Below are 53,250 nucleotides of genomic sequence, written 5' to 3'. Positions count from 1 at the left end.
GGGGGCACGCAGAACGACTGGCTCGACGGCGGCAACGGCGCAGACAGCCTGCAGGGGCAGGAAGGCAATGACACGCTATATGGAGACGCATGGGGAGCGCTCGATAGGCAAGCAGTCAGCTCCCTTGTGCTCTACGCCCGTGGCACGCCCGCATTCGGTGTGTATCCGACCATGGAGGTCTGGATAGATGGCGTGAAGATCCAGAGCTTCACGGTCAACTCCACCGATTTCGCTCCGTACTCGGTCACAGCGCCGCTCGGCATGAACGCACGCCAGATCGACGTGGCTTTTGTGAATGATGCGGTGGACGCCGCCACGGCGCAGAACCGCAACCTCTACCTCGAAAAACTGGTGGTTTCCGGTCGTGAGATCAAGGCCAACGCCAACGGCAATATCTGGGATTTCGGCGCTGGCGCTGGTGCGTTCGACAACCTGAACACCTACGCCGCCAACGGATCGATGGGTGACAACGGCGCCATTCACGTGCGCCTGCAAGGGGCTGACTACCTGGACGGTGGCACCGGCACCGATTCAATGGTGGGGGGGATCGGCAACGACATCTACATGGTTGATCAGGCCGCTGATGTGATTGTCGAGTACGCCAGTGAAGGCCATGACGATGTTCGCAGCTCGGTGAGCTACACCCTGTCGGCCAACCTTGAGAACCTCACGCTCACCGGTTCCAACGCGATTGACGGTACCGGCAACGCTGAACGCAACATGGTCGTGGGCAACAATGCCGCCAATCGACTCGACGGTGGAGCCGGCCAGGACACGCTTTCGGGTATGGGCGGCGATGACACCTACCTGGTGGACAACGGCGGTGACTTCGTTTGGGAGAACGCCAACGCGGGGACCGACACGATCCGCTCATCGGTCACCTTCACCATCGCCAACAACGTCGAGCACATGGTGCTGACCGGCAGCGCAGCGATCAATGGCACGGGTAACACCCTCGCCAATCAGATCACCGGGAACGACGCGGTCAACAGCCTGGTCGGCGGCGCAGGCAATGACACGCTCAAGGGCGATAGCTCAGAGAGCTATGCCGGCGCTACGCAGCAACTCAGCGCTCTGGTGATCTATGCGCGCGGCACTGCAGTGGCCAATGTGCTGCCCAGGGTGAGCGTGCGGATCAATGGCGTGGAGGCTTACACCTTCGATATCACCAGCACCACGCTGCAAGCCTATATCGTGCCCGCCGACAAGCTCGGGCAGATCGCCCGTACCGTAGACGTGGTGTTCCTCAACGACGCCGTAAGTGCCGATGGCAAGGAAGACCGCAACCTCTTCCTCGATCGGATCGAACTCAATGGCAGCACCACCTTGCGCGCCAACGCCGAAGGCACGATCTGGGACAACGGCGCGATCGACGGCAAGTTCGCGAAAGTCTCCGATGGCACGCTTTTCTCCAACGGCGCGTTGCGTTTCAACCTTGATGGCAGCGACGTACTCGATGGTGGCATCGGAGCGGACACATTGGTTGGAGGGCTGGGGAACGACACCTACAAGATCGACAATTCGGCCGATTCTGTGACCGAGAAGGCGGGCGCCGGAATTGACGTGGTTCGGTCAACCGTCGATTACACACTGACCGAGAATGTCGAGTTGCTCTACCTTGACGGCACCGCCGCTCAGGGAACCGGCAACAGCTTGGACAACACGCTCATCGGGAATGCGACGGCTAACCTGCTCAAGGGCGAAGGTGGCGACGACCTGTTGCATTCGAGCGGCGGCAATGACACGGCCTACGGCGGACTCGGCAATGACTGGGTCTATGGTCACGACGGCGATGATGTCTTGTACGGCAACGACGGCAATGACTATCTGGAAGGTGGAGCCGGTGCCGACGTGATGGAGGGCGGTGTCGGCAGCGACACATACTCCGGCGGCGCAGGTAACGACACCTACGTCTTTGGTCGCGGCGATCAAGCCGACAGCGTAACCGACTCCGACACCACGGTAGGCAACACCGATACGGTGGCGTTCGGCGCCGGCATCACGGCGGATCAGCTGTGGTTCCGGATGGTCGGAACGGATCTTGAAGTCAGTGTCATTGGTACTGCCGACAAGATCACCGTCAAAGGCTGGTCTGCAAGCGGCGCAGGCACCAAGAACCAGATCGAAGTCTTCAAGACGGCGGACGGCCGCACCTTGAGCAACACCAAGGTCGCGGCTCTGGTGACCGAAATGGCCAAACTCGCCCCGCCGGCGCTGGGGACGACAACGCTTCCGGCGGCCTATCAGACGGCGCTCTTGCCTACCATCAACGCCAACTGGACGTCCAAACCGGCTGCGGCCATCGGCGTGCTGACGCTTGAGCCGATGAACGCTGCAAACCAAGCTTTCGCACCCGATCTGGTAGGTTGCGAGCGGTGGCCCGCGAGCGCGCCGCTGGTTGCGGAATGTGTGCGTGATCAGCGCATCGCGAGCCTCGTAGACGCCATGGCCGCCTTTGGCGCACATGAAAGGGCATTCGACCGGACGGACACTGGGCGCCTCAGTGACTACCGTTACGGCATCGACCGACCGTTCGCGGTCCAGCCGTAACAGACCAAAGGGCCAGGCAACAATCGCCTGGCCCTTTGGCTTTTGACCCGTTGCACGATCAGACGATACGCCCGGACCTCGGCTGAGCGATGGCGCACCGGCATCCCGGGCTTCCGGATTCACTCGCATCGAAGACTTGGATCCCCGCAACGGATCGAGCCGCGAAGGGCTGTTTTCGGACTCACTCCGCACATTCGACATGCGATCGCGAACTACGGCGAATGGGCGAACACCGATGAATGCCTCGATGCTCGTGAGCTGACGTTCATGAACAGTTCCCTTTGGAGCCCAACGACCGATAAGGCCGAGGTCCGGGCGCATGGCATAGGTCGTCAGAGGGGCTCTCAGCCTTCATAGCACTGGCCGGCATCTCGTCGGCCATAGCGGTCCCTGGGCACCAGGGTGATCGGCTCGCGAACGTCAGCCAACGAGCGTTGAGGCGCTCGTTGGCATCCGGCCAACTGCCGACGCTCGGTTTCCCGCTTGAGCAGGCTTCCAGAAGACCGGTCCACCGCGATTCCAGTCGCACAGTACGCGCGATCGCAGCAGCGGCAATGATCTCAGACCTGTCACTCAGCATTTGCACTCGGCCGCTGGGCGAGTGACTGCTCATGCAAGGCAAGCCGACTGCAGCGCAGACTTGCCGTGATTGAGGCCGCGCGGCTAGGTCTCGATGGTCACCTTGAGCGCTCTGGTGTCTGCGGCGCGTCCAAAGGTTTCGTGAGCGTCGAGGATCTGGTCGAACTTGAAGCGATGGGTGATGAGTCGCGCGGGGTTGATCTTGTGCATCCCGACAACGTTAAGCAGCATTGGCGTACTAACGGTATCCACCAAACGAGTCGTGATGGTGATTTTGCGATCCCACAGTTTTTCCAAGTGGAGATCCACCTTCGTACCATGCGCGCCGATGTTGGCGATGGTGCCGCCCGCCCCGATGATCGCCTTGGCACATCTCGAATGTGGCCGGAATACCGACCGCCTCGATGGCCGTGTCGACACCCCGGCCACCCGTAATCTTCATGACCTATTCCAAAGCCTGGCCGTCGCTGCTGTTGACCGCCGCCGTGGCGCCGAAGCGAATCGTCACCTCGAGGCGATTGCCGTCGAGGTCAATGATGATGATGTCGGCCGGTGAGCAGAACTGTGCTGTCAATAGTGCGGCGAGCCCGATCGGCCCGGCGCCGACGATCGCTACCGTGCTGCCTGGCTGCACCTTGCCGTTGAGTACTCTGCACTTGAAGCCGGTCGGCAAGATGTCACTCAGCATGACCAAGGCGTCTTCATCCGCGTCGTCCGGAATGTGATGAAGGCTGGTGTCGGCGTAAGGTATGCGAACGAACTCTGCCTGCGTGCCGTCGATCCTATTACCGAGAATCCAGCCGCCGGAGGTGCAGGGTAAGTTCAAGAGCTTGCGGCAATACGCGCACTTGCCGCAGGCGCTGATGCATGAAATCAACACTCGATCTCCAGCCTTGAATGCCGCCACGGCCGGGCAGACCAGTTCGATCACGCCGACCCCCTCATAGCCAATAACTTGACCGGGCGTGCAGGTCGGATCGTCGCCCTTGAGGATGTGCAATTCGGTGCCGCAAATGGTCGTCCTTGTGATCCTGACGATCGCGTCGGTTGGAGCAGTGATCACCGGTTGCGGACAAACTGCCCTCTAGTTCATACCGGCGGCGTAAGTCGCACGATCGGCTTCATAGCAGGAGCACGCTGCCGCCTCGAGGCCGATTCGGTCGAGGATGGTAATTTCGCCGCGTGCGTAGTGAATCAGCTGGCGCCGCTGCAAGGCGCCGGCGGCTGTGGTCACGCCAACACGGCGCACGCCCAGCATCCAGGCAAGAAATTCCTGCGTGACGTGCAGGCCATCGGCATGCGTGCGGTCGTGCGTCATCAGCAGCCAGCGCGCAAGACGTGCCTCGACCACATGGAATCGCGTACAGGCAGCTGTTTGCGCAAGTTGCTGCATCAAAACGTACAGGTAGCGGGACAGGATGCGGTGCAGCGCGCTGTCGCCGGCCGCAACTGCGAGAAACTGGGCCCGACTCATCGAAAGCGCCGAGCCCTGCCCCTGCACCAGCGCATGCAATGGCGCGAGATCAACGCCCAGCAGCAAGGTGGCCCCCAGCATGCCTTCGTCACCGATCAGGCCAACCTCAAGCCCCTGGTGCGGCCCGATCGAAGCGGTCAGCGAGATGATGCTCTGCAGCGGAAACAGCACCTGGCGGATGGGGGCGCCCGCTTCGGCGAGCACTTCCCGGAACACCAGTTCGACTTCCACGCATGACACCAGCACCTTGGAAAGTGCTCGCCGCGGCAGACGTCCGAGCAGTTGGTTGCTTTCTACAGATACCGCCTTGGTTTGCACGTTAAGCCCCTGACGCAGCGTTGCGATTGGCCGCGGGCGGTTGCACCGCGGCGCATGCAGCTCGCAGCCTGCGTTGAGTCAGTGGTGCTGTCTGGGCGATAGCGCACACAGGCTTGCGTCGGCGAAGCGCTGCGGCACGCGCGGCGTTCAGGTCGGTGCGTCAGGCAGCAGGCGGTCGCACTCCCGTTTCACGACGGCGTAGCACTCGCAGGACCGCGCTTCGAGCCCCGCCCGGTCAATCACCGTGATGTGGCCGCGGTGATACTCGATCAGGCCCGCCTTTTGCAGGTTGCCGGCTGCCTCCGTGACGCCTTCGCGCCGAACGCCGAGCATGTTGGCGATCAACTCCTGCGTCATCACCAGCTTGTTGCTGGGCAAGCGATCCAGGCTCAACAGGAGCCATCGGCATAGCTGCTGATCGAGCGAGTGGTGGCGGTTGCACACGGCGGTCTGCGCCATCTGCGTAAGCAGGGCCTGCGTGTAGCGCAGCAGCAGGCGCTGCAGCATATCGCCCCGTTCGAACTCGTCCTTGAGCACCTGGCCCTTCATCCGGTAGGCGTGGCCCGCGCTCTGCACCACTGCGCGGCTCGGCGTCGTCTCCCCGCCCATGAACAAAGAGACACCGACAATGCCTTCGTTACCGACGACGGCAATTTCGGCCGAGGCGCCATCTTCCATCACATACAGCAGCGAGACGATCGAGGTGGTCGGAAAGAACACGTAACGCATCGGGATGCCGGGTTCGTAGAGCACCTCGCCCAAGGTCATCGTGACGAACTCCAGCGCTGGCACGATGCGCGCCCGCTGGTCCGCCGGCAAGGCGGCAAGAAGATGGTTCTGAAGCGGGGAGTGGCTACTTTCCATACGGGGCCTCCAGCCTTGAACGCCACCGGGCAAAAAGGGGCCTGGTCGGCGAGCAATGCAAGTTGCATGTGCAGTATAGGACGCCAATACCTCTACCTGTGTTCGCTATCGAACATACGCGCGCAGTCACTTACGTTAGCGCGGGGATACGGGGCTTTACCAGCCTTCAGGCAGATCAAAGTATCCGGTGTCGCGCGGTGTTTGTGTTGCGGAGGCCGGCTTGCCCCCTGCCACGGTGCGTCAGCGAACAGACGCCACGCACCAGTGCCCGCTAGGCTCCAGACATCCGAAGCGCGGCCTGCCCAAGAAGTTTGGCGGCGGTCGCCAATCCCCTGCGCATTCGGATCTGCCACACGGCAGCCGCGAACATGGGCCCACAAGGCAGTGTTCGCGGGATCTCAGCACAAACACACCAGAGAGGTCTCACCATGAACCACATCCGCACCGCCATCGCCCTGTCTTTCGTTCTGGCCTTCGCGCCTGTCACGTTTGCACAAGGCATGACCAAGACTGATTACCGCACCCAGCAGGACAAGATCGACGCCGACTACAAACTCGGCAAAGCCGCCTGCGCAAACATGTCCGGGCAGCAGAACAAGCTCTGTGTCACGCAGGCGAAATCCACCCGGAAGATTGCTGAAGCCAATCTGGAGGCGAGCTACACGCCGACCCGCAAGACCCACTACAAGGCGCGCTTCGCCAAGGCCGAGGCCGACTATTCGGTTGCACGCGAACGTTGCAACGACAAGGCCGATAACGCAAAGGATGTCTGCATCAAGGAGGCCAAGGCCGCCGAAACCAGCGCCAAGGCCGACGCAACCGTACAACTGAAAACCGCGGATGCCGCAGCCACCTCAAGCGAGAAGACCGCCGTCGCAAAGAGCGACGCGCAAACGGCATCCACCGACGCCCGCACCGACGCCACGGTCGAGAAACGCGACGCACGCTATGCCGTGGAGAAGGAGAAATGCGATGCCCTTGCAGGGGCCGCCAAGGATCGTTGCCTCGCACAGGCCAAGACGAATTTCGGCATGTAGCCCATGGCACGGCCGTTACGCCGTAGCGGCCCGCAACGCAGGACGAGATGGGAGCTTCAAAATGAAAGCACAAGGAACGACGCACTACGCGCTCGCCACCGCGCTGATCCTCAGCATCAGCGGATGTGCAGGCATGTCGGCTCAGGACAAGGGCACCTTGATCGGCGCGGGCGCCGGCGCGGTGGGCGGCTCGATACTCACTGGCGGTAGCCCGGCCGGCACCGTTGGTGGAGCCGCGGTCGGCGGCATCATCGGCCACGAGATCGAGAAGCCCGACAAGAAATGAGCCCGCACTCCACACCGAACGGGGTGCCAAGCGCTCCTTGGCATCAGCCCTTTACGTGCGGTGACGAACAGACGCTCGACGCCCGCACGCGCAAGCTCACTACAGCAGAACTGGTTCGCTGGCCCACTGCAGCGCAGGCAAACCGACGAACCGCCTGCAGGCACAGCAAGCCGCTTATCCACCCCTGACACAAACGGGCAGATTGCCCACCACGGGAGACCGTCATGTTGAGATGGGCCCTGATCTTCTTTCTCGTTTCAATCGTCGCGGCAGTTTTCGGATTTACCGGTGTCGCCGCCGGCACCGCCGAGATCGCGCGAATCCTCTTCTACGTCTTCATCGTCATCTTTGTCGTCACCCTGCTCTTCGGACTCGGCCGCGGTTGAACACCGACCGCGCGCACCCGGATCAGAACCACCAGCCAAGGAGGCATCATGAACATCGAAATGAACCCGACGCCCAGCGTCGGAAGCAAGGAACGACTGGCCGCCGACCTGAAGCAGGTTGCGACAGACACCAGCGGATTGGTCAAGGAGTTCTCCGCCGCAACGGCAAGCGATATCGCGCAGGTCAAGACGATGGTCGAGCAGTCGTTCTACGACGCAAAGGCCTACGCGATCAGCGGCCGAGTCGCACTCAGCGACAAAGTTCGCGGGGCGGCGATAGCCACCGATGGCTATGTGCGGGAGCACCCGTGGAGAACACTGGGCGGAACCGCCCTTGCCGGCCTGGTGATCGGCTTCCTGTTCAGTCGTCGCTAACGGCTGCCACGATGCACCGCCCTTTCTCCGCGCCCCGCGGCGCGCTTTGCCGCGCTGTAACAAGCCTCGCGATCGGCTCTGCGCCTGACACCCGCAGGCCCGAGGCCTCAACCCGGGTCGCGCCAATGTCCGTAACGAGCAGCGGCCACCCCCGCTGCCCCACCGGGAGGCCAACATGAGTCTCGGAACACTGCTTCTGATCGTGCTGATCGTCCTGCTGATTGGCGCCATACCCACATGGCCGCATAGCCGCAGTTGGGGCTACCTGCCCAGCAGCGGTTTGGGCTTGGTCGTCGCCGTCATCATCGCACTGCTGTTGTTGGGCCGGCTGTAACGCCGTTCTTCGTCAGCCGCTTCCGCACCCACGCGGCGCACGCGCCGCAAGCACGCCATCCCGGGCCCAATGCCCGACTGGCGCTCACATGAAGGAGTACGTCATGAACTGGCAAATCGTTGAAGGCAACTGGAAACAATTCAAAGGCAAGGTCAAAGCCGAATGGGGCAAGCTCACCGATGACCACCTTGAAGTCATCGCAGGCAAGCGTGTTGAACTCGCCGGGAAGCTTCAGGAAAGCTACGGCATTACAAAGGACGAGGCCGAGGCGCAGATCGCCCGATTCGAGAAACGACACGAAGACCCGCAACCAACCCGACTGTCCTGAAGTCCGGCAGTCCATTGCCCCGAGCGGCGATGGCTGCTCCCTCCCCCCCCGAAACGCGCGCCTCACCGGCCCCTCGGCGCATGATGGTTTGTTGTCTCCCTTTCCCTGCACGCGAATGCGTTGAAGGCGATCAACCCCTGAGCGCTGAGCACCAGTGGCAACAGCAAACCGACGAGACCTTCGGACCCCAAGCTTCTCGCTCCCCCGTGGCAACACGCCAGATCGATGGGCGCGCGAGCGCGCCTGTCGCCCCCTTGCGCGCAACACAACAGACCTTGCGGCAGAAGCCAATGAAGCGACCCACAACCAGGATCCTCCTCGTCGAAGCAGACCAGTTCGTCGCCGAACGCGTGATTCATGCGCTCTCGGCGCCGGCCGTCGCCGACTTCCGCGTTCACCGGGTCACACGGCTTGCGGACGCGCTTGACTGGCTCAAGGGCCATCGCGCCTCAATGGTGCTGCTCAACCTGTCGCTCCCCGATCAGCACGGCATTGGCGCTTATCTGCAGGTCAGCGTCGCGGCGCCCGACGCAGCGATGCTTCTGCTCTATTCCGGGCAGGACGAGCCAATCGCACGCGAAGGCGTCTCGCTGGGGGCTCACGGCTACATCGCCACCGCCCCGCTTGATGCCGGCGCCTTGCCACAGTTGTGTCAGCACGTCATCGCGGCCTGCGCCGCGCAGCGTGCGGTGCGCGACAGCGAGGCACGCTTTCGCGCGATCAGCGATGCCTCGCCGCTGGGCATTCTCGTGTCCGACAAGGATGATCACTGCGTGTATGCCAACACCGTCTACCAAACGATCGTTGGCACAGGCCAGGCATCCGCACTCGGCGCATCCTGGTTCAGCACGATCCATCCCGATGATCAGAAACGGGTTCGCGCGGAATGGCGCCATGCGCTGCACACGGACCAGCGCTTCCAGTCCGAACTGCGCCTCTGCCACCCGGATGAACCGGAGCGATGGGTGCGCGTGCACAGCGCAGCCCTACCGCGCCTGCGCGCCCGGCACGGCCATGTACTGACCTTCGAGGACATCACCGGCCGCAAGGCGGACGAAGCCGTGCTTCGCGCAGCGGAAGACGCGCTGTTCGATGAGAGGGAGCGCGCGCAGGTGACGCTGAACTCGATTGGCGACGCCGTACTCGCAACCGATGTCGAGGGCAAGGTCAGCTACTTGAACGTCGTCGCCGAACGGCTCACCGGATGGCCCAGCGCCGAGGCACTCGGCCGCCCGCTGAGCGAAGTATTCCGCACGATTGACGGCGAGGATCGTACCGAAGCGGCCAACCCCGCCCTGCTCGCCATTCGCGAAAACCGCACAGTGGGCCTGGCCGCCGGCAGCATGCTGATCCGGCGCGATGGTTCCGAGGCCGCGATCGAAGACTCGGCGGCTCCGATCCACAACCGCCACGGGGCCGTGGTCGGCGCCGTCATCGTGTTTCACGATGTCAGCGAATCGCGGGCGATGACCGTAAAGATGGCGCACCTCGCCCAGCACGATTTTCTGACCGATCTGCCCAACCGCGTCCTGCTCACCGAGCGGCTGTCGCAAGCGATCCGCTTTGCGGTACGGCATCGCAAGCAGACCGGGTTGCTGTTCCTCGATCTCGACCACTTCAAGCACATCAATGATTCGCTCGGCCACGCAATCGGCGATCAACTGCTCAAATCGGTCGCCAATCGCTTGCGGACCTGTGTCCGCACAACGGACACCGTCTGTCGACAGGGGGGCGACGAATTCGTGATCCTGCTTGCAGAGATCGAGCGGCGAGAAGACGCCGCGCACATCTCCGAAAAGATCCTCGCCGCGTTTGCGCCCCCGCACCCAATCGGCGGCCAGGAACTGCATGTCAGCTTGAGCATCGGCATCAGCATCTATCCGGACGACGCACAGAGCCTCGATTCGATGATGCAGAACGCGGATACCGCGATGTACTACGCCAAGGCGGCAGGCCGGAACAACTACCAGTTCTTCCAGGCCGAGATGAACGCTCAGGCGGTGCAACGGCTGTTCCTTGAAAACGGTCTGCGCCGCGCGCTCAAACGCAAGGAGTTCGTTCTGCACTACCAGCCCAAGGTCAACATCGCGTCCGGCGCAATCACCGGCGTCGAAGCCCTGCTCCGCTGGCAAGAGCCGACGTTCGGCCTGATTGGGCCGGGGCAATTCGTGCCGATTGCCGAAACCTGCGGGTTGATCGTGCCGATTGGCCGTTGGGTGTTGCGACAGGCCTGCGAGCAATTGATCGCCTGGCAGCGCGCCGGACTTGAAGTGGTGCCGGTGTCGGTGAATATTTCGGCGCTGGAGTTCCGCCACCCGCTGTTCATCCATGAACTTGCGAATGTACTGGCGCAAACGGCGATCGAGCCATCTCTGCTTGAGCTTGAGCTGACCGAAAGCGTGCTGATGCACGACGCTGAAATCTCGGCCACGGCACTCGAAGCCCTCAAACACATGGGCATCCAGCTCGCGATCGACGACTTTGGCACCGGCTATTCCAGCCTCAGCTACCTGAGGCGCTTCCCGATCAGCACGCTCAAGATCGATCAGTCTTTCGTGCGCGACATCGAAACGGACGCGGATAACGCAACCATTGTTGGCGCCGTCATCGGCATGGGGCGAAACCTCAAGCAACGCGTCATCGCCGAAGGCGTGGAAACGGCAGAGCAGCTTGCCTTCTTGCGCCGCGAGCGCTGCGACGAAGGCCAGGGTTTTCTGTTCAGCTATCCGCTGCTACCCGACGCACTCGGGCGCCTGCTGGCGCCCCGGCCTGAACCGGTGCTTGCCTGAGTCGCGCGCAAGAGCATCACCGCCGCAGCACCTCGCCGCAATGTGCGGCAGCGTACCGACGGCCGGGCGACAACCGGCTACGCTGCACCTGTGGTTTCCGCCAGGTGATCGGGCAGCGTTGAGCAGCAACTCTTCGTGCCGGGAGCACTCCGGGCAACCCGCCTCATCGGAGGCATCAATGTCACTTATTGGATGGATCGTCATCGGCCTGCTCATTGGCTTCTTCGCCAGCATGCGCATGCGCCGTTCCGAGCGCAGCACCCTGATCGACATCGGCGTCGGCACCGTTGGCGCCGTCACGGGCGGCAGCGTCATCACCAGTTTCGGGCACAGCGACATCGCGGGGATCAACCTGCCAAGCCAGCTGCTCGCCATCGTTGGCGCCACTGCCCTGCTCCTGGCCTACCACGCAGTCTTTCGTGTCGCTCGCTGACCCCGGCGCAGCCGACCCTTCAATGCGCAACAGGCTCGCATCGGCAAGCAGCAAGTGCCCCGCGAAGCTCAACGCAAAAACGTAACGCGGAGCGTGTAACGGCTCAACGCCGCCAACGCCCCAGCGCTGCGCCTTCCCTCAACATGAATCGCAGGAGTCCCACCATGGGCAATACACGCAAGTACCTATCCAGCATCCTCATCGCCGCTTCGTTGTTCTCAATTGTCGGCTGTGCCTCGACACCACGCTCTGAAGGCACCGGCGAATATGTCGACGACACCGTCATCACAAGCAAGGTCAAGGGCGCAATCTTCAATGAGCCGAGTCTCAAGTCGGCCGAAATCAATGTCGAGACCTTCAAGGGTGTCGTTCAGCTCAGCGGCTTCGTAGCGTCGCAGAGCGCCATCAACAAGGCGATCGAAGTCACACGCGGTGTCGGTGGCGTGAAGTCGGTCAAGGACGACATGCGTATCAAGTGAGCAAGGGCTTGCCCATGACCGTCACCGGCGCACTGCGGCGGTGGCCACAGACCGTCTGCACACCGCAAACGGGCAGCCCAGCGCGATTCGTGGCACGGACAGCATCCGCCCGCGTGCGCGGCCCCAAAGGCGTCTGACATGTCAAATGATCACCGCCCCATGGCCGAACTGTTCTGGACGCCGCTGCGCGCATCACTGCGCGGCCTGACGCGGCAACGCGGCGAGCGGGCCGACGAGCCGCCCCTGCGCGCTGAACTGTTCAGCGCCAGGCAGATGGCTCAACACGGCAAGCGGCTCGCCGCCACGCATGTGCTCATCCATGCCCGTGATGCAGAACACCTCTTGCTGCGCTTGGCCGACAACGAGAGCGTGCTCGAAGAGGTCTGTCGTACCCTCAACGACAGCCCGGCCGGAAGCCGCCGCTTCACCCCCGCAGGCGAATGGCTGCTCGACAATTTTTACCTGATCGAGGAGCAGATCCGGAACGCACGGCGACATCTGCCCAAGGGCTACAGCCGCGGCCTGCCACGCCTGAAATCGGCCTACGGGCCGCCCTTGCCCCGCGTGTACGACATCGCGCTGGAGATCGTCTCCCATGGCGACGGCCGCATCGACCCCGACGGCTTGAGCCAGTTCGTGTCCGCCTATCAGACGGTGACGCCGTTGCGGCTGGGCGAGCTGTGGGCAACACCAATCATGCTGCGCCTTGCCGTGATCGAAAACCTGCGGCGCGTGGCGATCCGCATCGAGCGCAGTTGGGCCGACCGGAAGCTGGCAGGCGCCTGGGCCGACCAGATGACCGCAGCGCTTGAAACCGACCCGAAGAGCCTGATCCTCGTCATTGCCGACATGGCGCGATCCAGCCCGCCGATGAGCAGTGCCTTCGTCGCCGAGCTCGCGCGCCGCCTCCAGGGCCGTGGGCCCTCGCTCGCGCTGCCCCTGACCTGGATCGAGCAGCATCTTGCCGATGCCGCCCTGACGATCGAACAACAGGTGCAGGCAGAAAACCAGCAACAGGCAGCGGATCAGGTGTCGATCAGTAACAGTATCGGCAGCCTGCGTGTGATCGGCGCAATCGAGTGGCGCGAATTCGTCGAGGCCCACAGCATCGTTGAAAAGACCTTGCGCGAAGACCCCGACGGCGACTACGCCCGCATGGACTTCGCCACCCGAGATCGTTACCGCCACGCCACCGAGGATCTGGCCAAACACGGGCCTCTGAGCGAAGGCGAGGTGGCGCGCGCGGCGATCACGCTGGCCCAGTCGCGCGCTAATGCTTGCACTCCCACCACCGCCGCCGATGCGCCCGCGAGACACGTCGGGTACTACCTGATCGGCGACGGACTGATCGAACTCGAACGCCTGGTGCAGGTGAGCCCACCGGTCTTGACACGCATTGCACGTGCCGCGGCGCGCTCGCCCTTGCTGATCTACCTCGGCGCGATTGTCGCCCTGACCCTTGCCCTCAACACGGCCCTGCTCGCACTGGCTGGCTCGACCTCGCTGCCGCCGTGGGCGCTACTGCTGATCGGCATCGCTTCGCTGCTCAGCGCAAGCCGCTTCGGCGTCGCCGCAGTCAATTGGTTGGCCAGCCTCGTCGTCAAACCGCAGCTGCTGCCGAAGATGGACTATTCGGCTGGTCTGCCGGCGCAGATGCGCACCCTCGTCGTCGTGCCGACGATGCTTACCTCCCATGCAGGACTGCAGGCCCTGATCGAGGCGCTGGAGATCCGCTTCCTCGCGAATCAGGATCCGCATCTTCACTTCGCGCTGCTCACTGATTTCTGCGATGCGCCGACCGAAACACTGCCGGGCGATACCGCCCTGCTTCGGGCTGCCGAAAGCCGGATCGACGCGCTCAATCACAAGTACCCCGGCGGCACTGCGGGTGAGGATCGTTTCTGCCTTCTCCATCGCCCGCGCCTGTGGAACACGCACGACGGCATCTGGATGGGCTTTGAACGCAAACGCGGCAAGCTCGCCGACCTGAACCGGCTGCTGCGCGGCGCCACGCCAGACGCCTTCTCGCTGGTCGTGGGCAAGTTTGGGCCGCCAGCCGGCGTGAAGTACGTGATCACGCTGGACACCGACACCCTGTTGCCACGGGATACCGCCCGGCAGCTGATTGGCACGATGGCGCATCCGCTCAACCGGCCGCATTTCGACGGCGCGCTAGGCCGCGTGGTGTCGGGCTACGGCATCCTGCAGCCGCGGGTCGCCAGTACGCTGCCCGGCAATAATCGCTCCCGCTATGCCCACATGGCGGGTGGCGTGCCGGGGATCGACCCCTACACCTGCGCGGTGTCAGACGTTTACCAGGATGTCTTCGGTGAGGGCTCATTCACCGGCAAGGGCATCTACGACGTGGATGCCTTCGAACAGGCGCTCGGCGGCTGCATGCCCGACAATCGCATCCTCAGCCACGATCTGCTTGAAGGCTGCTACGCGCGAGCCGGGCTGCTGAGCGATGTGCTGCTCTACGAAGATTACCCGTCGAGTTACCGCGCCGACGTACGGCGCCGCCATCGTTGGGTACGCGGCGACTGGCAATTGTTCGGTTGGCTGCTGCGCCGCGCGCCGGGTGCGTTACCCACTGCGGCGCCACCGCGCAACCCGCTCTCGCCGCTGTCGCAGTGGAAGTTGCTCGACAACCTGCGGCGCAGCCTCGTGCCCAGCGCGCTGTTGGCGATGCTGCTGATCGGCTGGCTGATGCTGGACTCGCCCGGAACGTGGACGCTCGCGGTCCTCGCCATCCTGAGTTTGCCCACCCTGTGCGCCGCCATCGTCGCTTCATTGAAAAAACCGGCCGAAGTGCGGCCCCTCCAGCATATCGCGGGCGCGGCGCGAGCACTGGTCACCCGGTTTGGGCAGCAGGCCTTTGAACTGGCCTGCCTGCCGCACGAGGCGCTCTACACGCAGGGCGCGATCTTGCGCACCGTGTGGCGCCTGATGCGCCGACGCGGCCACATGCTGGAATGGAACACCACGAGCGAGGTCGAACTCCGGGCGGCGGCGCAGAATCAAGACGGCCTGTTCGCCACGCTTCGGCTGATGTGGTGTGCGCCGGTAATCGCAGGCCTCGTTGCTGCGGTACTCGTCGTCACCGCGCCGACTACGCTGATGCTCGCCGCCCCGATTCTTGCCATGTGGCTGTGTGCGCCCTGGCTCGTGTGGTGGGTCAGCCAGCCACGGCCCGAACACGCAAAGCCGCTATCGGCCGAGCAAACCCGCTTCCTGCGCACCATCGCCCGCAGAACCTGGGCTTTCTTCGAACGCTTCGTCGGGCCCGAAGACCACTGGCTGCCGCCCGACAACTGCCAGCACTATCGCGCTGCAGCCGTTGCGCACCGCACCTCGCCAACCAACATCGGCCTCGCGTTGCTGGCGAATCTGAGTGCCTTTGATTTCGGCTACATCCAGGGCGGACGCCTGCTCGAACGTTGCGCTGCCACGCTGGCGACCATGGCGCAACTGGAGCGCTACCGGGGCCACCTCTACAACTGGTACGACACGCAGACGCTGGCGCCACTCAATCCACGCTACGTTTCAACCGTCGACAGCGGCAACCTGGCCGGCCACTTGATGGTGCTGCGCGCGGGCATGCTGGCGCTGGAAAATGAGCCGATTTCGGGGCCGCTACGGCTGGAAGGCTTGCGCGATACGCTGGCGGTCGCCACCGCGGCCGCCGAGGCCGCGAGTGGCGACGTGATGGCGCAACTTGCGGCGATCGACCAAGGCATCGCCGCGGCGATCGCCGCCCGGACGGATGCGCTCGATCCGTTTCATTGCGTACTTGGCGCGATCGTTGCGGACGCCGAACGGCTTGTCGCCAGCGCCGCGATCGCACACCCGCCCGAAAACACCAGCGTGCGAACGGAAACCCCGCTCGGCACCCCAAGCCGCGACGCCTTGCACAGCCTGCTCAACGCGTGTCGCGAACTCACCGACGAACTGACCGAACTCGCGCCATGGCTGTTGTTGCCGCCAGCGCCTGCGGGGCTGCAGGCACCGCTACGCAGCATCAAGGGCATCGCAGAGGTACGGACGGTCAAGGACATCGCAGGGCTTGAGGCATTGGTCGGGCCATCAGTATCCGCGTGGGGCGCGCGTGTCAGCGCGGCCGATGAGCGCGTGTGGCTGGAGCAACTTGCCGCGGCCGTTGCGCTGGGCAGCCAGCGGGCACAGGCGCGGCAAGCCCTCGCGAGGGCGCTCGCGAGCGAAGCCGGAACGTTGGCGCAAATGGATTACGACTTCCTCTACGACGCCAGCCGGCACCTGCTGAGCATCGGCTACAACATCGCCGACCGCCGCCCGGATGCCAGCTACTACGACTTGCTCGCCTCCGAAGCGCGTCTGGGCTGTTTCGTTGCCATCGCGCAAGGCCAGATCCCCCAGAAAAGCTGGTTTGCACTGGGCCGGCTGCTGACCGGCATCGGCGCGTCGCCCGTCTTGCTGTCGTGGAGCGGGTCGATGTTCGAGTACCTGATGCCCTTGCTGGTGATGCCGAACTACGAGCACAGCCTGCTCGATGAAACCTGCAAGGCCGCAGTGACCCGCCAGATTGAATACGGCAAACAACGCGGCGTGCCTTGGGGCATCTCGGAATCCGGCTACAACACCGTCGACGTGCAGCTCAATTATCAGTATCGCGCGTTCGGCGTGCCGGGGCTGGGACTCAAGCGTGGGCTCGCCGATGATCTGGTGATTGCCCCCTACGCGTCGGTGATGGCACTGATGGTGGCCCCCGAGGCCGCCTGTCGCAACCTGCAGCGCCTGGCCGCCGAGGGTTTCGTTGGCGAATACGGGCTGTTCGAGGCGATCGACTACACGCCGGTGCGGCAACGCCGTGGCCAGACCAGGGTGGCAATCAAGGCCTTCATGGCGCACCACCAGGGCATGAGCCTGCTCTCGCTGGCCTACCTGCTGCTGGGCCGTCCGATGCAGCGCCGCTTCGAGGCGGAGCCGCTGTTCCAGGCGGTGCTGCTACTGCTGCAGGAGCGGATCCCGACCCCGACGGAGCGCTTCGTCATGCGAACGCTGCCCTTCGATACCGGTGGATCGGACCCCACCACCGAGCTGCCGCTTCGCAGCTACACCGGGGTGAGCACCGCCGCACCGGAAGTGCAGTTGCTCTCCAACGGCCGCTATCACGTGATGGTGACCAACGCCGGTGGGGGCTACAGCCTTTGGCGCGACCTCGCCGTGACACGCTGGCGCGAAGACGGTACGCGCGACAACTGGGGCAGCTACTGCTACCTGCGCGACGTCGCCAGCGGCGATTTCTGGTCGAACACCTACCAACCCACGCTCGCAATGCCGACGGATTACGAGGCCAGTTTTTCGGAAGGCCGCGCGGAGTACCGCCGGCACGACGAAGTGGATGGCGGGCGCACGGCCTACGATACGCAGACCGAAATTGTCGTCTCGCCCGAGGACGACATTGAACTGCGGCGGATCCGCATCACCAATCGCAGCCGGCGCGCCCGCGAACTTGAGATCACCAGCTACGCCGAAGTAGTGATCGCGTCGCCCGCCTCAGATACCCTGCACCCCGCCTTCAGCAATCTGTTCGTGCAAACCGAGATCCTGCCCGGACGCAGCGCGATTCTCTGCTCGCGCAGACCGCGCGCGGCCGACGAAGCTACGCCGTGGATGCTGCATGCAGTCACTGTGCACGGCGCCAGGACCAGTGAGGTGTCGAGCGAGACCGATCGGGCACGCTTCATCGGCCGCTGCCGCAGCACCGCCTCGCCCATCGCGATGAGCGATGCGCGAGAACTGTCGGGCACCGATGGATCCGTGCTCGACCCGATCGTCGCCGTGCGCTACCGGATCGTGCTGGAGCCCGAGCAATCCGCGCTTGTCGACATCGTGACCGGCATGGCCGAAACGCGCGTTGCGGCGCTGACCCTGGTCGAAAAGTACCGAGACCGTCACTTGGCCGATCGCGTCTTCGAGCTCGCCTGGACCCACAGCCAGGTGGTGCTCCGGCAACTCAACGCCAACGAGCGCGAAGCGCAGTGGTATGCCCGGCTCGCGGGCGCCGTGATTCACGCCGACGCGCGGCTGCGCGCAGACCCTTCGGTCATGCTGCGCAACCGGCGCGGGCAGCCTGGCCTGTGGGGCTATGCGGTATCGGGCGATCTGCCGATCGTGCTGCTGCAGATTGGCGACGCGGCCAACATCGGCCTGGTGCAGCAACTGATCCAGGCGCACGCGTACTGGCGACTCAAGGGTTTGCAGGTCGATCTGGTGATCTGGAACGAAGACCACGCCGGCTACCGCCAGCGCCTGCAGGAACAGATCATCGGCCTGATCGCCTCGGGCATCGGCGCCAGCTTGCTCGATCGCCCCGGCGGCATCTTCGTGCGGCCTGCAGAGCAGATATCGAACGAAGACCGCACGCTGTTCCAGTCGGTCGCCCGGGTGATCCTCAGCGACAGCTGTGGCACGCTGGAAGAACAACTCGACCAGCGCCCGACACGCGACCCACGCCCGCCGCGCCTGGTGGCCACGCGCCAGGATCGCCCGGAGCCCCCTGCGCGTGCGACACCGGCAGACCGCAACCTGCTGCTATTCAACGGCCGCGGCGGCTACACCCAGGACGGCCGCGAGTACATGATCCTGCTCGCACCCGGAGAGACGACGCCGGCGCCCTGGGTCAACGTGCTGGCCAATCCGGACTTCGGTACGGTGGTGTCGGAAACCGGCGGCGCCTACACCTGGGTGGAGAACGCGCATGAGATGCGCCTCACGCCCTGGCATAACGACCCGGTGTGCGACCCCAGCGGCGAGGCCATCTATCTGCGCGACGAAGAGAGCGGCCACGTCTGGTCGCCGACACCGCAACCCACGCCTGCCGCCATGCCCTGTGTGGTGCGCCACGGATTCGGCTACAGCGTGTTCGAGACCCACGCCGGCGGCATCGAATCCGAGCTGTGCGTGTTCGTCGCGACCGATGCACCGGTGAAGTTCTCGGTGCTTCGTGTGCGCAACAGATCCGGGCGGGCCTGCCGGCTCTCTGCCACCGGCTACGTCGAGTGGGTGCTGGGTGACGTGCGGGGCAAGTCGGCCATGCACGTCAGCACCGAAGTGGCCGCGCAAAGCGGCGCGGTCTACGCCCGCAACCCATACAGCGCCGAGTTCGGCGCACGGGTCGCGTTCTTCGATGTGGACGACCCGACACGCAACCTTACCGGCGATCGCAACGAGTTCATCGGGCGCAACCGCGCGCTTGAAAGCCCCGCGGCAATGGAGCGCACACGCCTTTCCGGCAAGGTGGGCGCGGCGCTCGACCCGTGCGCGGCCATCCAGGTGAGCTTTGAGCTCGCCGACGATGAGGAGCGCGTCATCGTGTTCCGCCTCGGCGTCGGCCGCGATGCAGACGATGCCGCAGCGTTGGTCAGGCGCTTCCGCGGCCTCGGCGCCGCTGAGGAAGCGCTCGACGCGGTGCACCGGCAGTGGCACCGCAGCCTGGGGGCCGTTCAGGTCGACACCCCCGACGCAGCGATCAACGTGCTCGCCAACGGCTGGCTGCTTTACCAGACGCTCGCCTGCCGGCTTTGGGCGCGAAGCGGGTACTACCAGTCCGGCGGCGCATTCGGATTCCGCGACCAGCTTCAGGACGTGATGGCACTGGTGCACGCCGAGCCCCAACTGGTGCGAGCGCACCTGCTGCTGTGCGCGAGCCGGCAATTCGACGAAGGTGACGTCCAGCACTGGTGGCATCCCCCCTCAGGGCGCGGGGTACGCACCCATTGCTCGGACGACTACCTCTGGCTGCCGCTGGCAGTGAGCCGTTACGTTGAATGCACCGGCGACGCAGCGGTCCTGAATGTCGAGGTCACAGGGCTTGAGGGCCGGCCGGTAAGCCCCACCGATGAGGCCTACTTTGATCTGCCCGGCCGAGCCGCTTCGCCAGCCTCGTTGTATCAGCATTGCGTTCGCGCAATCGAGCATGGCCTGCGTTTCGGGCGCCACGGCCTGCCACTGATCGGATCCGGCGACTGGAACGACGGCATGAACCTGGTCGGCGCCCGTGGCGAGGGCGAGAGCATCTGGCTCGGCTTCTTCCTGTGCGAGGTCCTGCAGCGGTTTGCCCGGATCGCAAGCGATCACGGCGACACCGATCATGCCGCGCGCTTCGCGACGCAACGCACACAGTTGCAAGCGCAGATCGAACAGCACGGATGGGACGGCCACTGGTATCGGCGCGCCTACTTCGACGATGGCACGCCGCTTGGCTCGGCGAGCAACGAAGAATGCCAGATCGATTCGATCGCGCAGAGCTGGTCGGTGCTCTCGCACACGGCAAGCACTGAGCGCGCCGCAGGCGCCATGGACGCGCTGTATCGCCGCCTGGTTCGCACCGGCGACGGCCTCGTACAACTGCTCGACCCGCCCTTCAACCACTCGCCGATGAATCCCGGCTACATCCGCGGCTACGCGCCGGGCGTGCGAGAGAACGGCGGCCAGTACACTCACGGCGCCATCTGGGCCGCAATGGCCTTTGCAGAGATGGGCGACCACGAGCGCGCCTGGGCACTCACGACGCTGATCAACCCCGCCCACCACAGCGGCAGCCCAGCCGAGGTCATGCGCTACCGCGTGGAACCCTACGTCATGGCCGCCGACGTCTACGGCTGCGCCCCGCACATCGGCCGCGGCGGCTGGACGTGGTACACCGGCTCGGCCGGATGGATGTACCGGCTGATCACCGAATCCCTGCTCGGCCTGCACCGCCAGGGCAACACCCTGTCCTTCGCGCCATGCATCCCGAAGTCGTGGCCAGGCTTCAGCCTGACATACCGCTATGGTGAAACGCAGTATTCGATAACGCTGATCAATCCAATCGCCGCCACTAAAGAGACCGCGACCGATCGCCCCCCTGCCACCGCCAACCCGCCCTGCACCGCCATCACACTCACTGACGACGAAGGCCCCCACCACATTGAACTGGCCCTCACCGCCAAGGCATGAACTCGCATCGCGAGCCGACCACGTCGTTGGACGTTTCGACAAGATCCCCCTTCGAATGGCGGAGTCCAAGCGCCGTGGATTCGGTCCAGAAGCTCCCGCGACCGTCGGCGGGGACAGCTGCATTTCCAGACGCAACCGCGTTTGAACATCGAACCGCACGAGGGGGTGCTTAGGGTTGGCGCCGCCGCGTCACCAGACATCAGCGCAATCATTCGGAGCCTTCATTCAAACAAGCCGGAACCGAAGGTCCGGTTTGAGGTGGCCAGCAGTCGTACGGAGCACCGATCATCGAATGACCGGATTTTGCGAGGGCCTCCGTTCGCGTTTTCCCAGTGAACGTCCGCAACCAGCCTGAACTGACTGCTTGTCGCTTCGTGGCGAGCGGCTGCTTCTGGCCGGACGCCGATGAGTGCCTCGACCCTCGTTAGCTGACGTTCGCGAGCCGACTACTGCGGTGCCCACCGACCGCTTTGGCCGACAACCTGCCCGTGAGCTTTAGCCCGCTCTGTTCGCTTCCAGGCTGAAACGATCTTCGGCCGCGGCCGGCAGTTTGGTGGTGGGGTGACAGCCTTCATGCCGCGATGGGTTTGCCAGAGGTTTTCGACGTCTGGGCATAGCGGGCTTTGGTGTTTGGCACGCTTCGCGTCGTTGCGAAGAGATTCAACGCGTTGCGTGCGTGACTCCGAAAGACTTTGTTGTCCGGATTCACCGGCGTATTTGGGCACCGCGAGTTCGTCGCGGACGCTGCCGTCGCGAGCGAGCCAACTGCGGCATGCGACACTCTGCTGAGGCGACAAGCTGGTTACCACTCGCTTACTTTTGCGCGGTCACCTTGCGCGCCGCGGCAGGCGGAAGCAGCCAGCGCTTCTGGTCGTCCGGGTTGGGAATCTGGTCAAGATCGGGGTTTTCAAGCCGGATGATCGTGCGCTGGGCCAGCTTTGCGCGCCGCAGTGATTCGGAAAATTCTTTCTGGAACAAGGCATCGTAAGAGCCGTCGGCAATCGCGCGCTCCAGCCCGCGCTGGATGCGATGGGCGAGTGCAGTGTTGCCCTTGCTCACGACAAAGTAGTCCGGCATCGGGTAGTAGAGCGCCAGGCTTTCTTCCACCATCAGGTCGGGAAAACGCAGTGCGCGCGGCTCGACTTCGCGGTAGGGCTCATGCACGCCGCGCGGAAAGTAGTCGAAACGGCCCGCGGCAAGCAGTTCGAAGATTTCCTCGTAACTCGGCGGGGTCACCACTGGAATGCCGTTGCTCAACAAGATCTTGGTGTCCAGCCAGTCTTTCTGTTGGCCGGCCGAAAGGTGCTTCAGATCGTCGAGTGACCGCACCGCGGCAAAGCGCGGCGCCAGTTTGCGGTCGATGATGAAGATGCGGATGCCGAGGATGCCCTTGCGGATGCAGATCGGAATGAATTGAAGCCGGTTTGCCAGCTCCCGTTTGGGCGGGTAGTTCGCCACATCGATGAGGCCGCCGCGTTCGATTTCAGCTTGCACGCGCGCGTTGCTCATCGGCTCGGTGGCTTGCACAGCGCGTGCCGGGCCGTCTTCAGCCGACGTTTTGTCGAGCGCCAGTTGCAACATGCGAACCGGGTAGTCGTAGCGGAAATCGGTGGGATTATCGCCGCGCGGATATCTAACCAGGGTTTCCTTGCCGGAGGCGCTTGCGGCGCAAGCGAACGCGACGGCGATCAGCGCAATGCGGGCAATCTGCAGCACGGCAACTCCTGTGGTCGAGTCATCGGGGCTCTGGCTTTCACCATAGCACCGCAGGGCTGATCGAGTCTTCCGCAACAAATCGGGTAGGCTTGGCAACCATGGTGCAAGTGTTGCGTTCATCGAAATTCGGCTTCGGACTGCTGGCGCTGTGCGTGGCGAGCGCCGCGCAGGGCGTGACGATTGCGCAGGTCCAGGGCAGTGGCCACCTCTCGCCACTGGCCGGGCAGTCGGTGGATGCGCTTGGCGGCGTGGTCACCGCCGTCACCCGCAACGGCTTCTGGTTGCAGGACGAAACGCCCGACGACGACCGCCGCACCGCCGATGCGCTGTACGTCTTTCTTGGCAAGGAAAAGCCGCCGGCGGTGGGCGACCGCATCGCGGTCAGTGGCCGCGTTGGCGAATACCGCCCTGGCCGCAACCCCGACAACCTCACCATCACCCAGCTGAGCGATGCCCGCTGGCAGCGCCTTGCAAGCGGTATCCCCCTGCCCGCCCCCGTCGTGCTGGGTCGCGGCGGGCGCTTGCCGCCGAGCGCCGCGATCGCGCCGACGCTGGGCAACGTGGAAGCCGCGCGCCGCCCGCTCGACCCCGAACGCTTCGCGATGGATTTCTTCGAGAGCCTCGAAGGCATGCAGGTCGAGATCGACGAAGCCATCGCGGTGGGGCCGCGCGGCGAACGGGGCGAGGTGGCGGTGATCCTGGCGGCGCAGGCCGATGCCGGCTTGCGCACGGCGCGCGGCGGGGTCGCGATTGCGCCCGGCCAGTTCAACCCCCATCGCATCCTGCTCGACGCATCGCTGACGCCCACGCCGCCGGGCATCAAGACGGGTGATCGCCTGCTGAAGCTGCGCGGCATCGTCGACTACAGCTTCGGCAACTACCGCCTGCGCCTGACCGAATCCCCGCAACTGCAGGCACGCGCCCTGCCGGCGCAGCTTGCCGCGCCGCTGGGCCGCGGGCAGTTGGGCGTGGCGGCCTACAACCTTGAAAACCTCGGCGGCAACGCGCCGCAAGCGCGCTTTGACGCCATCGCGCGGCAGATCGTCACCCAGCTCGCCTCGCCGCACCTGATCGCGCTGCAGGAAGTTCAAGACGACGACGGCCCGCGCGACAAGGGCGTCACCGATGCCAGCCAGACCCTCACCCGCCTGAGCAACGCGATCCGCGCGGCCGGCGGCCCCGCCTACCGCTGGGTGGGCGTTGATCCGGTCAACAACGCCGATGGCGGCGCGCCCGGCGCGAACATCCGGCCGGTGATCCTGTACGACCCGGTCCGGGTGCAGCTCGATGGAAGCGTCGGCGGCCCGCGCGACGCCGTCAGCATTGCCGCCGGCGGCAAGCTGCAACCGGCGGCGGGCCGCATCGCGCCAGACGATCCGGCCTTCGAATCGAGCCGCAAGCCGCTCGCCGCGCAGTTCACCGTGGCCGGCAAGCGGCTCGTTCTGGTGGCGGTGCACTTCGCATCCAAACGCATCGACCAGCCCCTGTTCGGCCCCCAGCAGCCACCGTTCGCCGCCTCGGAGATCCAGCGCACCGCCCAGGCCGGCGTGGTGGCGGACTTCGTCCGCAGCCTGCTCGCCCGCCGCGCCGACAGCGCCGTGCTGGTGCTCGGCGACTTCAACGACTTCGACTTCGGCCCCGCATCGCAGTCCATCGAAGCAGCCGGCCTGAGCAACCTCACGCTCAGCCTGCCGGCGGCCGAACGCTACACCTACATCCACGACGGCAATTCGCAGGCGCTTGACCATGTCTTCGCCTCACCCGCGCTGATGCAGGGCGCCCTGCGCAGTTACCAGGTGCTGCACATCAACGCCGAGTACCCGGACGGCGCGTCTGACCACGACCCGGTGCGGGCGGTGTTCGACATCGATGCCATCCCGCGCTGAACGACGGCAAGCTTTCGCCCCGATCGCGCGCGCCGACGCACGGCTGCTGATCCTCGGGTCGATGCCCGGCGCAGCCTCGCTCGACGCGCAGCAGTACTACGCCCATCCGCGCAACGCGTTCTGGCCGATCATGGGGGCGCTGTTCGGCTTTGACGCGGCACGCCCCTACGCCGAGCGCCTGGGCGCGCTGCAAGCGGCCGGGGTTGCCTTGTGGGATGTGCTGGCCGCCTGCCGCCGCAGTGGCAGCCTTGACTCGGCCATCGTGGCGGAGAGCATTGAGCCGAACGACTTTGGCGCCTTCCTCGCGCAGCACCCGGCGATTGTCCGCATCGCCTTCAACGGCAGCGCCGCCGAGGCCCTGTTCCGCCGCCACGCGCTACCGCAACTGAGCGCATCCGCGCGGCAGATCGAGCGGATGCGACTCCCCTCCACCAGCCCGGCAAACGCCGGCCAGCGCTTCGAAGACAAACTGGCCGCGTGGCGCCCGGCCGCTGCGGGCATCGCGCCCCGCCCAAAACCGGAAGACTGAATGCGCGACCCGCACGGCAATGCCCGCGGAACGATCCGCTCGCCGTACCCCGACCAAGGCAACGAAGCCACGCCAGGCCGATGCGCGAGTGGCCCACGGGCACCCGGGGCCTCTGCATCGCAGACACGGATGCAGCGTTAAGGAAGGTCTGAGTAAGTGAGCGAGAGGGATGCAGCGCAAGGCGCGGCGCGCGCAGCGACCAAGACATATCAAAGGGATAGGCGCGGGAGCGAGCACGCCGCAACGCAGCGATGCGCCGTCGCAGCCACTTATTCAGGCCTTCCCTAAGATGGCGATCCGGGCGCGCCCCTTGCGCCGATTTCTGCATTGAGAGCCACCCATGAGAAACGTGCGACTGCTCTGCCTGCTGGTCGGCCTTTCCGCCTGTGCGACACAGCCGCCGATGCCACGCCCTGGATCGGACCAGGACGCGCATGGATGCCGCGGCTCGGCCGGCTATGCCTGGTGCGCACGAGAAGCGGCGTGTGTGCGCCCTTGGGAGCTTGCCAAGGAAAAGACGCTGGAACCCGGCGCACCGGCATTCGAAGACTATTGCCGGGCGCCGTAGCGCGACCGCAGACGGCCTTCACAGGCCGCGCTTCGCTCGAAGGCCAAAGCGAAGAAAGCGATTGAAGGATTCCGGCCTCCAAACCAGAATGGCCGCCGAACCCTTGCCTCTTCTTGTTCAATCCAGCCCCGAACCGGAGATCACCATGATGAACAACCGTCGCTCCATTCTTGCTGGCGTCTCCGTGAGCGTGCTGGCGCTCGCCCTGTCGCCGGCAGGCCAGGCCGCGCAAGCCGTGGCCGATGCCATCTACGCCGGTGGCAAGATCGTCACCGTCAACGATCTTCAGCCTGAAGCCGAAGCAGTGGCGATCAAGGGCGGCAAGATTCTTGCCGTGGGTTATCGCAACGATGTCATGAAGTTCAAAGGGGCAAAGACAAAGCTGATCGACCTGCAGGGCAAGGCGATGCTGCCGGGCTTCATCGACCCGCACGGCCATGTGTTCAACACCGGCATCCAGGCGATTTCGGCCAATCTTCTGCCTGCGCCGGACGGCAGCGTGAACGACATCGCGGCGCTGCAGGCCACGCTGAAGGCCTGGGCGGCACAGAACGAGACGATCACCGGAAAGTACGGCTGGATCGTGGGCTTCGGCTACGACGATGCGCAGCTCAAGGAGCAACGTCACCCCACGCGGGATGACCTCGACCAGGTCTCCACGCGCTTGCCGGTCGTGATCGTTCACCAATCGGGCCACCTGGGGGTGATGAACAGCAAGGCGCTGCAGATGCTGGGGCTGACCGCGGCGAGCAAGAACCCGCCCGGTGGCAACATCCGGCGCAAGGAAGGCGGGCAGGAACCGAACGGCGTGCTTGAAGAGAACGCCTTCTTCGGCCCCTTATTCGGTTTGATGAGCAAGCTCGGGCCGGATGCCAACAAGGCGCTGTTTGCCGCGGGCGTGAATCTCTACAAACGTTTCGGCTACACCACCGCGCAGGAAGGCAAGGCCTCGCTCGGGTCGGCCGCCACCATGGAAGCGGTGGCCAGGAGCGGCAAGCTGGATATCGACGTGGTCGCCTACCCGGACATTACGGTGGGCGCCGAGGCGATGAAAGCGCCGTGGTTGTCACGCAGCTACACGCAGCACTTCCGCATTGGTGGCATCAAGCTCACGCTCGATGGCTCACCGCAGGGCAAGACGGCATGGCTGAGCAAACCCTACTACAAGGCTCCGGATGGCCAGAAGCCGGACTACCACGGCTACCCAGCCTTCACCGACGAACAGGTGCATGGCTTTGTCGATCAGGCCTTCCAGAAGGGCTGGCAGGTGCTGGCGCATGTGAATGGCGATGCAGCAATCGACCAGTTCATCGCCGCGGTGCGTGCGGCGGAAGCCAAGCACGGCAAGTCCGATCGCCGGCCGGTGGCGATCCACGCACAGACCGCGCGGGAAGACCAGGTTCAGGCCTTCCGTGACCTGGGCATCTTCCCTTCATTCTTCCCGATGCACACCTACTACTGGGGCGACTGGCACCGCGACTCGGTGCTGGGCGCCGAGCGCGCGGTCAATATTTCGCCCTTGGGCTGGGCGATGCAGCGCAACATGATCTTCACCTCGCACCACGACGCGCCGGTGGCCATGCCCGACCCGATGCGCGTCATGCATGCCACGGTCAATCGCGTCACCCGCAGTGGTCAGGTGCTCGGGCCGGAGCACCGTGTCTCGCCCTGGGTGGCGCTCAAGACCCATACGCTCTGGTCGGCCTGGCAGCATTTTGAAGAGCAGCGCAAAGGCTCGATCGAGGTCGGCAAACTGGCCGACTTCGTGGTGCTCGACCGCAGCCCGCTTGATGGCGACCCGATGACGATCGACACGATCAAGGTCATCGAAACCATCAAGGAAGGCAAGACCGTGTTCCGCCGTGCCGCCGGCGAGAAAGCGGCAATCGGCCTGCCCAGCTGCGCCGAATCCGAACCCTGCATCAAGGCGGCAACCTTCGCTCTGAACAATGCCGGCGTGATTGACATCCACCGCCACGACCACTGAGCCACGTACCGGGATCGGGGCGCTGCCCCGGTGCCGGTAACGACCCGGCGCACGCATGGACTGGCGGCCCGCATCGCCAGCGCAAAGCGCCGGCCACGGCAGACCCTGACCGCCTTGGCGCTCAGCTCGGCGCGGGCGGCGTAGCAGGCCTGCACGGCCGCCCCTCACCGACCGCGCTCGACCACCCTTCTGCCTGCCACCCCCGGACAGGGCTTTTCAGGATTCCGCTGAAGCGGCGCCCGCCACAGCCGGGCAGCGGCGCAGGAAACGCTGCATGCCGATTGCCGAGCAAGGCGCAAAAGGCCGCCGCTACGTCCGGCAGGCAATGTTTGCGTCGTATCAAGCAGAGGCGAGATCACCACCAAGGGTGTCGCAAAATGTAGAAGGGGGCATTCTCGCCAGTGCCATGATGGGTTGGCTATTTCCAGCACTTCGCCGTGGTGGTCGGGCCACGCTGTCGAGCCTCCCTTTTGCCACAGCTCATTGGGCGCGCATGCATGCGACGCCATGATGCCTGTCGGCGCCGGACGCTTCCTTGATGCCCGCCACACTTGACTGACGGGAGATCAATCAGCATGAGCACATTCTCTGCCTTGCATCGCGGGGCAACACTCCGGGCCTGGCTTGCGGCACCGCTGCTGGCCGTGGCGATCCACAGCCCGCTGGCGCAAGCCGATGGCGTCAGCCCCGACGCAGCGAAGCTGCTGCGCGCGGCAACCGACTTCCTCGCCAAGCAGCAAGCCTTCTCGATCGAAACCCGCAACTCGCTCGAAGTAGTGCTGCGCTCGGGTCAGAAGATCCAGTTCGATCACACCGGCAAGCAACTCATCCAGCGCCCGAACAAGCTGCGGGTCGAACGCGGCGGCGATCTGGTGCATCAGGTGTTCTACTACGACGGCAAGACGCTGACGCTGGAGAACCCCGCCGACAAGGTCTACGCCACCGTGGCGGTGCCGCCCACACTCGATGGCATGCTCGACTACGCGCGCAGCCAGCTCGACGTGATCGCCCCGGCCGGCGATCTGCTCTACACCAACGCCTACGACATCCTGCTCAGCGAGGTCACCACCGGCTTCGTGGTTGGCAAGGGCTATGTCGAGGGCGTGCGCTGTGACCACCTGGCCTTCAGCGCGCCGCATGTCGATACCCAGATCTGGATCCAGGAAGGCAAGGAACCGCTGGTTCGCAAGCTGGTGCTGACGACCAAGGATGTGGTCAACGCCCCGCAGTTCTCGGTGGTGGCGACCAAGTGGAACCTCAAGCCGACGGTCAGCGACAAGGCCTTCACCTACAAACCTTCTGCCCAGGCCAGGAAGGTCGAGTTCCTGCCGCCTGGCGCGGCGCAGTGACCGACGTTGAGGAGCCCTTCATGATCCATCGAATCGCTTCGCTTCGCCCGCTCGCACTGGTGCTGGCGGGCACTGCACTCTGGCTCGCCGGCGGCGAAGGGGGCGGGCTTCTGTCTGCCGTACAGCCCCGCTCGGCCTCCGCCGTGGTGGGTGCGCCGGCGACCCCCTGGTCGGTCGCCGGGGTGGCCCGGCGCACGGCAGTGCGCACAACGGCGGCCGCCTCGACGGCGGCCAGCGCCAACGCACAGCAACAGCAAACCGCAGAACAACAGAAGGCGGTGGCCGAACAGCAAGCTGCGACGGCCAAGCAGCAGGCGGCAACTGCCGAGCAACAGGCGGCCGTCGCGAAACAACAAGCGGCTGCAAGCACGCCGCCCGCCAAGGGCGCGGTGGTGCCGGCGCTGCCCAGCGGCTGTGTCTCGGCACCGAAGGACGGTATCGAGTACTACAAGTGCGGCAACGTCTATTACCGAGCCGCCTTTCAGGGCAACAACCTGGTGTACGTCGTCCAGTAGCCCGGTTTGTGCAGCACAGCCGCGTCATCGTAAGGAGGTCGGATATGCGCGTAAATGTCTTGTTTTGCAGATACCTGGCAGGCAGCGTTCTGGCGCTGCTGGCGGGCGTCTCGGCCGCAGTTGACCCCGGTGTCGGTGTCGGCGCACCAGGGCCCGGCGTGAGGCGCGGCGTGGGTGTTGGCGCACCGGGGGTGGGAGTCACACCCGGCGTTGGTGTGGGCGCGCCCGGTGTGGGGGTAAGCCCCGGCGCCGGTGTCGGCGCACCCGGGGTCGGTGTCGTCGACCCAGGCATCAATCAGCCCGGCGCGGCTGGCAACGTGGGTGTCGGTGCGCCCGGCGTCGGAGTCGGCGCGCCCGGTATCGGCGTGGTCGACCCCGGCATCAATCAGCCCGGCGTAGCCGGCAACGTGGGTGGCGTGGCGCGCCGCTCGGTTCGGTAGTGCGTCGGTCGGCGGCTCGGGCGTTGCTGATTAATGAATCGCAAACGGGGAAGACAAGGATGAAACTCAGCTCTGGACGGATGTTTCTACTGTTGGCCAGCGCCTCGGCACTGGCTCAGCCCGCGTGGGCGCAGGAGGACGAGGCCGCTGAACTGGCCAAGAAACTGTCGAACCCGGTTGCATCGCTGATCAGCGTGCCGCTGCAGTACAACCATGACGAGTACGGCGGGGCGAACGATGGCGCCACGGCCAGCAAACTCATCGCCCAGCCCGTCGTGCCGTTCGCCTTGAACGAAGACTGGAACCTGATCACGCGGACCCTCATCACGTTTGTGGATCAGAAAGACTTTCCGGTGGCGGCAGCGAATGAGTCCGGGATTTCGGACATCACAACGAGCCTCTTCTTCTCGCCGAAATCTCCGAGCGCAAACGGCCTGATCTGGGGTGTGGGGCCGGTTCTCTTGTTGCCCACGGCCAGCCAGGAAGTGCTCGGCACAGAAAAATGGGGCGTCGGGCCAACCGGCGTGGCCCTGAAGCAAACCGGCCCATGGACAGTCGGCATGCTGGTGGGCCACATCTGGTCAGTCGCGGGCAACGACGAGCGCCACGACGTCAACACCTCCACGCTGCAACCATTCTTCAGCTACACCACCGCGTCGCACACAACCATCGGCGCATACACGGAATCGGCCTACGATTGGAAGGGGAAGCAGTGGCAGGTTCCCTTGATCGTTCAGGCAGGTCAAATGTTGAAGATCGGGCCGCAGATTCTCCAGCTTGCCGTCGCAGCCAAGTACTGGGCCGACGCACCGGATAACGGCCCGACTGGATGGGGGCTCAGAGCCCAGCTGACCTTCCTGTTTCCCAAGTAGCGCCAAGCAGGAGATCCAACGATGTCCAAGCGCGCAACGAACAAGATCACAGGCGGCGCAGCAGGACGAGAGTCTTCCTACCTCTCGCCCGACGAGCGTCGAGCCAAGGGCAAGGCGCTGCGCGAAGCCGTGCCGCGCGAATCACAAGCAGGGTGGAAGCGGCCGAAAGCCCGTCAAGACCCGGTTGCCATCGTGAGCGCAGCGAATGTGGGGCGCCTGACCGAACTCGTGCCGATCCGGTTCGGCCGCATGGCGGCGTCAGCATTTGCCTTTTATCGCGGCTCCGCCGCGCTGATGGCGGCTGACCTGGCAACGACACCGAGCAGCGGAATCCGGGTCCAGGCATGCGGTGATGCGCACCTGATGAATTTCGGCGGCTTCGCCACGCCCGAGCGCAACATCATCTTCGACATCAACGACCTCGACGAGACGCTCCCGGCGCCGTTCGAGTGGGACCTGAAACGCCTTGCGGCAAGCGTTGTGATCGCCGCCCAGCATCTTCGCCTGCCCGACAGCGAAGCGGCCCGCGCCGCGACCGACGTGGCGCGCGAGTACCGCGAACGCATTGCCAACTATGCGTCGATGCGCGCGCTGGAAGTCTGGTACGACCGGATCGACCTGGCCGGATACGAAGACCGCGCCGCAGACCCTGCGCTGCAGAAGGAAATCCGCAAGCGGACTGCCGAGCGGATCGCCGAGGCACAGCGCAAGGCCGCCCCCGAGTTCCTGTATCCGAAGCTGGTCTCGGAACATGGGCTAAGGCCCACGATCAAGGACGAGCCGCCACTGATCTTCCATCCGACCGCGGAGCAGGCGCCCGGACTCGTCACCGGCGCCAAAGCGGTGATCGCAGCCTATCGCGAGAGCTTGCCCGAGCATATTCGGACCCTCTTCGATCGGTATCACTTCTTCGACTACGCGGTGAAAGTCGTGGGCGTCGGCAGCGTCGGTACCGTGTGCGGCGTGTGCCTGTTCATGGCGGCAGACCACGACCCCTTGTTCCTGCAGGTCAAGGAGGCCCGCGCGTCGGTGCTCGAACCGTATGCGGGCAAGAGCCTGCATGCCAACCACGGGCAGCGTGTCGTGGCCGGTCAGCGCCTTATGCAGACGGCAAGCGACATCTTCCTCGGCTGGACGCGAACTCAAGACGGACGCGACGTCTACGTTCGCCAGTTGCGCGACGTGAAGGTCACTGCCGTCATCGAAGACTGCGATGCAGGGCTGCTGCGGCACTACGGCCGTCTGTGCGCGCATGCATTGGCCCGAGCGCACGCGCGCTCAGGCGACGCCGCGATGATGGCTGGCTACATGGGCTCCGGGCGCAGCTTCGACGACGCCATCGGTGAATTTGCAGTCGAGTACGCCGATCAGAACGCGAGCGACTTCAGGGCTTTCACCCGAGCCATCCGCGAAGGCCGCATCGAAGCGCAAAGCGAGATCTGAATGCCTGGCCACACCACTGCACTGCCAGCGAAAGCGCCCCGCACAGCTTGGTCCGCGGGGGGCTTTGAACGCCCGCGCATCGGCCAGCCAAGGATGCAGCGCCGATCGCTGCCGCCGCCAGGCAGACCTGTGATGACCGAGCGCGTAACTGGCCGCAGCGAGGTTACGTGCATGCGCTCCGCGCCATCACAACCGCCGGCCGGCCCTCATCAATGTAGCCGCCACCTCAGCGGGTGCTGCGCAAGCACTGTTTCAGCGCGTTTTGCAGACTGGATTGGTTGCGTGAAGACGCCAGAAAGCAACGCCCAACTCGATCGCGCGCGCTGTCCGAAACTCACCGGGCAGCCAGGCCGAAGCCGGATCGTTGAAGCCGCCCTCCAGGGAGCAAGTCACCCATGACGCAAAGGCAGACTCAAGCGATTGTGATGATGAAGGCCCGCCCCGAGCAGGCCCCGCGGCCAGCCGGCGCGGGGTATCGCTTTCATGCGATGGTCAAGCCGATCGGTTCGCTGTGCAATCTCGACTGCCCTTACTGCTACTACCTGCACAAGGAGACCTTGCTCGGCCAGCCAAAGCAGCCGCGCATGGTGGACCAACTGCTCGAAGAACACATTCGTCAGTACATCGAGGCACAGACGGGCGAAGAAGTCGTCTTCAGCTGGCAGGGGGGCGAGCCAACGATTCTCGGGCTCGAATTCTTCCGCAAGGTGGTGGCCCTGCAGGCACGCTACAAGAAGCCGGGCCAGCGCATCGAAAACGATCTGCAGACCAACGGCACCCTGCTCGACGCCGATTGGGCGGCCTTCCTGCGGCAGCACGGATTTCTCGTCGGCCTGAGCTGCGACGGCCCCAAGGCCCTGCACGACCGCTATCGCTTCACGAAAGGCGGCGCATCGACGCACGACAAGGTGGTCGCTGCCGCGAAGTTGTTGCAGCAACACGGCGTGCCGTTTGTCGCGATGTGCGTGGTCAATCGCGAGAATGCAAAGCAGCCACTGGAGGTCTACCGCTTCCTGACCCGCGAGCTCGGCGCGAAACGTGTGCAGTTCATGTCATGCGTCGAACCGCAAGGCTTCGACAGCGTGGCGCCACAGCACTGGGACCGGGACCGCTTGCCGGTGGTCGGCACCCCACGCGCCAGCCCCGGCGCCGAAGATTCGATCGTCACCGACTGGTCGGTCGCGGCGGAAGACTGGGGCAGCTTCCTGAGCGCAGTCTGGGACGACTGGTACGCACACGATTACGGCAAGGTGCATATCGACCTTTTCGAGAACGTGGTGGCGCAGTCGCTCGGCATGCCTGCACAGCGCTGCGTCACCGCCGAGTTCTGCGGCAAGGCGCTGGCGGTCGAACACAACGGCGACGTCTTCTCGTGTGACCACTATGTCTATCCCGAGTACCGGCTGGGCAACATCGCCGACACCCATTGGGGTGACATGGCCTACTCGGCACCGCAGCAGAAGTTTGGCTTCGCCAAGCGCGACACCCTGCCGGAGTACTGCCGGCAGTGCAGCTACCTCAAGCTGTGCTGGGGCGAATGCCCCAAGAACCGGCTGGTGCGAACGCCCTCAGGCGAGCCGGGCTTGAACTACCTCTGCCCGGGCTTGAAGCACTTCTATGCGCATATCCAGCGCGATATGCCGAAGATCCTTCAACAAGTCTCGGCGAGCCTGCGCCGATCACGAGGAGGTTGAAAGAAGAAGCTCGTACTGGCGCCCCTCGACTGGCCTCTTCCCCGCATCGCTTGGGCGAGCGGAAAGAAGCGGCTGACACAAGGTCGATTGCTGGCGTGTTTTCTTGATCTTGCCCAAGCACTTGAATGCCCGCCAGCGCTGAAATGGTTTCGCGCGGGAAGTTGCCGCAGCTCCCAAGCGGCGGGCTGTATAACTTGATTGGAGAGCATATGAAAAGAGCATCCATGACCGTGATCGCCGCAACCATTGCGGCGTTGTTTGCTGCCCCGGCGCCCGCCCAGGCGCAGGCCCAGGCGCAAACCAAGCGGCCCAACATTGTGATTATTCTCGGTGACGACCTGGGCTATGCCGACATGGGGTCGTTCGGCAGCGAGATCAAAACCCCTAACCTCGACGCCCTCGCCAACGATGGCGTGCGCTTCACCAACTTCTACACGCATGCGACCAGCTCGCCCACGCGCTCCATGCTGCTCACCGGCGTTGATACGCACCGGAACGGCATGGGCAACATGGATGAGTTTACGGCGCCGAATCAGCGCGGCGTGCCCGGCTACGAGGGCTACCTGAACGATCAGGTCGTCACGCTGCCGCAACTGCTCAAAGCCGCCGGCTATCACACCTACATGGCCGGCAAGTGGCATCTGGGCAAGGCGCCCAACCTGATCCCCGCGGCGCGGGGCTTCGAGCGCGACTTCACGCTGCTTGACGGTGCCGGCAGCTACTGGGACATGACCAACTTCACGGCCGCCTCACCCAAGTCGGTCTTCACCGAAGATGGCCGCTACCTCAAAGAGCTGCCGAAAGACTACTACGCAACGAAGACCTACACGGACAAGCTCATCAGCTTCATCGATGCGAACCACGGTGATGGCAAACCCTTCTTTGCGTATGTGTCTCACCAGGCCCCGCATGACCCCTTGCACCTGCCGCCGGAGTGGCGCAACCGCCATGTGGGCGAGTACGACAAGGGTTGGGATGCGGTACGGCAGGAGCGCCTGAAGCGTCAGATCGAGCTGGGCATCATGCCGGCGGGAACGAAGCTTGCCGAACGCATGTGGTTCTTGCCGGACCCGATCGTGCTCGCGCCGGCAGCCCGAGCGATCATGGGCAAGAAGATGGAGCTCTACGCCGGCATGGTCGAGAACCTCGACCACCATGTTGGCCGCTTGATCAACCACCTCAAGGAAATCGGCGAATACGAGAACACGATCTTCCTGGTCTTCGGTGACAACGGCGCCGAGGGGACCGATCTGCTCAAGATGATTGCGGGCTCACCCGGATCACGCGACTTCCTTTTCGCGGCCATCAACTGGTCGCAGACCGACCCGAACGCATGGGGCGAGCCCGGCTCCTATCCCTCCTACGGCCCCATGTGGGCGCAGGTATCGATGACCCCGTTCAGCCAGTACAAGGGCTGGATGGCCGAAGGTGGCGTGCGCAATGGCCTGATCGTCAGCGGCCCGCTGGTCAAACGCCAGAAGGGCAGCATCAACCATGGCGTGATGCATGTGGCGGACATCGTGCCGACCATGCTGGAGGTTGCTGGCACCACCTATCCGGAGAGCAAGGACGGGAAGAAGCTGCCGCCGCTGATCGGCAAGTCCTGGGGGCCGGTACTGGCCGGCAAGGCGGATTCGCCGCGCACCGACACCGACTACCTGGCCTGGGAAGTCTTCGGCAACCATGCGGTGCGACAAGGCGAATGGAAGATCCGCTGGCAATACAAACCCTTCGGCACCGAGAGCTGGGAGCTGTTCAACCTGGCGAACGACCCGTCCGAGCGCAAGAACCTGGCGGCCGAACGCCCCGACAAGGTGAAGGCGATGGTGGCGCTATGGGATCAGTATGCGCGGGACAATAACGTGATCCTGCCCAGCCGCTCGATGTTTGAAACGATGGAAGACACGATGCCGCCGCGTGTGCCCGATGACGAGGGCTACCCGCCACTGATCTACAAGAAGCAGTTTGTCCCGCCTGCGGATATGACCGCGGACCCGAAGCCCTAAGCGCTATGGCCACGAACAACCCATCATTCAGGAAAGACGGACTGTCATGAAAAACGATGCAATGCAGAAATGGCGCTCTGCCGGGCTGCGGTTAGCCGCCGCAGCGATTCTTGCCGTCGGTGTATTCGGCGCGCAGCAGGCTTCTGCTCAAGTGCCCGGTCGGTTCTATTGGAAAACACTGTCGGACGCCAGCGCGGTGCCCTTGATCGTTGAATCGATCAGCGGCAATACCAATCCGTTCGACCCTTCCCATCTGGTCACCCCCGGCGGCAGCTTCGACGCCACCATGGCGCTGGGCGGCTACGCCCAGACCTTCACGCTGATGGATCGGTCAGCGATGGCTGCGGTGATCCTGCCAATGGGGCGCCTCAAGGGCGAAGCCCGGACAATCAGCGGCACGAGCATTCAACAATCGTCCGCCGGGTTCGGCGATCCGATGCTGGAGTTCAACATCAACCTCATCGGGCCGCAGGCGCAGAAGAACATTCCGGACGTGATTCGCTACCAGCCGGGCTTTTCGCTGGATTTGCTGGCCGACCTCGCAATCCCGATCGGCAAGTACAACAGCGAGCAGGCCTTGAACCTTGGCCAGAATCGTTGGTACGGCCGGATCGGTGCGCCGATGATCGTGCAGATTGGCCCATGGGTGCCGGGGCGGCGTACGACGCTGGAGTTCCTGCCTGCCGTGTGGCTATTTGGCGAGAACAGCGATTTCGTCGGGCAAACACTCAAGACCGACCCGCTGTTCCAGATCGACGCCCACCTGACGCGTGACTTCACCGAGCATCTGTGGGGCGCGATCGACAGCTCGTGGTACTCGGGCGGTGCGGCCACCATTGACGGTAACTCGGGGAGCAGCCGCAACGACCTCGCGTTCGGCCTGACCCTCGGCTACACGATCAACGAAAACCTGAATCTGACCGTCGGCTACAAGTCGACCGTCAACGACAGCGCACCGGGCGACATGCACATGGACAACTTCATGATCACGCTGGTCTCCGGCTGGCACCCGCTGATCGAGGGGTCGCGCAGGCTGCGGTCAGAGTAGCAAGCGCCCCAGCGCACCGCTTTTGATCACAACCGCCCCGGCGTCAATCCGCGCCGGGGCGGTTGCATCAGGCAAGCGTGTTGTCGCCGGCAGCCAGGCCAAGTCAGCGCGCTGCGCTGGTGACACGCGTGCCCGTGAAGCCCGCCTTCGGGGGCCGAAAAGTCGCCGGGCACAATGTGACACGCCAATGCGCGCCCCGCCCCGTCTGGCTGCTTGTGGCTTGAGGCGGGCGCGCCGATGCCGTTGCATTGCTCATCGACGCGCGCCAGCCGAGTGCCGTGCGTTCGGTGATCGTTTTCACGGTCGTGCCAGCGCTCCGGTTCACCGTCGATCACTGACGCGGACAAGGGCAGCCCACGCTTGACCGTAAGCCCGTTGGCGGGTGGCCTCACGGTGCGCGGCGCGATGCCCCGCCAGTTCGAAGGCGGCATCGCCGGCAGCCGATACGACGCCCGGTTCGCGCTCACCGACGGCTCCGGCGCGCGCGGCTCAAGGCCCGCGTCGGCGTTTGCGCCATGGATATCTCCGTGCCCCGCACTGAATCGCGCCACTCAGGGCCTGGCGCGGCCCCTGAAACTGGCACTGCATTTTTGAACCGCTTACCCAGAATGGAACATCGTGTGACCCGGATTTCAGAGCAATTCATCTTCTGCGCAGCCGTTGCGTTTGTCTGCGTGGGCAGCCCGGTCCGCGCCGAGGCGCCAGCGCCCTCGGAAGCTGCTGTGCCGCCACTTGCGATGACACCGGCCTCCCCCGCCGCGAAGGAAGACGCCTCGCCCTTCATCGACCCGGCAGATGGGCAACTCGACGTCAGCCGTTTTCTCGCAACACCTCGGCGTTTTCTCCCCGTTCCTATGGTGGTGACCGAGCCCGCGGTCGGCTACGGCGGCGGCATGATCGCCGCGTTTTTCCGGCCCCGTGCGGACGCTGGCGAAGAAGGCTGGGCACGCCCCGACATCTCCGCGATCGGCGCAATCGCAACACAAAACGGCACCCGCGCGGCGTTCGCGGGCGATGTCAGCCGCTGGCTCGATGGTCGCGTGAAAACGCTGGTCGGCGCCGGCGCCGGACAGGTCAATCTCGACTTCTACGGCCTTGATCCGCGTTCAGCCGACAACGCAGTGCGTTACACGTTGAAGTTCGCCGGCGGCGTGGCGCAGGCGAACTGGCAGGTCGCCCCCAAGTCGCCTTGGGCGATCGGGCTGCGCTATGTGTATGCCGACGTCGAGCCGCAGCTTCGCGATGCCCCCGTGGCGCCGGGGCTCGCCGACCGCATCCAGGTCAAAGTCTCGGGGCCCACCGCGATCCTCGAATTCGATACCCGCGACAACATCTTCACGCCAACGCGCGGGGCCTATTCGGAATCCTCGTGGTTCGCATCGCGCAAGGGACTGGGGGCAAGCGAAGACTTCGATCAATTCCAGCAGGTCCTGATGGGCTGGCTGCCGGCCGACGACAAGGTCACGCTCGGGGCGCGCTTTAACTATGCATGGACCTCCTCCGACACCCCGTTCTTCTTGCGGCCCTTCGTCATGCTGCGCGGCGTACCGGCGATGAGCGTACAGGGCGATCAGATGGCATCGCTGGAAGCCGAAGCACGCTGGCAGTTCTACGGGCGCTGGAGCCTGATCGGATTCGGCGGCGCGGGCGCAACGCGAACAAGCCTTGCCGCCACCAGCACGGCGAAGAACGTCACGAGCGGCGGCGTCGGCTTTCGCTACGAACTTGCGCGGAAGTTCGGCCTGCACGTCGGCGCCGATCTGGCGTACAGCGGTGACGACCCGGCGATCTACCTGCAAGTGGGTAGCGCCTGGCTGCGGCCCTAAACTGGCAAACGGCTGCGGCGCCGCAGAAGAACTGTCATTGACGGTGCGCAGCGGGCTCGCGGGGCAGATCAACCGGCGCTTGGGTTTGATTCGACGATATCATTAGCGCCCCGCGAAAGCCGCGCCGTGCAGGCACGACCTGCCCGCCTGCACCCCGCAACCGCGCGCGGCCCCACAAGAACAGTGGCATAGATCGGCCGTCGTCCAGCCGCCAATTCAACACGAGCAATCGCGATGACACCCGCTCCACGACTCCCCGCCCTTGTGCCGACGGGCTTCGCACGCGTCGGCATCCTGAGCCGAGCCCCGGAACTACTCATCGAACTCGGCTGCTCGCCGCAGCCCATTCTGGATGCCGTCGGCGTCAGCGAAGCGTTTCTCGCCTGCCCGGATAACCTCATCAACTTCCAGACCGCCGGGTCGCTGCTCGCGCGCTGTGCGCTGGCCACCGGCGACGACTTTGGCGTGCGGCTTGGCGCAAGAGCCAACACCACCACCCTGGGCCTGCTCGGTTCGCTGCTGCTCACCGCACCCAATGTGGGCGAAGCGCTGCGTCTGCTGATTCAGCATCTGCACATGCACAGCCAGACGGCGGTTGCAGCGCTTGACGAGATGTCGGACACCGTTTCCTTGAGCTACGGCATCCACCATCTGCCCGAGACGGGTTCAGAGCAGGTGTATGGCGGGGGCATGGGGATTGCGCTGGGCATCATGCGATCGCTCTGCGGCGCGCAGTGGCGGCCTGCGGCGGTGCATTTTCCCTTCCGCGCCCCTGCCAGCCTCGGCACCTTTCGGCAGATCTTCGGCTGTTCGCTCCTCTTCGATGCGGATCTTTGCGCAATGAGTTTTCCGGTCGCCTTGCTCGCGCAGCCGATCCAGAAGAGCGCCTTCAATGTTGCCAAGCACTTTCACCTGCTGCGCACGATCGCGGAGTTCCAGCGCCATCACCCGGAAGCCGTCACGCCGCGCGTGCAACGCACGGTGCACCAGTTGTTGCTCGAAAGCCGGCTCTCGGAAGAAAGCCTCGCCGAGAAGCTGCATCTTCACAGGCGAACCTTGAACCGCATGCTGGCGCGCGAAGGCACCAGCTTCCGCGAGCTGGCGCGCGAGGCACGTTTCAATGTCGCCAAGCAACGCCTGAAAGACAGCAGCGCAACGATCGAGCAGATCGCCCTGACCCTCGGCTTCACCTCATCCAGCAGCTTCGGCCGCGCTTTTCAGCAATGGGCCGGCACCAGCCCGACGGTATTCCGCCAGCAACACGGCACCTGAGCGGCGCACGAGCGCCTGTCGCCCATGAAGCGCTGCGCGCGGATTCAGACCGGTGCTGACTGCGGGGCCTGATGCGGGACGCCCAGGCTGGTCGCGATTTCGTGCTTGGCGTGTGCAGCAAGGTGCTGGCGTTCTGCCTGCGAGTCGATCGCGGCAAGCGCGGTGACTTCGGCGACCAGGCCCTCTGCCAGGGCGACAGCGCGAATGCACTGCCACAGTGAAACATCACCGTCGTAGGCAGGGGCGGGGCTGATGGCGTGCAGTGGGTCGCGATAGCGCAGCGCCACCGGCAGCACCGGCACGCCCGCATCCACCGCCGACTGCAACAAGGCGGGGCGGAACGGCAGCATGTGGGTGCCGTTGGTGGTGGTGCCTTCAGGGAATACGACGATCGCATCACCCGCCTGCAGGTGCGCCACCATGGATTCAGCCGTGCGACGCGCGGCGGCGCGATTGCCGCGCTGGATGAAGATTGTGTCAACGTTGCTCACCAGTCCGCCGATCAGGGGCCAGTCCTTGACGTCGTCCTTGCAGACAAAGGTGCAGGGCCGGATGGCGTTGATCACGAAGATGTCCAGCACCGAAATGTGATTGGCCACCACCAGCGCGCCACCGTCGAAGACCGTGCCGCGTGCATCCAGCGCAACGCCAAGTTTTCCAAGCAACTGCCGCGACCAGCGTTTCTTCACTTCAAGCCGCTTCTGCACGCTCCAGCGACGGAAGAAGAAAGCCCCCAAGGCACAGCCGTAGAGCAGGTGGATCAGGGTCAGCAATAGGCGCCATGCGGCGCGGATCTGTTTGAACAAGGCGGTATCGGATCGGCGAGGCTGAGAGTTGGCCGGGGCTGTGCACCGCCGGCCAGGCGCGCCGCCCAAGCAGACAGTGTCGGACAGCAAGGGCCGATTGTAACGCGCGAGCCCGGCCGCCTTGCCAGTGCCAAGTGTGCCAATCGCTTGGCGCTGGCGCGCCCGGCACGGGCAAGGCGGCCCGTGCATCAGCGCCCCGGCGCCGGGGCGTGATTACTCGCCGCGCCCGCCGATGAAGTGCCGTGCGTAGCGGGCGTCGGTTTGCCCCATTGGCAGCAGGATCAGCAAATCGGCGGTGTTGAAATCCGGATCCCATGCGGGCTCGCCACACACCATGGCGCCGGCGCGTATGTAGCCCTTGATCAGCGGTGGCATCTCGGCCTTCTGGCCATTGCGCAGCGCTTCGAGCGGCAGGCGCACCCGCGGAAACCCGCGCCATTCGGCCGGCGCCTGGTGGGCCTCGAGCTGATCGTAGATCGCCGCCGCGGCATGGCCGCCGTCGGCCATGCTGATGCTCGCGCAGCCCATCAGATACTCGTAGCCGTTTTCCTGCATGAAGCGTGCGAGGCCCGACCACAGCAGTGCGATCACCGCGCCGCTGCGGTAGTCCGGGTCGATGCAGGAGCGGCCGATCTCGACCAGGCGATCGCGGATCAGGTGAAAGCGGGTCAGGTCGAATTCGGTTTCGGAGTAGTAGCTGCCAACCCGGCGCGCCGCCGTTGGCGTGAGAATCCGGTAGGTGCCGACGATGCGCCCGGCGGCCTCATCGCGCACGATCAGGTGATGGCAGAAGGGATCGAAATGGTCGCGATCCACGCCGTGCTCACGGCTGTTGAGGCGGGCGCCCATCTCGTCGGCAAACACGCGCCAGCGCAGCTTCTGCGCCTCGCGGATTTCGGTTTCGCAGCTCGCCAGCCGCACTTGCAGATCACGCGCACGGGCCCGCTCGGGCCTCGATTCGATTTGCAGCATTCTTCTCACCTTGTCTTCTCTGTTTTGTCGGCGAGACTCTAGAATCCGGGCGTGACCCAAACATGACAGCCGGGTTACCTCCGTGTGACAGCGTATTTCTGGAAAGCCCGTGAGCCCGAAGATCCCCTCTACCCCCGCCAACCGCTTGCTCAAGAGCCGCGGCATCGCCTTCACCGAACACTGTTACAGCTACGTCGATCATGGCGGCACGCGCGTGTCGTCGGCTGCGCTCGGCGTGCCCGAACACAGCGTGGTGAAAACGTTGGTGCTGCAGGACGAGCGCGCGCAACCACTGATCATGCTGATGCATGGTGACCGCGAGGTTTCGACGAAGAACCTCGCGCGCGCGATCGGCGTGAAAAGTGTTGAGCCCTGCAAGCCCGAAGTCGCCGAGCGCCATTCGGGCTACCGCGTCGGCGGCACCTCGCCCTTCGGCACGCGCAAGGCGATGCCGGTGTATGTGGAGCGCACGGTGCTCGATCTGGAAAAGCTCTACATCAACGGCGGCAGCCGCGGGTATCTGGTCGGCATTACGCCGGCAGACCTGGTGGCACTGGTGGCACCCACCGCGGTCGACGCAGCCACCGGCTAAGGAAGGTCTGAATAGGTGAGCGAGAGGGATGCAGCGCAAGGCGCGGCGCGCGCAGCGACCAAGACGTATCAAAGGGATAGGCGCGGGAGCGAGCACGCCGCAACGCAGCGATGCGCCGTCGCAGCCACCTATTCAGGCCTTCCCTAATTGGCGCCGGGCTCAGACCCCGGGCGGGGCCGATGCCGCACGGGCGGCAGGCAGGCGATCGCGTCGCCAAGCCCCGCGCGCCCAATCGAGCAGCTCAGGCACCGGAGCGCCGCGCAGCGCGGCAGGCGGCGCATGCCCGAGAAACTCAAGCGCCAGGCCCAGCGCATCAGACGGCGCCAAGGCCGCCACCGCCCGCGCCAGCGTCTGCTTCGATAGTTTCTCACCCGCCGCATTGCAGGCCACCGGCAAGTGCAGATAGCGCGGTTCGGGGTAGCCCAGCAAGCGCTGCAGAAAGATCTGGCGCGGCGTCGAATCAAGCAGGTCGGCCCCGCGCACGATGTCGGTCACCCCTTGTTCGGCATCGTCAACAACCACGGCCAGTTGGTAAGCCCAGACGCCGTCGGCCCGCAGCAGCACGAAGTCACCCACCTCGCGCTCGATGTCCTCGCACTGGCGCCCCTGCAGCGCGTCGTCGAAGCAGATCAATCCGGCGTGCGTGCGCACCCGCTGCGCGCAGCCCCCTTCAGCCACGTAGGGCGCATTGCGGCAGGTGCCGGCGTAGCGCAAGCCGCCATCGCGGGCGCGGCGCTGACTGGCCGCCGTAATCTGCTTGCGCGAGCAATGGCAGGGGTAGATCAGCCCTTCGGCCCGCAGGGCTTCGAGCGCAGCACGGTAGCGCCCGGTACGCTGGCTTTGCCAGAGCACCTCGCCATCCCAGTGCAGTCCGAAGGATTCAAGGTCTGACAGGATCGCCTGGTCGGCGCCGGGCACGATGCGCGGCGTATCCACATCCTCGATCCTCACCAGCCACCGCCCGCCGGCGGCGCGCGCATCCAGCCAGCTGCCCAGTGCGGCAACCAGCGATCCGAAGTGAAGCAAACCAGTGGGCGATGGTGCAAATCGGCCCACGGGTGTGAATGCCGACGCAGTCGGGTACGAAGCAGTCATTTTCGCTAAGGGCAGCAAACGGCATACTTTGGCGTCCGACTGTACCACCGCCACGAATGCCTACCGCCCCCACCCCTGTCGATATGCCACTGGATCAGCGGCTGCTGGTCGAGCAGGTTGCGCTGCTCGGCGAAAGCTCACGCGTGACCAGCGTGGCAGGCGGCGTAGCGGTGGTGGTGATGGCTGCCACCCTGTGGAGCTTTACCGCCAGCCCACTGGTTGGCGTGTGGGCAGGGCTGATGATGCTGCTGGTGCTCTCGCACGTTGCCTTCCATCGCACGATGTGCGCGCCGGATCTCACCGTTGCCCGCGCCGAATGGCTGGAACAGCTTTACCACGTGCGCAACGTGCTGACAGGGCTCGGCTGGGGAATCACGGTGTTCTTCGTGCTGCGCCCCGGCGGGCTCGTCCAGATCGGCACCGTGGTGCTGATCGTGATGACGGTCGCACTGGCCAGCACCGGCACCCAGGCCGCCAACCGGATGAGCTTCTTCACCATCGTGCTGCCCAGCCTGGGGCCGCCGATTGCGCTGCTGCTGATCCAGCCGCCGGAAACCGTGCCGCTTGCCGGTGGCGGCGTACTCGGCTATTTGCTGCTGCTGTTCGGCCTGCATCGGGCCTTTAACCGAACCCTGTTGCGCACACTGCAACGCCGGCTCGAAAGCGAAGCGCTCGCGCGCGAGCAGCAGGTGATCTTCGATACCGCGGCAGAGGCGATCGTGCTGGTGAAGGGGCCGCACATCCTCAAGTGCAACCGGCGCTTTCTGCAGTTGATGGGCTGCAGCGAGGCCGACGTGGTCGGCAGCCCGATGTGGGTCTGGCACCAGAATGCCGACGACTGGCAGCGCCACAGCGAAGCCGCCCTCACCGCGATGCACGACGGGCGCGCCTACACGTACGTAGCGCCCCTGCGCCGGCGCGACGGCAGCACCTTCCAAGCCGAGATGATCGGAATGCCGGTCTCGCCCGAGCGGCCCGAGGCGGGCATGGTCTGGATGGGCTCTGACATCACCGTTCGCCTGGAAACCGAACGTGCGCTGCGCACCAGCGAAGAGCGCTTCCGGCGCTTGGTCTCGATGTCGTCGGATCTCTACTGGGAGCAGGATGCCGAGTTACGCTTCACGCATCTCTCCGGTGCCGGCATGGATCGCATTGGCAACGCTTTGCACGACTGCATGGGCAAACGGCGCTGGGAGGTGGCGAAGATCGAGGGCGTGCTGCCAGAACAATGGCAACAGCACAAGTCGCAACTTGCCGCGCATGAAGCCTTCCGCGACTTCGTCTTTTACGTCTCGCGCGCCGATGGCACCCGGATCTGGTTTTCCACCAGTGGCAACCCGATTTTCAATGAGAACGGCGAGTTCGCCGGATACCACGGCATCGCCAGCGACATCAGCGAGCGCATGCGCAATGCCGAGCGTTACCGACACCTCGCCTACCACGACCCACTGACCGGCCTGCCCAACCGGCGGCTGCTGTCAGACCGGCTCGAACAAGCCATTGCTCAAGCCAAACGACGCGAGACCCAGGTCGGGCTCATGCTGCTCGATCTGGACGACTTCAAGATCATCAACGACTCCGATGGCCATGCCGTCGGTGACGCAGTGCTTGCAACCATCGCGCACCGACTGCGTCTGGCCGTGCGCGACGCCGATACCGTCGCCCGCGTCGGCGGCGATGAATTCGTCGTGCTGCTGCCCGAGGTAGAGGGCCCGCAAGCGGCCGAAGCCGTGGCCACGAAAGTGCTCGAGGCGGTGCGGGAGCCGGTGACCTCTGATCAGCGCGACTACCTGCTGGGAGTCTCGATCGGGATCGCCCTCTATCCGAATCACGCCGCCACCGGCGAGCAACTCATGCAGCGCGCGGATGCCGCAATGTATCGCGCCAAAACCCTTGGCGGCCGCAGCGCGGTATTCGCAAGCATTACGAACAAGGGCTGACCAGGCCCGCGCAAGCCGCTCGGCACGTCTACGGCGCACGCCCCCAGCGATCCGCCGGCGCAGCAGGGCCGAAACCGGCTACCCTCACGATTTCGCTTCCAGGAACTGCCATGCCCCAACTGCCCAGCGGCCGCCGGATCGGCCTGTCTGCCGATCGCGTTTTCGAGCGCGTACTCGCCTCTGACCCCGACACCATCGCGCAGATCCAGGCCGATGTGCAGGATCCCAACGACCTGCTCCCCTGGGTCGATCTGGTCGAATTCATCCCACAAGTGGGCGCCAAGGAGCCGGGCGTGGAGACCGCAACCGGGCTCGTCGCCGCCGACGTCGGCACCGAACGCTGTGACTGGCCGCAAGCGGACCAGGACGCGCTCAACAAATGGCTGGGCGCCTCGCAAGCACAGGAGTGGCTGGAAGATCGCTTCGACGAACTCGAGGCCGCTCTCGAAGAGCAGGACGACCCGGCCTGAGCGCCAATGCAGCGGCGCCCCAGCAGCAACGCGGAAGCCAACGCACCGGGGCGATCCGGCCCGACCGGGTGACCCATCCAATGAAAAAGCCCCGCCGGCAACGCGCCGCGCGGGGCTCTTGGCTGAAAGCGCCGAAACGATCAGACGTTGAACAAGAAGTTGAGCACGTCACCATCCTTGACGATGTACTCCTTGCCTTCCGAACGCATCTTGCCTGCCTCCTTCGCGCCCGCCTCGCCCTTGTAGGCGATGAAATCTTCAAAGGCTATCGTCTGGGCGCGAATGAAGCCGCGCTCGAAGTCGGTATGGATCACACCGGCAGCCTGCGGTGCGGTGTCGCCCTTGTGGATCGTCCAGGCGCGCACTTCCTTCACACCTGCTGTGAAGTAGGTCTGCAGACCCAGCAGATCGTAGCCGGCACGGATCAGGCGGTTGAGGCCCGGCTCGTCGTAGCCGAGGTCAGCGAGGAATGCCATCTTGTCCTCGTCTTCCAGCTCAGCCAGTTCCTGCTCGATCTTCGCGCACAGTGCGACGACGGGCGCGCCTTCCTTTGCCGCATGCTCGCGCAGGCGGTCGAGGTAGGGGTTATTCTCGGCGCCGTCTTCGAGCACGTTGCCGACGTACATCGCCGGCTTGATCGTCATCAGGCAGAGCGGCTTGAGCAAGAACTTGTCGTCGTCAGACAAATCGAGCGTGCGCACCGGCTTGCCTTCGTTCAGATGTGGCAACACCTGCTCAAGCACCGCAACCAGCTTGCGGGCATCCTTGTCGCCAGCCTTGGCCTTGTTGGTATCGCGCTTGAGCGTGCGTTCGACCACAGCCAGATCGGCCAGCGCCAGTTCGGTAACGATGGTCTCGATATCGGCGATCGGGTCGACGCGGCCGTTCACGTGCACCACGTTCTCGTCGTCAAAGCAGCGCACGACGTTCACGATCGCGTCGGTTTCGCGGATGTTTGCGAGGAACTGGTTGCCCAGGCCCTCGCCCTTCGATGCACCAGCAACCAGACCCGCGATGTCGACGAACTCGACGATCGCCGGCTGGATCTTCTGCGGCTTGACGATTTCGGAAAGCTGCGCGAGGCGCGGGTCAGGCACTTCGACGATGCCGACGTTCGGCTCGATCGTGCAGAACGGGTAGTTTTCGGCCGCGATGCCCGCCTTGGTCAGCGCATTGAACAGCGTGGACTTACCGACGTTGGGCAAACCAACAATGCCGCATTTCAGACTCATGGTGATGGCTCTTTCAAAAAGCTAACCGCGGATCACGCGGATGAAGGCGCAGATTTCGCCGATGCATTCGCTTTGAACACATCCGCGAAATCCGCGGCTAAACAGGTTTGGGTTTCGGCTTTGAATTGATCGCCTGCGTCGCGCGTTCCCACTCGCCGGCCAGCATCTTCGGCCACGCATCCAGCGCACGACCAATCGACTCATCGATCAGCGTCTGTTCGTCGCGCGAAGGGCGATGCAGCACGAAGTTGGCCACCTGGTTACGGTCGCCCGGATGGCCGATGCCGATCCGCAGACGCCAGAAATCGGGTGTTCCCAGATGGGCCTGGATGTCCTTGAGGCCGTTGTGGCCGCCATTGCCGCCACCGCACTTGAGCTTGAGCTGACCAGGCAGGATGTCGAGCTCATCATGGGCAACGAGGATCTCGTTCGGCTGGATTCGGTAGAAACGCGCCAGGGCACCCACCGATTGGCCGGAGCGATTCATGTAGGTCTGCGGCAGCAAGATCCACACGCCCGCGGCACGGGCATTACCCGCGACACCGTGGAAGCGCGACTCGTGCGAGAGCGAAACACCCAGCTCGCGCGCGAGCTGCTCACAAAACCAAAACCCGGCGTTGTGCCGGGTTTCGACGTACTCGGGCCCCGGATTCCCAAGGCCAACGATCAGCTTTGGCGCGACTTGCGTCATGCGTGTCCGATCTGTGGCCTCGGTGTTCCGGTGCGGGCTCAGGCTCAGGCCTGGGCTTCGCCTTCGGCAGCAGCTTCGCCGCCCTTGGTCTTCATGATGGTTGCAACGACCGGGTCACCGTGCGTCACAGCCTTCACGCCTTGCGGCAGCTTGAGCGCCGAAACGTGGATCGAGGCGCCCGAAGCCAGATCCTTGAGGTCGACTTCGATGAAGGTCGGCAGATCGCCCGGCAGGCACTCGACATCCACTTCGTTCATCACGTGCGACACGATGCCGCCTTCGAGCTTGACGCCCGGCGCGATGTCGGCATTAACGAAGTGCAGCGGCACCTTGGTGTGCATCTTGTGGGTGGCGTCCACACGCTGGAAGTCAACGTGCAGGATCTGCTGGCGGTAAGCGTGCCACTGGGTGTCACGCAGCACGGCCGTTTCCTTGGTGCCATCGACGTCGATGGTCAGCACGGATGCGTGGAAGGCTTCTTTGCGCATGGCGTGGAACAGATCGTTGTGATCCATCGTGACCTGAACCGGGGCCTTGTCGCCACCGTAGATGATGCCCACTGCTTTGCCAGCACGACGCAGGCGGCGGCTCGCACCCGTACCTTGTTCGACGCGCTTTTCAGCTTTGATGATGAATTGCATGGTGTTGCTCCAATTGACCCGCCCGCGACCAGGCGGGGTTCTGATGAAAACAGGGGCGCGGTCACCGCACCCCTGTCTGAAAACCGATTACTCGTCGGTGAAGAGAGAGCTCACCGACTGCTGGTTGTTGATACGCATGATCGTGTCGGCAAGCAGGGAGCCGATCGAGATCTGGCGGATCCGGCTGCAGCCACGCGCATCTTCACGCAGCGGGATGGTGTCGGTCACGACCAGCTCGTCAAGATCCGACTCCGAGATCCGGCTCACCGCAGCGCCCGACAGAACCGGGTGCGTGATGTAGGCGAGAACCTTTTTCGCACCGTTCTCCTTGAGCGCCTGGGCCGCCTTGCACAGCGTGCCGGCGGTATCGACGATGTCATCGACGATCACACAGGTGCGGCCCTTCACGTCACCGATGATGTTCATCACTTCGGAAACGTTGGCCTTCGGGCGCCGCTTGTCGATGATCGCCAGATCGCACTCAAGCTTTTTGGCGTAGGCGCGTGCCCGCACCACACCACCCACGTCCGGCGACACCACCATCAGATCGTCGCCGCGGTGGCGTGCGAGGTCATCCAGCAGCACCGGCGTCGAGTAGATGTTGTCGACCGGGATATCGAAGAAACCCTGGATCTGGTCGGCATGCAGATCGACCGTCAGCACGCGCTGAACGCCCGAGGCCTGCAGCATGTTGGCGATGACCTTCGCGGTGATCGGCACGCGCGCACTGCGCGGGCGGCGATCCTGGCGGGCATAGCCGAAGTACGGAATGGCGGCGGTGATGCGACCGGCCGATGCGCGCTTGAGCGCGTCGGTCATCACCAGCAGTTCCATCAGGTTGTCGTTGGTCGGGTAGCAAGTCGATTGCAGCATGAAGACGTCTTTGCCTCGGACGTTTTCGAGCAGTTCGACATTCACTTCGCCATCGGAAAAACGCCCGACGGTTGCCGCACCGATCGACATACCCAGACGCTTGACCACATCAGACGCCAATTTAGGATTGGCGTTACCCGTAAAGACCATCAGGCTGCCGAAAGCCATGATCGACCCCTATTTGTTGGAGAAATCAGTATCCGCTGCGCCCCGCGCGCAACGGATCAACCGCTCTCCGCCGATTCAGAAAATCGACGAAAAAACAGCGGGCAGGCCTAAGCCTGCCCGCTGTGTCTGGCTGGGGAAGAAGGATTCGAACCTTCGAATGCCGGAATCAAAATCCGGTGCCTTGACCAACTTGGCGACTCCCCAAGAAACCTTTTACTGCTGCGCTTACCGTCCTGACCCCGCCCAATCGTGCAACGGGTGCCAATCCATCCCTTGCGCCACCCAAGCCACTGTACCGCCCGGGAGCTTCGCAAGAACTGCCTGCGCTTCGGCCTCGCTACCGCAAGCCAGAAAAACACAGGCACCAGAACCGCTCATCCGGGCATCGCCAAACACGCCGAGCATTTCAACCGCACGAGCCACCGCCGGGTAGCGGCGACAAACAACTGGCTGAAGATCGTTCCGTGTAGATGATTCCGGAAAGCTCGCAATTATGGTGGGTTCGGTATTTCTTGTCAAATCGTCTGCCGAAAAAATCTCTCCGGTCGGCACCTCAACGCCTGGCTCGACGACGACATACCAAGCCGGCACAAGATCAAGAGGCTGCATCCGCTCACCAACGCCCTCGACAAAGGCACTGCGTCCAAAGATGAAAAATGGCACATCCGCACCCAGTTCGAGCCCCCACGCTTCGAGGGTCTCGCGTTCGGCATTGATGCCCCACAACACGTTGAGCGCCAACATGACTGAAGCGGCATCAGAGCTGCCGCCGCCAAGGCCGCCGCCCATCGGCAGAGTTTTCTCCAGTTCGATCTCGACACCCAGCCGCACACCGGTCTTCTGCTGCATCAGGCGGGCCGCCCGCACGACTAGGTCCTGCTCTGCCGGCACGCCCGGCAGCTCGGAGGTCCGCAGGATCGCGCCGTCATCGCGCACGCTCAGGGTAAGCCAGTCGCTCCGATCGATCAGGCGGAAGGCGCTTTGCAGCAGGTGATAGCCGTCGGCGCGTCGCCCGACGACATGCAGGAACAAATTTACCTTGGCCGGCGCAGGCACACGTGCCACGCGCCGGCGCGCATCGACGCTCTTCACTCGACGCCTCCGCGCACCCAGGTTTCTATCTTGATTCGCACAAGTACATCCTCTCGCTTTGCTTCGATCAACGATGGTCCGTCGAGAGATACCACATCTCCGTGACCGGCGTAGCTGAGCCGCCAGCCGGCGTCGGACATCGTCAGCACGCGCCCTGCCGCATCGCGCTCAATCTGGCTCGCCGCGCCGCCCGGCTCGGCCTGAAGCCAGCCGGCGAACCGGCGCAGCGGCAAAGCGGTGCCGATCACCTGGCTGGCAAGCGCGCTATCGTCGGCGGCCTCGAACTCGCGCCCGTCACCGAGCCGCGCGCGGGCGAACCCCTGCCCCATGCTCAGCTCTGCCAGGGTTTGGCCCAGCGGCGTCTCAAGCCGGACATCGTCGGATTCACCGCGGTGCGACCAATACAGGCGCAGCACGTCCGCGCGCTCGGCCTGCCGCACGAGCACGCGCCCGCTCATGCTGAAATCGCTTTGCGCAAGCGGCGCCGGCAGCGGCGGCACACTGGTGCATGCGACAAGGCCTGCGGCGGCCAGGACTGCCGCGCTTTGACGCCACATCTTCACTGCCCGAATCGCTTGAGCACCTTGCCCAGCTCTTCGTTCTTGGGATGCGCTTGCAGTGCGTCCTGCCAGGTTTTGCGCGCCTCGTCCTGACGGCCCATCATCCAGAGCACTTCGCCGATATGCGCCGCGATTTCCGGATCCGGGCGTTCCGCGAAGGCACGCGCCAAGTGTTCGTGGGCCGCAGGCAAATCGCCTTTGCGGTAGAGCACCCAGCCCATGGAATCGAGAATGAAGGCATCGCCCGGCGCCAGTTCAAGCGCCTTGCGGATCAGTTCATAAGCTTCGGCGAGACGAATATTGCGATCGGCCAGCGAATAGCCAAGCGCGTTGTAGGCCTGTGCTTCGTCGGGCTTGAGCTTGATCAGGCGGCGCAGATCACGCTCCATCACATCCATTTTGCCCAGTCTTTCGGCAAGCAGTGCCCGGTCGTACATCAGCTCGGGGTCGTCAGGCTGTGTACGCAGCGCGGCATCGAGCAAGCCGTATGCCTCGGCCACCTGGTTCATTTCACGCAGGATCTGCGCCTCGGCCAGAAGGAAGGCATTCGCATCCTTCGGGTACGCACTGCGCAAGCGCGCCAGCTCGGCACGGGCGCCGGGCAGATCACCACTGCGCGCCTGCAGCAGCGCCGCGCGAATCCAGGCATTGTTGCGCTGCGCGCCGGCGCCGATCGAGCGGTACGAAACAATCGCTTCAGCCGTGCGCTTCTGGTCTTCCTGCAGGCTCGCGATCTGCATCTTTACCGTATCGGGGTCCGGCTTGCCCAAAGCCAGGAGCCGCTGAAACTCGGCCTCGGCCGCAGCCGGCTTGCCGGTCTGCACCAGCAGCAGAGCATAGGTGTAACCCACCTCGCCGTTATCCGGCGCTTTCTTGACCAAGGCCTCGAACTCGCTTGTCGCCAGCTCGTACTGCCGGTCGGCGGCCAGCAGCCGCGCACGCGCGAGCCGGGCGTCGAGCGCATCGGGCCGCCCCTTGATGAAGCCATCCAGAAAGGCAATCGCCTCCTTGTTGCGCCCTGCCTGCTGCATCAGCTGGGCCTTGAGCAGGGCAGCGGGCTCCCAGTCGGGCTTGATTCCGAGCGCAAGCTCAAGCTCCACCTGTGCGCCGGGCGCATCGCCGGCATTGAAGGCCGCGTGGGCGCGGGCAAAGTGCGCCTCGGGCAGCTTGAGGTAAGGCTCGGTCAGGCGATCAACGCTGCGGCGCACCTCCGCCTTGTCCGGGTAGCGCTGCAGGGTGGAATTGAGCGCCATCAACAGCGCCGCCGGCCCCTCTGCGTTGCGGGCGAGAATGCGCGCCAATTGCGGCTCCAGCTCGTCAAGCCGCCCCATGCCGCCGGCAAGCAGGCCGGCGAGCATCTGCACCGCCTGCGGGTTATCCGGCTCCAGCTCGTTCCAGAGCCGCGCCGCCTCAAGCGCTTCGGGCACCCGGCGCGCATAGAGGGAGACCTCCGCCGCCCGGCGGGCGATGCGCGGATCCCGCGTTTCGCGCGCCAGCTCAAGATAGCCCTGCGAAGCCAGCGGCAAATTACCGCGTGCGCCGGCGATCTCGGAAAGCAGGAATTGGTAAAGGATCTTCGGCGTCAGTGCGCTGGGGATTTCCGCCGGCTTGCTGGCGGCAAGCGGCTCCGAAGCGCTGGCCGCAGGCTCTTGTGCCGCGACGACCAGCGCGCCAGCAGCAAGGCCGAGTCCGAGCGCCCAACGCATGAGGGATGAGCGCCGCGCACGCGAGGACATGGGGGAAACTCCGTTCAGGT

General features: G+C 64.6%; 43 protein-coding genes and 1 tRNA gene. 28 read left to right on the top strand and 16 right to left on the bottom strand.

The genetic code is table 11. The annotated features are described in order from the left end of the window. A partial coding sequence (locus OPU71_RS05650; protein ID WP_324256035.1) for a carbohydrate-binding domain-containing protein occupies positions 1–2,550 on the top strand: 2,550 nt, incomplete at its 5' end. Between the two features lie 663 nt (positions 2,551–3,213). On the opposite strand, the gene OPU71_RS05645 is transcribed toward OPU71_RS05650, so the two are convergent. From OPU71_RS05645 to OPU71_RS05630, 4 genes are all read right to left on the bottom strand, one after another. Then, the gene (locus OPU71_RS05645) at positions 3,214–3,426 is read right to left on the bottom strand and encodes a hypothetical protein (protein WP_267726002.1); all 213 of its coding nucleotides are present in this window, start codon (positions 3,424–3,426) and stop codon (positions 3,214–3,216) included. Positions 3,427–3,574: 148 nt separating this feature from the next. Continuing rightward, the gene (locus OPU71_RS05640; RefSeq protein WP_267726000.1) at positions 3,575–4,192 is read right to left on the bottom strand and encodes an alcohol dehydrogenase catalytic domain-containing protein; all 618 of its coding nucleotides are present in this window, start codon (positions 4,190–4,192) and stop codon (positions 3,575–3,577) included. A 21-nt stretch (positions 4,193–4,213) separates the two neighbouring features. Further along, complete coding sequence (locus OPU71_RS05635) at positions 4,214–4,921, bottom strand: Crp/Fnr family transcriptional regulator (RefSeq protein ID WP_267725998.1); 708 nt, start codon at positions 4,919–4,921, stop codon at positions 4,214–4,216. Between the two features lie 147 nt (positions 4,922–5,068). Beyond that, positions 5,069–5,785 (bottom strand): Crp/Fnr family transcriptional regulator, encoded by a 717-nt coding sequence (locus OPU71_RS05630; protein ID WP_267725997.1) that lies wholly within the window; start codon positions 5,783–5,785, stop codon positions 5,069–5,071. A gap of 428 nt (positions 5,786–6,213) precedes the next feature. Here OPU71_RS05630 and OPU71_RS05625 point away from each other — a divergent pair, with 428 nt between their 5' ends. From OPU71_RS05625 to OPU71_RS05580, 10 genes are all read left to right on the top strand, one after another. Further along, the gene (locus OPU71_RS05625; protein WP_267725996.1) at positions 6,214–6,822 is read left to right on the top strand and encodes a hypothetical protein; all 609 of its coding nucleotides are present in this window, start codon (positions 6,214–6,216) and stop codon (positions 6,820–6,822) included. A gap of 61 nt (positions 6,823–6,883) precedes the next feature. Continuing rightward, positions 6,884–7,108 (top strand): glycine zipper 2TM domain-containing protein, encoded by a 225-nt coding sequence (locus OPU71_RS05620; protein WP_267725995.1) that lies wholly within the window; start codon positions 6,884–6,886, stop codon positions 7,106–7,108. 224 nt (positions 7,109–7,332) lie between these two features. Beyond that, complete coding sequence (locus OPU71_RS05615) at positions 7,333–7,494, top strand: DUF1328 domain-containing protein (RefSeq protein WP_267725994.1); 162 nt, start codon at positions 7,333–7,335, stop codon at positions 7,492–7,494. 48 nt (positions 7,495–7,542) lie between these two features. Further along, positions 7,543–7,869: a DUF883 family protein gene (locus OPU71_RS05610; protein ID WP_267725993.1), complete on the top strand. Its 327-nt coding sequence runs from the start codon at positions 7,543–7,545 to the stop codon at positions 7,867–7,869. Positions 7,870–8,044: 175 nt separating this feature from the next. Then, positions 8,045–8,203, top strand: coding sequence for a DUF3309 domain-containing protein (locus OPU71_RS05605; RefSeq protein WP_267725992.1), 159 nt, complete (start codon positions 8,045–8,047; stop codon positions 8,201–8,203). 103 nt (positions 8,204–8,306) lie between these two features. Continuing rightward, a complete protein-coding gene (locus OPU71_RS05600; RefSeq protein ID WP_267725991.1) occupies positions 8,307–8,531 on the top strand; it encodes a CsbD family protein in 225 nt (74 codons plus the stop codon). Between the two features lie 290 nt (positions 8,532–8,821). Continuing rightward, the gene (locus tag OPU71_RS05595) at positions 8,822–11,320 is read left to right on the top strand and encodes an EAL domain-containing protein (protein WP_267725990.1); all 2,499 of its coding nucleotides are present in this window, start codon (positions 8,822–8,824) and stop codon (positions 11,318–11,320) included. Positions 11,321–11,498: 178 nt separating this feature from the next. Continuing rightward, on the top strand, positions 11,499–11,753 hold the full coding sequence (locus OPU71_RS05590) for a GlsB/YeaQ/YmgE family stress response membrane protein (protein WP_267725989.1): 255 nt from the start codon (positions 11,499–11,501) through the stop codon (positions 11,751–11,753). 164 nt (positions 11,754–11,917) lie between these two features. After that, the gene (locus OPU71_RS05585; RefSeq protein ID WP_267725988.1) at positions 11,918–12,232 is read left to right on the top strand and encodes a BON domain-containing protein; all 315 of its coding nucleotides are present in this window, start codon (positions 11,918–11,920) and stop codon (positions 12,230–12,232) included. 138 nt (positions 12,233–12,370) lie between these two features. Next, positions 12,371–21,211: a glycoside hydrolase family 94 protein gene (locus OPU71_RS05580; protein WP_267725986.1), complete on the top strand. Its 8,841-nt coding sequence runs from the start codon at positions 12,371–12,373 to the stop codon at positions 21,209–21,211. Between the two features lie 813 nt (positions 21,212–22,024). Here the strand turns inward: OPU71_RS05580 and OPU71_RS05575 are convergent. Next, positions 22,025–22,927: a substrate-binding periplasmic protein gene (locus OPU71_RS05575; protein ID WP_267725984.1), complete on the bottom strand. Its 903-nt coding sequence runs from the start codon at positions 22,925–22,927 to the stop codon at positions 22,025–22,027. A gap of 98 nt (positions 22,928–23,025) precedes the next feature. Between OPU71_RS05575 and OPU71_RS05570 the strand changes: the two genes are divergently transcribed. The 14 genes from OPU71_RS05570 (at position 23,026) to OPU71_RS05505 (ending at position 40,362) form a co-directional block, all read left to right on the top strand. After that, positions 23,026–24,813 carry an endonuclease/exonuclease/phosphatase family protein gene (locus tag OPU71_RS05570; protein WP_267725982.1) on the top strand — a complete coding sequence of 596 codons (1,788 nt, stop codon included), beginning with the start codon at positions 23,026–23,028 and terminating at the stop codon, positions 24,811–24,813. Next, the gene (locus tag OPU71_RS05565) at positions 24,797–25,342 is read left to right on the top strand and encodes a DNA-deoxyinosine glycosylase (protein ID WP_267725980.1); all 546 of its coding nucleotides are present in this window, start codon (positions 24,797–24,799) and stop codon (positions 25,340–25,342) included. Before OPU71_RS05570 ends, OPU71_RS05565 begins: the two co-directional genes overlap by 17 nt. Positions 25,343–25,682: 340 nt before the next feature. Further along, a complete protein-coding gene (locus tag OPU71_RS05560; RefSeq protein WP_267725978.1) occupies positions 25,683–25,910 on the top strand; it encodes a hypothetical protein in 228 nt (75 codons plus the stop codon). Between the two features lie 145 nt (positions 25,911–26,055). Continuing rightward, complete coding sequence (locus OPU71_RS05555; RefSeq protein WP_267725976.1) at positions 26,056–27,897, top strand: amidohydrolase; 1,842 nt, start codon at positions 26,056–26,058, stop codon at positions 27,895–27,897. 575 nt (positions 27,898–28,472) lie between these two features. Next, positions 28,473–29,246, top strand: coding sequence for a DUF2092 domain-containing protein (locus OPU71_RS05550; protein ID WP_267725973.1), 774 nt, complete (start codon positions 28,473–28,475; stop codon positions 29,244–29,246). Positions 29,247–29,266: 20 nt separating this feature from the next. Then, complete coding sequence (locus OPU71_RS05545; RefSeq protein ID WP_267725970.1) at positions 29,267–29,761, top strand: hypothetical protein; 495 nt, start codon at positions 29,267–29,269, stop codon at positions 29,759–29,761. A 44-nt stretch (positions 29,762–29,805) separates the two neighbouring features. Then, positions 29,806–30,201: a hypothetical protein gene (locus tag OPU71_RS05540; protein ID WP_267725967.1), complete on the top strand. Its 396-nt coding sequence runs from the start codon at positions 29,806–29,808 to the stop codon at positions 30,199–30,201. Positions 30,202–30,224: 23 nt separating this feature from the next. Beyond that, positions 30,225–31,073: a transporter gene (locus tag OPU71_RS05535; RefSeq protein ID WP_267725965.1), complete on the top strand. Its 849-nt coding sequence runs from the start codon at positions 30,225–30,227 to the stop codon at positions 31,071–31,073. 21 nt (positions 31,074–31,094) lie between these two features. Then, the gene (locus tag OPU71_RS05530) at positions 31,095–32,516 is read left to right on the top strand and encodes a DUF2252 domain-containing protein (protein ID WP_267725963.1); all 1,422 of its coding nucleotides are present in this window, start codon (positions 31,095–31,097) and stop codon (positions 32,514–32,516) included. Between the two features lie 395 nt (positions 32,517–32,911). Then, on the top strand, positions 32,912–34,210 hold the full coding sequence (locus OPU71_RS05525; protein WP_267725961.1) for an anaerobic sulfatase maturase: 1,299 nt from the start codon (positions 32,912–32,914) through the stop codon (positions 34,208–34,210). 209 nt (positions 34,211–34,419) lie between these two features. Continuing rightward, positions 34,420–36,216 carry an arylsulfatase gene (locus OPU71_RS05520; RefSeq protein ID WP_267725958.1) on the top strand — a complete coding sequence of 599 codons (1,797 nt, stop codon included), beginning with the start codon at positions 34,420–34,422 and terminating at the stop codon, positions 36,214–36,216. 46 nt (positions 36,217–36,262) lie between these two features. After that, positions 36,263–37,264 (top strand): transporter, encoded by a 1,002-nt coding sequence (locus tag OPU71_RS05515; protein WP_267725956.1) that lies wholly within the window; start codon positions 36,263–36,265, stop codon positions 37,262–37,264. A gap of 620 nt (positions 37,265–37,884) precedes the next feature. Next, positions 37,885–39,090, top strand: coding sequence for a hypothetical protein (locus OPU71_RS05510; protein WP_267725954.1), 1,206 nt, complete (start codon positions 37,885–37,887; stop codon positions 39,088–39,090). A gap of 234 nt (positions 39,091–39,324) precedes the next feature. After that, positions 39,325–40,362 carry an AraC family transcriptional regulator gene (locus OPU71_RS05505; RefSeq protein WP_267725952.1) on the top strand — a complete coding sequence of 346 codons (1,038 nt, stop codon included), beginning with the start codon at positions 39,325–39,327 and terminating at the stop codon, positions 40,360–40,362. Between the two features lie 44 nt (positions 40,363–40,406). Here OPU71_RS05505 and OPU71_RS05500 read toward each other — a convergent pair whose 3' ends face one another. Together OPU71_RS05500 and OPU71_RS05495 are read right to left on the bottom strand one after the other, a co-directional pair. After that, a complete protein-coding gene (locus OPU71_RS05500; protein WP_267725950.1) occupies positions 40,407–41,168 on the bottom strand; it encodes a lysophospholipid acyltransferase family protein in 762 nt (253 codons plus the stop codon). 213 nt (positions 41,169–41,381) lie between these two features. Next, entirely contained in the window at positions 41,382–42,140 is a 759-nt protein-coding gene (locus OPU71_RS05495) for a GNAT family N-acetyltransferase (RefSeq protein ID WP_267725947.1), read from the bottom strand. Between the two features lie 109 nt (positions 42,141–42,249). Here OPU71_RS05495 and OPU71_RS05490 point away from each other — a divergent pair, with 109 nt between their 5' ends. Further along, positions 42,250–42,732 carry an aminoacyl-tRNA deacylase gene (locus OPU71_RS05490; RefSeq protein WP_267725945.1) on the top strand — a complete coding sequence of 161 codons (483 nt, stop codon included), beginning with the start codon at positions 42,250–42,252 and terminating at the stop codon, positions 42,730–42,732. Positions 42,733–42,891: 159 nt separating this feature from the next. Here OPU71_RS05490 and gluQRS read toward each other — a convergent pair whose 3' ends face one another. Then, the gene (gene gluQRS, locus OPU71_RS05485) at positions 42,892–43,788 is read right to left on the bottom strand and encodes a tRNA glutamyl-Q(34) synthetase GluQRS (RefSeq protein WP_420712362.1); all 897 of its coding nucleotides are present in this window, start codon (positions 43,786–43,788) and stop codon (positions 42,892–42,894) included. Between the two features lie 95 nt (positions 43,789–43,883). On the opposite strand from gluQRS, the gene OPU71_RS05480 reads away from it, so the two are divergent. Next, positions 43,884–45,767, top strand: coding sequence for a sensor domain-containing diguanylate cyclase (locus OPU71_RS05480; RefSeq protein WP_267725941.1), 1,884 nt, complete (start codon positions 43,884–43,886; stop codon positions 45,765–45,767). 110 nt (positions 45,768–45,877) lie between these two features. Beyond that, positions 45,878–46,237 carry a hypothetical protein gene (locus tag OPU71_RS05475; RefSeq protein WP_267725939.1) on the top strand — a complete coding sequence of 120 codons (360 nt, stop codon included), beginning with the start codon at positions 45,878–45,880 and terminating at the stop codon, positions 46,235–46,237. Positions 46,238–46,377: 140 nt separating this feature from the next. Here the strand turns inward: OPU71_RS05475 and ychF are convergent, their stop codons facing one another. The 8 genes from ychF to OPU71_RS05435 all read right to left on the bottom strand — a co-directional run bounded on the left by ychF (position 46,378) and on the right by OPU71_RS05435 (position 53,230). Further along, a complete protein-coding gene (ychF, locus tag OPU71_RS05470; protein WP_267725937.1) occupies positions 46,378–47,469 on the bottom strand; it encodes a redox-regulated ATPase YchF in 1,092 nt (363 codons plus the stop codon). A 97-nt stretch (positions 47,470–47,566) separates the two neighbouring features. After that, on the bottom strand, positions 47,567–48,160 hold the full coding sequence (gene pth, locus OPU71_RS05465; protein WP_267725935.1) for an aminoacyl-tRNA hydrolase: 594 nt from the start codon (positions 48,158–48,160) through the stop codon (positions 47,567–47,569). Positions 48,161–48,204: 44 nt separating this feature from the next. Then, on the bottom strand, positions 48,205–48,801 hold the full coding sequence (locus tag OPU71_RS05460; protein ID WP_267725933.1) for a 50S ribosomal protein L25/general stress protein Ctc: 597 nt from the start codon (positions 48,799–48,801) through the stop codon (positions 48,205–48,207). Between the two features lie 87 nt (positions 48,802–48,888). Continuing rightward, complete coding sequence (locus tag OPU71_RS05455; RefSeq protein WP_267725931.1) at positions 48,889–49,842, bottom strand: ribose-phosphate pyrophosphokinase; 954 nt, start codon at positions 49,840–49,842, stop codon at positions 48,889–48,891. 127 nt (positions 49,843–49,969) lie between these two features. Continuing rightward, positions 49,970–50,046: transfer RNA gene (locus OPU71_RS05450), tRNA-Gln, on the bottom strand. Between the two features lie 21 nt (positions 50,047–50,067). After that, on the bottom strand, positions 50,068–50,934 hold the full coding sequence (ispE, locus tag OPU71_RS05445; RefSeq protein ID WP_267725929.1) for a 4-(cytidine 5'-diphospho)-2-C-methyl-D-erythritol kinase: 867 nt from the start codon (positions 50,932–50,934) through the stop codon (positions 50,068–50,070). After that, a complete protein-coding gene (locus OPU71_RS05440; protein WP_267725927.1) occupies positions 50,931–51,434 on the bottom strand; it encodes an outer membrane lipoprotein LolB in 504 nt (167 codons plus the stop codon). Before OPU71_RS05440 ends, ispE begins: the two co-directional genes overlap by 4 nt. A gap of 59 nt (positions 51,435–51,493) precedes the next feature. Continuing rightward, complete coding sequence (locus tag OPU71_RS05435; protein WP_267725925.1) at positions 51,494–53,230, bottom strand: tetratricopeptide repeat protein; 1,737 nt, start codon at positions 53,228–53,230, stop codon at positions 51,494–51,496. Positions 53,231–53,250: the final 20 nt, after the last annotated feature.

Source organism: Niveibacterium sp. 24ML (genome assembly GCF_026586805.1).
GTDB lineage: Bacteria > Pseudomonadota > Gammaproteobacteria > Burkholderiales > Rhodocyclaceae > Niveibacterium.
Note: the sequence above shows the minus strand (reverse complement) of the source record. Positions and strands in the feature narration are given on the sequence as shown.

Coding starts and splice junctions, on each gene's coding strand:
- OPU71_RS05630 (WP_267725997.1), bottom strand. CDS start 5,785: ATGGAAAGTAGCCACTCCCCGCTTCAGAACCATCTTCTTGCCGCCTTG.
- OPU71_RS05625 (WP_267725996.1), top strand. CDS start 6,214: ATGAACCACATCCGCACCGCCATCGCCCTGTCTTTCGTTCTGGCCTTC.
- OPU71_RS05620 (WP_267725995.1), top strand. CDS start 6,884: ATGAAAGCACAAGGAACGACGCACTACGCGCTCGCCACCGCGCTGATC.
- OPU71_RS05615 (WP_267725994.1), top strand. CDS start 7,333: ATGTTGAGATGGGCCCTGATCTTCTTTCTCGTTTCAATCGTCGCGGCA.
- OPU71_RS05610 (WP_267725993.1), top strand. CDS start 7,543: ATGAACATCGAAATGAACCCGACGCCCAGCGTCGGAAGCAAGGAACGA.
- OPU71_RS05605 (WP_267725992.1), top strand. CDS start 8,045: ATGAGTCTCGGAACACTGCTTCTGATCGTGCTGATCGTCCTGCTGATT.
- OPU71_RS05600 (WP_267725991.1), top strand. CDS start 8,307: ATGAACTGGCAAATCGTTGAAGGCAACTGGAAACAATTCAAAGGCAAG.
- OPU71_RS05595 (WP_267725990.1), top strand. CDS start 8,822: ATGAAGCGACCCACAACCAGGATCCTCCTCGTCGAAGCAGACCAGTTC.
- OPU71_RS05590 (WP_267725989.1), top strand. CDS start 11,499: ATGTCACTTATTGGATGGATCGTCATCGGCCTGCTCATTGGCTTCTTC.
- OPU71_RS05585 (WP_267725988.1), top strand. CDS start 11,918: ATGGGCAATACACGCAAGTACCTATCCAGCATCCTCATCGCCGCTTCG.
- OPU71_RS05580 (WP_267725986.1), top strand. CDS start 12,371: ATGTCAAATGATCACCGCCCCATGGCCGAACTGTTCTGGACGCCGCTG.
- OPU71_RS05570 (WP_267725982.1), top strand. CDS start 23,026: ATGGTGCAAGTGTTGCGTTCATCGAAATTCGGCTTCGGACTGCTGGCG.
- OPU71_RS05565 (WP_267725980.1), top strand. CDS start 24,797: ATGCCATCCCGCGCTGAACGACGGCAAGCTTTCGCCCCGATCGCGCGC.
- OPU71_RS05560 (WP_267725978.1), top strand. CDS start 25,683: ATGAGAAACGTGCGACTGCTCTGCCTGCTGGTCGGCCTTTCCGCCTGT.
- OPU71_RS05555 (WP_267725976.1), top strand. CDS start 26,056: ATGATGAACAACCGTCGCTCCATTCTTGCTGGCGTCTCCGTGAGCGTG.
- OPU71_RS05550 (WP_267725973.1), top strand. CDS start 28,473: ATGAGCACATTCTCTGCCTTGCATCGCGGGGCAACACTCCGGGCCTGG.
- OPU71_RS05545 (WP_267725970.1), top strand. CDS start 29,267: ATGATCCATCGAATCGCTTCGCTTCGCCCGCTCGCACTGGTGCTGGCG.
- OPU71_RS05540 (WP_267725967.1), top strand. CDS start 29,806: ATGCGCGTAAATGTCTTGTTTTGCAGATACCTGGCAGGCAGCGTTCTG.
- OPU71_RS05530 (WP_267725963.1), top strand. CDS start 31,095: ATGTCCAAGCGCGCAACGAACAAGATCACAGGCGGCGCAGCAGGACGA.
- OPU71_RS05525 (WP_267725961.1), top strand. CDS start 32,912: ATGACGCAAAGGCAGACTCAAGCGATTGTGATGATGAAGGCCCGCCCC.
- OPU71_RS05520 (WP_267725958.1), top strand. CDS start 34,420: ATGAAAAGAGCATCCATGACCGTGATCGCCGCAACCATTGCGGCGTTG.
- OPU71_RS05515 (WP_267725956.1), top strand. CDS start 36,263: ATGAAAAACGATGCAATGCAGAAATGGCGCTCTGCCGGGCTGCGGTTA.
- OPU71_RS05505 (WP_267725952.1), top strand. CDS start 39,325: ATGACACCCGCTCCACGACTCCCCGCCCTTGTGCCGACGGGCTTCGCA.
- OPU71_RS05495 (WP_267725947.1), bottom strand. CDS start 42,140: ATGCTGCAAATCGAATCGAGGCCCGAGCGGGCCCGTGCGCGTGATCTG.
- OPU71_RS05480 (WP_267725941.1), top strand. CDS start 43,884: ATGCCTACCGCCCCCACCCCTGTCGATATGCCACTGGATCAGCGGCTG.
- OPU71_RS05475 (WP_267725939.1), top strand. CDS start 45,878: ATGCCCCAACTGCCCAGCGGCCGCCGGATCGGCCTGTCTGCCGATCGC.
- ychF (WP_267725937.1), bottom strand. CDS start 47,469: ATGAGTCTGAAATGCGGCATTGTTGGTTTGCCCAACGTCGGTAAGTCC.
- pth (WP_267725935.1), bottom strand. CDS start 48,160: ATGACGCAAGTCGCGCCAAAGCTGATCGTTGGCCTTGGGAATCCGGGG.
- OPU71_RS05460 (WP_267725933.1), bottom strand. CDS start 48,801: ATGCAATTCATCATCAAAGCTGAAAAGCGCGTCGAACAAGGTACGGGT.
- OPU71_RS05455 (WP_267725931.1), bottom strand. CDS start 49,842: ATGGCTTTCGGCAGCCTGATGGTCTTTACGGGTAACGCCAATCCTAAA.
- OPU71_RS05435 (WP_267725925.1), bottom strand. CDS start 53,230: ATGTCCTCGCGTGCGCGGCGCTCATCCCTCATGCGTTGGGCGCTCGGA.